62 protein-coding genes and 1 pseudogene (1 of these 63 cut by a window edge) are annotated in these 54,325 nt (G+C 63.2%); 35 read left to right on the top strand and 28 right to left on the bottom strand.

The window, feature by feature from the left end; all coding sequences use genetic code 11:
• The 6 genes from NKI88_RS20445 to NKI88_RS20420 form a co-directional block, all read left to right on the top strand.
• A protein-coding gene (locus NKI88_RS20445) for a potassium/proton antiporter (RefSeq protein ID WP_023826735.1) crosses the window boundary here: on the top strand, positions 1-1,696 show its 3' portion. 191 nt of this gene lie to the left of the window's left edge; 1,696 of the gene's 1,887 nt are visible here — the last part of the coding sequence; the start codon falls outside the window, past its left edge; the stop codon is at positions 1,694-1,696.
• Positions 1,697-1,841: 145 nt separating this feature from the next.
• Positions 1,842-3,044: a phosphoglycerate kinase gene (locus NKI88_RS20440; RefSeq protein WP_023742943.1), complete on the top strand. Its 1,203-nt coding sequence runs from the start codon at positions 1,842-1,844 to the stop codon at positions 3,042-3,044.
• A 120-nt stretch (positions 3,045-3,164) separates the two neighbouring features.
• Entirely contained in the window at positions 3,165-4,190 is a 1,026-nt protein-coding gene (locus NKI88_RS20435; RefSeq protein WP_352656877.1) for a class I fructose-bisphosphate aldolase, read from the top strand.
• A 172-nt stretch (positions 4,191-4,362) separates the two neighbouring features.
• Entirely contained in the window at positions 4,363-5,103 is a 741-nt protein-coding gene (locus tag NKI88_RS20430; protein ID WP_023693666.1) for a DUF899 domain-containing protein, read from the top strand.
• Between the two features lie 63 nt (positions 5,104-5,166).
• Complete coding sequence (locus tag NKI88_RS20425; RefSeq protein WP_352656874.1) at positions 5,167-5,880, top strand: SGNH/GDSL hydrolase family protein; 714 nt, start codon at positions 5,167-5,169, stop codon at positions 5,878-5,880.
• A gap of 121 nt (positions 5,881-6,001) precedes the next feature.
• Positions 6,002-6,226 carry a hypothetical protein gene (locus NKI88_RS20420; RefSeq protein ID WP_155929767.1) on the top strand — a complete coding sequence of 75 codons (225 nt, stop codon included), beginning with the start codon at positions 6,002-6,004 and terminating at the stop codon, positions 6,224-6,226.
• 9 nt (positions 6,227-6,235) lie between these two features.
• On the opposite strand, the gene NKI88_RS20415 is transcribed toward NKI88_RS20420, so the two are convergent.
• Positions 6,236-6,397, bottom strand: coding sequence for a hypothetical protein (locus tag NKI88_RS20415; protein ID WP_023683991.1), 162 nt, complete (start codon positions 6,395-6,397; stop codon positions 6,236-6,238).
• 204 nt (positions 6,398-6,601) lie between these two features.
• Between NKI88_RS20415 and NKI88_RS20410 the strand changes: the two genes are divergently transcribed.
• From NKI88_RS20410 to NKI88_RS20400, 3 genes are all read left to right on the top strand, one after another.
• A complete protein-coding gene (locus tag NKI88_RS20410; protein WP_023670139.1) occupies positions 6,602-6,772 on the top strand; it encodes a hypothetical protein in 171 nt (56 codons plus the stop codon).
• Positions 6,773-6,954: 182 nt separating this feature from the next.
• Positions 6,955-7,365 carry a hypothetical protein gene (locus NKI88_RS20405; protein ID WP_031196067.1) on the top strand — a complete coding sequence of 137 codons (411 nt, stop codon included), beginning with the start codon at positions 6,955-6,957 and terminating at the stop codon, positions 7,363-7,365.
• Between the two features lie 126 nt (positions 7,366-7,491).
• Positions 7,492-8,211 (top strand): helix-turn-helix transcriptional regulator, encoded by a 720-nt coding sequence (locus NKI88_RS20400; protein ID WP_023683994.1) that lies wholly within the window; start codon positions 7,492-7,494, stop codon positions 8,209-8,211.
• 63 nt (positions 8,212-8,274) lie between these two features.
• Here NKI88_RS20400 and NKI88_RS20395 read toward each other — a convergent pair whose 3' ends face one another.
• The 3 genes from NKI88_RS20395 to NKI88_RS20385 form a co-directional block, all read right to left on the bottom strand.
• The gene (locus NKI88_RS20395; protein ID WP_023670142.1) at positions 8,275-8,967 is read right to left on the bottom strand and encodes a DUF1013 domain-containing protein; all 693 of its coding nucleotides are present in this window, start codon (positions 8,965-8,967) and stop codon (positions 8,275-8,277) included.
• A gap of 326 nt (positions 8,968-9,293) precedes the next feature.
• Entirely contained in the window at positions 9,294-9,434 is a 141-nt protein-coding gene (locus NKI88_RS20390) for a DUF1127 domain-containing protein (protein WP_023670143.1), read from the bottom strand.
• 325 nt (positions 9,435-9,759) lie between these two features.
• A complete protein-coding gene (locus NKI88_RS20385) occupies positions 9,760-10,770 on the bottom strand; it encodes an NAD(P)H-quinone oxidoreductase (RefSeq protein WP_352656870.1) in 1,011 nt (336 codons plus the stop codon).
• Positions 10,771-10,916: 146 nt separating this feature from the next.
• Between NKI88_RS20385 and NKI88_RS20380 the strand changes: the two genes are divergently transcribed.
• From NKI88_RS20380 to NKI88_RS20370, 3 genes are all read left to right on the top strand, one after another.
• Positions 10,917-11,111, top strand: a complete 195-nt coding sequence (locus tag NKI88_RS20380; protein WP_023670145.1) for a DUF1192 domain-containing protein — start codon at positions 10,917-10,919, stop codon at positions 11,109-11,111.
• 96 nt (positions 11,112-11,207) lie between these two features.
• Positions 11,208-12,446, top strand: coding sequence for an MFS transporter (locus NKI88_RS20375; RefSeq protein ID WP_023683997.1), 1,239 nt, complete (start codon positions 11,208-11,210; stop codon positions 12,444-12,446).
• Between the two features lie 32 nt (positions 12,447-12,478).
• Positions 12,479-12,742, top strand: coding sequence for an ArsR/SmtB family transcription factor (locus NKI88_RS20370; protein ID WP_023690079.1), 264 nt, complete (start codon positions 12,479-12,481; stop codon positions 12,740-12,742).
• 29 nt (positions 12,743-12,771) lie between these two features.
• Here NKI88_RS20370 and NKI88_RS20365 read toward each other — a convergent pair whose 3' ends face one another.
• The 5 genes from NKI88_RS20365 to NKI88_RS20345 all read right to left on the bottom strand — a co-directional run bounded on the left by NKI88_RS20365 (position 12,772) and on the right by NKI88_RS20345 (position 15,588).
• Complete coding sequence (locus NKI88_RS20365) at positions 12,772-13,236, bottom strand: SRPBCC family protein (RefSeq protein ID WP_352656867.1); 465 nt, start codon at positions 13,234-13,236, stop codon at positions 12,772-12,774.
• A gap of 15 nt (positions 13,237-13,251) precedes the next feature.
• Complete coding sequence (locus tag NKI88_RS20360) at positions 13,252-13,626, bottom strand: nuclear transport factor 2 family protein (RefSeq protein WP_352656865.1); 375 nt, start codon at positions 13,624-13,626, stop codon at positions 13,252-13,254.
• A 23-nt stretch (positions 13,627-13,649) separates the two neighbouring features.
• Positions 13,650-13,976, bottom strand: coding sequence for an ArsR/SmtB family transcription factor (locus NKI88_RS20355; protein WP_031197100.1), 327 nt, complete (start codon positions 13,974-13,976; stop codon positions 13,650-13,652).
• 5 nt (positions 13,977-13,981) lie between these two features.
• On the bottom strand, positions 13,982-14,638 hold the full coding sequence (locus tag NKI88_RS20350) for a glutathione S-transferase family protein (protein WP_352656862.1): 657 nt from the start codon (positions 14,636-14,638) through the stop codon (positions 13,982-13,984).
• A gap of 116 nt (positions 14,639-14,754) precedes the next feature.
• The gene (locus tag NKI88_RS20345; RefSeq protein ID WP_352656859.1) at positions 14,755-15,588 is read right to left on the bottom strand and encodes an alpha/beta fold hydrolase; all 834 of its coding nucleotides are present in this window, start codon (positions 15,586-15,588) and stop codon (positions 14,755-14,757) included.
• A gap of 114 nt (positions 15,589-15,702) precedes the next feature.
• Between NKI88_RS20345 and NKI88_RS20340 the strand changes: the two genes are divergently transcribed.
• From NKI88_RS20340 to NKI88_RS20330, 3 genes are all read left to right on the top strand, one after another.
• Positions 15,703-16,230, top strand: coding sequence for a winged helix-turn-helix transcriptional regulator (locus NKI88_RS20340; protein ID WP_023730807.1), 528 nt, complete (start codon positions 15,703-15,705; stop codon positions 16,228-16,230).
• 79 nt (positions 16,231-16,309) lie between these two features.
• Entirely contained in the window at positions 16,310-16,543 is a 234-nt protein-coding gene (locus NKI88_RS20335) for a hypothetical protein (protein WP_023670152.1), read from the top strand.
• Between the two features lie 175 nt (positions 16,544-16,718).
• Positions 16,719-17,150: a GlcG/HbpS family heme-binding protein gene (locus NKI88_RS20330; protein WP_023701310.1), complete on the top strand. Its 432-nt coding sequence runs from the start codon at positions 16,719-16,721 to the stop codon at positions 17,148-17,150.
• 163 nt (positions 17,151-17,313) lie between these two features.
• Here NKI88_RS20330 and NKI88_RS20325 read toward each other — a convergent pair whose 3' ends face one another.
• The 4 genes from NKI88_RS20325 to NKI88_RS20310 form a co-directional block, all read right to left on the bottom strand.
• Positions 17,314-17,715, bottom strand: a complete 402-nt coding sequence (locus NKI88_RS20325) for a hypothetical protein (protein WP_023670154.1) — start codon at positions 17,713-17,715, stop codon at positions 17,314-17,316.
• A 179-nt stretch (positions 17,716-17,894) separates the two neighbouring features.
• Positions 17,895-18,842, bottom strand: a complete 948-nt coding sequence (locus tag NKI88_RS20320) for an agmatinase (RefSeq protein ID WP_352656856.1) — start codon at positions 18,840-18,842, stop codon at positions 17,895-17,897.
• Positions 18,843-19,039: 197 nt separating this feature from the next.
• Positions 19,040-19,222 carry a 50S ribosomal protein L32 gene (rpmF, locus tag NKI88_RS20315; RefSeq protein WP_008834724.1) on the bottom strand — a complete coding sequence of 61 codons (183 nt, stop codon included), beginning with the start codon at positions 19,220-19,222 and terminating at the stop codon, positions 19,040-19,042.
• Between the two features lie 153 nt (positions 19,223-19,375).
• Positions 19,376-20,083 carry a transglycosylase domain-containing protein gene (locus NKI88_RS20310; RefSeq protein ID WP_050586887.1) on the bottom strand — a complete coding sequence of 236 codons (708 nt, stop codon included), beginning with the start codon at positions 20,081-20,083 and terminating at the stop codon, positions 19,376-19,378.
• A 132-nt stretch (positions 20,084-20,215) separates the two neighbouring features.
• Between NKI88_RS20310 and NKI88_RS20305 the strand changes: the two genes are divergently transcribed.
• Positions 20,216-21,133: a polyprenyl synthetase family protein gene (locus tag NKI88_RS20305; RefSeq protein WP_352656853.1), complete on the top strand. Its 918-nt coding sequence runs from the start codon at positions 20,216-20,218 to the stop codon at positions 21,131-21,133.
• A gap of 97 nt (positions 21,134-21,230) precedes the next feature.
• Here the strand turns inward: NKI88_RS20305 and NKI88_RS20300 are convergent, their stop codons facing one another.
• A complete protein-coding gene (locus tag NKI88_RS20300) occupies positions 21,231-22,232 on the bottom strand; it encodes an NADP-dependent oxidoreductase (RefSeq protein WP_352656850.1) in 1,002 nt (333 codons plus the stop codon).
• Between the two features lie 68 nt (positions 22,233-22,300).
• Positions 22,301-23,116 (bottom strand): oxidoreductase, encoded by an 816-nt coding sequence (locus NKI88_RS20295; protein ID WP_023748328.1) that lies wholly within the window; start codon positions 23,114-23,116, stop codon positions 22,301-22,303.
• Positions 23,117-23,218: 102 nt separating this feature from the next.
• On the opposite strand from NKI88_RS20295, the gene NKI88_RS20290 reads away from it, so the two are divergent.
• Entirely contained in the window at positions 23,219-23,806 is a 588-nt protein-coding gene (locus tag NKI88_RS20290; RefSeq protein WP_023733042.1) for a TetR/AcrR family transcriptional regulator, read from the top strand.
• A 309-nt stretch (positions 23,807-24,115) separates the two neighbouring features.
• On the opposite strand, the gene NKI88_RS20285 is transcribed toward NKI88_RS20290, so the two are convergent.
• Positions 24,116-25,009, bottom strand: a complete 894-nt coding sequence (locus NKI88_RS20285) for a LysR family transcriptional regulator (protein ID WP_352656847.1) — start codon at positions 25,007-25,009, stop codon at positions 24,116-24,118.
• A gap of 156 nt (positions 25,010-25,165) precedes the next feature.
• On the opposite strand from NKI88_RS20285, the gene NKI88_RS20280 reads away from it, so the two are divergent.
• The 4 genes from NKI88_RS20280 (at position 25,166) to NKI88_RS20265 (ending at position 30,097) form a co-directional block, all read left to right on the top strand.
• On the top strand, positions 25,166-25,999 hold the full coding sequence (locus tag NKI88_RS20280) for an SDR family oxidoreductase (RefSeq protein WP_352656844.1): 834 nt from the start codon (positions 25,166-25,168) through the stop codon (positions 25,997-25,999).
• A 239-nt stretch (positions 26,000-26,238) separates the two neighbouring features.
• Positions 26,239-26,730 (top strand): (2Fe-2S)-binding protein, encoded by a 492-nt coding sequence (locus NKI88_RS20275; protein ID WP_352656841.1) that lies wholly within the window; start codon positions 26,239-26,241, stop codon positions 26,728-26,730.
• Positions 26,727-27,719, top strand: a complete 993-nt coding sequence (locus tag NKI88_RS20270; RefSeq protein WP_352656838.1) for an FAD binding domain-containing protein — start codon at positions 26,727-26,729, stop codon at positions 27,717-27,719. The genes NKI88_RS20275 and NKI88_RS20270 overlap by 4 nt, the downstream gene beginning before the upstream one ends.
• Complete coding sequence (locus tag NKI88_RS20265) at positions 27,716-30,097, top strand: xanthine dehydrogenase family protein molybdopterin-binding subunit (RefSeq protein WP_352656835.1); 2,382 nt, start codon at positions 27,716-27,718, stop codon at positions 30,095-30,097. The genes NKI88_RS20270 and NKI88_RS20265 overlap by 4 nt, the downstream gene beginning before the upstream one ends.
• A 165-nt stretch (positions 30,098-30,262) precedes the next feature.
• Here the strand turns inward: NKI88_RS20265 and NKI88_RS20260 are convergent, their stop codons facing one another.
• From NKI88_RS20260 to NKI88_RS20245, 4 genes are all read right to left on the bottom strand, one after another.
• Positions 30,263-31,363: an ABC transporter ATP-binding protein gene (locus tag NKI88_RS20260; RefSeq protein ID WP_352656832.1), complete on the bottom strand. Its 1,101-nt coding sequence runs from the start codon at positions 31,361-31,363 to the stop codon at positions 30,263-30,265.
• Positions 31,364-31,377: 14 nt separating this feature from the next.
• Entirely contained in the window at positions 31,378-33,582 is a 2,205-nt protein-coding gene (locus tag NKI88_RS20255) for an ABC transporter permease (RefSeq protein ID WP_502909479.1), read from the bottom strand.
• An 89-nt stretch (positions 33,583-33,671) separates the two neighbouring features.
• Positions 33,672-34,697 carry an ABC transporter substrate-binding protein gene (locus NKI88_RS20250; RefSeq protein ID WP_502909480.1) on the bottom strand — a complete coding sequence of 342 codons (1,026 nt, stop codon included), beginning with the start codon at positions 34,695-34,697 and terminating at the stop codon, positions 33,672-33,674.
• 61 nt (positions 34,698-34,758) lie between these two features.
• Entirely contained in the window at positions 34,759-35,592 is an 834-nt protein-coding gene (locus NKI88_RS20245; RefSeq protein ID WP_031198040.1) for an inositol monophosphatase family protein, read from the bottom strand.
• A gap of 218 nt (positions 35,593-35,810) precedes the next feature.
• Here NKI88_RS20245 and NKI88_RS20240 point away from each other — a divergent pair, with 218 nt between their 5' ends.
• From NKI88_RS20240 to NKI88_RS20230, 3 genes are all read left to right on the top strand, one after another.
• Positions 35,811-36,830, top strand: coding sequence for a LacI family DNA-binding transcriptional regulator (locus tag NKI88_RS20240; RefSeq protein ID WP_031195645.1), 1,020 nt, complete (start codon positions 35,811-35,813; stop codon positions 36,828-36,830).
• 37 nt (positions 36,831-36,867) lie between these two features.
• Entirely contained in the window at positions 36,868-37,053 is a 186-nt protein-coding gene (locus NKI88_RS20235) for a hypothetical protein (protein ID WP_023684018.1), read from the top strand.
• An 85-nt stretch (positions 37,054-37,138) separates the two neighbouring features.
• Positions 37,139-39,481, top strand: coding sequence for a response regulator (locus tag NKI88_RS20230; protein WP_352656827.1), 2,343 nt, complete (start codon positions 37,139-37,141; stop codon positions 39,479-39,481).
• On the opposite strand, the pseudogene NKI88_RS20225 reads toward NKI88_RS20230, so the two are convergent.
• From NKI88_RS20225 to NKI88_RS20200, 6 genes and pseudogenes are all read right to left on the bottom strand, one after another.
• Positions 39,482-40,232 (bottom strand): annotated as a pseudogene (locus tag NKI88_RS20225) (Stf0 family sulfotransferase).
• Between the two features lie 80 nt (positions 40,233-40,312).
• Positions 40,313-41,449, bottom strand: a complete 1,137-nt coding sequence (locus tag NKI88_RS20220; protein WP_352656825.1) for a sterol desaturase family protein — start codon at positions 41,447-41,449, stop codon at positions 40,313-40,315.
• 164 nt (positions 41,450-41,613) lie between these two features.
• On the bottom strand, positions 41,614-42,165 hold the full coding sequence (locus NKI88_RS20215) for a chloramphenicol phosphotransferase CPT family protein (RefSeq protein WP_352656823.1): 552 nt from the start codon (positions 42,163-42,165) through the stop codon (positions 41,614-41,616).
• 8 nt (positions 42,166-42,173) lie between these two features.
• The gene (locus NKI88_RS20210; RefSeq protein ID WP_352656821.1) at positions 42,174-43,031 is read right to left on the bottom strand and encodes a transglycosylase SLT domain-containing protein; all 858 of its coding nucleotides are present in this window, start codon (positions 43,029-43,031) and stop codon (positions 42,174-42,176) included.
• 3 nt (positions 43,032-43,034) lie between these two features.
• A complete protein-coding gene (gene ispG, locus NKI88_RS20205) occupies positions 43,035-44,288 on the bottom strand; it encodes a flavodoxin-dependent (E)-4-hydroxy-3-methylbut-2-enyl-diphosphate synthase (RefSeq protein WP_352656819.1) in 1,254 nt (417 codons plus the stop codon).
• Positions 44,289-44,575: 287 nt separating this feature from the next.
• Positions 44,576-44,755 (bottom strand): YdcH family protein, encoded by a 180-nt coding sequence (locus NKI88_RS20200; RefSeq protein WP_023684024.1) that lies wholly within the window; start codon positions 44,753-44,755, stop codon positions 44,576-44,578.
• A gap of 239 nt (positions 44,756-44,994) precedes the next feature.
• On the opposite strand from NKI88_RS20200, the gene NKI88_RS20195 reads away from it, so the two are divergent.
• Entirely contained in the window at positions 44,995-45,198 is a 204-nt protein-coding gene (locus NKI88_RS20195) for a YdcH family protein (protein WP_023673103.1), read from the top strand.
• Between the two features lie 24 nt (positions 45,199-45,222).
• Here NKI88_RS20195 and NKI88_RS20190 read toward each other — a convergent pair whose 3' ends face one another.
• Entirely contained in the window at positions 45,223-46,038 is an 816-nt protein-coding gene (locus NKI88_RS20190) for an IclR family transcriptional regulator (protein ID WP_352656817.1), read from the bottom strand.
• Between the two features lie 156 nt (positions 46,039-46,194).
• Between NKI88_RS20190 and NKI88_RS20185 the strand changes: the two genes are divergently transcribed.
• From NKI88_RS20185 to NKI88_RS20150, 8 genes are all read left to right on the top strand, one after another.
• A complete protein-coding gene (locus tag NKI88_RS20185) occupies positions 46,195-47,025 on the top strand; it encodes a transporter substrate-binding protein (RefSeq protein ID WP_023673105.1) in 831 nt (276 codons plus the stop codon).
• 69 nt (positions 47,026-47,094) lie between these two features.
• Positions 47,095-47,760, top strand: coding sequence for an amino acid ABC transporter permease (locus NKI88_RS20180; protein ID WP_352656815.1), 666 nt, complete (start codon positions 47,095-47,097; stop codon positions 47,758-47,760).
• 1 nt (position 47,761) lies between these two features.
• Positions 47,762-48,412 carry an amino acid ABC transporter permease gene (locus NKI88_RS20175; protein WP_023684027.1) on the top strand — a complete coding sequence of 217 codons (651 nt, stop codon included), beginning with the start codon at positions 47,762-47,764 and terminating at the stop codon, positions 48,410-48,412.
• Between the two features lie 4 nt (positions 48,413-48,416).
• Positions 48,417-49,211 (top strand): amino acid ABC transporter ATP-binding protein, encoded by a 795-nt coding sequence (locus tag NKI88_RS20170; protein ID WP_023673108.1) that lies wholly within the window; start codon positions 48,417-48,419, stop codon positions 49,209-49,211.
• Between the two features lie 117 nt (positions 49,212-49,328).
• Entirely contained in the window at positions 49,329-49,790 is a 462-nt protein-coding gene (locus tag NKI88_RS20165) for a RidA family protein (protein ID WP_023673109.1), read from the top strand.
• A gap of 20 nt (positions 49,791-49,810) precedes the next feature.
• Positions 49,811-51,016: an aminotransferase class V-fold PLP-dependent enzyme gene (locus NKI88_RS20160; RefSeq protein WP_352656813.1), complete on the top strand. Its 1,206-nt coding sequence runs from the start codon at positions 49,811-49,813 to the stop codon at positions 51,014-51,016.
• A 74-nt stretch (positions 51,017-51,090) separates the two neighbouring features.
• Complete coding sequence (purE, locus tag NKI88_RS20155; protein WP_023706267.1) at positions 51,091-51,588, top strand: 5-(carboxyamino)imidazole ribonucleotide mutase; 498 nt, start codon at positions 51,091-51,093, stop codon at positions 51,586-51,588.
• A complete protein-coding gene (locus NKI88_RS20150; RefSeq protein WP_352656810.1) occupies positions 51,585-52,661 on the top strand; it encodes a 5-(carboxyamino)imidazole ribonucleotide synthase in 1,077 nt (358 codons plus the stop codon). Before purE ends, NKI88_RS20150 begins: the two co-directional genes overlap by 4 nt.
• Positions 52,662-52,699: 38 nt before the next feature.
• Here the strand turns inward: NKI88_RS20150 and NKI88_RS20145 are convergent, their stop codons facing one another.
• Positions 52,700-53,128 (bottom strand): lysozyme inhibitor LprI family protein, encoded by a 429-nt coding sequence (locus NKI88_RS20145; RefSeq protein WP_352656808.1) that lies wholly within the window; start codon positions 53,126-53,128, stop codon positions 52,700-52,702.
• 242 nt (positions 53,129-53,370) lie between these two features.
• Here NKI88_RS20145 and ykgO point away from each other — a divergent pair, with 242 nt between their 5' ends.
• Both ykgO and NKI88_RS20135 read left to right on the top strand, forming a co-directional pair.
• Complete coding sequence (ykgO, locus tag NKI88_RS20140) at positions 53,371-53,496, top strand: type B 50S ribosomal protein L36 (RefSeq protein ID WP_006327841.1); 126 nt, start codon at positions 53,371-53,373, stop codon at positions 53,494-53,496.
• A gap of 113 nt (positions 53,497-53,609) precedes the next feature.
• Positions 53,610-54,191, top strand: coding sequence for a tetratricopeptide repeat protein (locus tag NKI88_RS20135; protein WP_023706264.1), 582 nt, complete (start codon positions 53,610-53,612; stop codon positions 54,189-54,191).
• Positions 54,192-54,325 lie beyond the last annotated feature (134 nt).

Genomic DNA, 54,325 nt, shown 5'->3' with positions numbered 1-54,325 from the left:
ACTGGCGCTGGCGGTCATCCTGTTCGATTCCGGTTTCGGCACGCCGCTCAACGCGCTGCGCCAGGCGGCCGGACCGGCGCTGTCGCTGGCGACCTTCGGCGTAATCCTGACCACTGGCCTGTTTGGCGCCGCCGCCTATTACCTGCTCGACCTCAGCTGGCTGGAATCCTTCCTGCTTGGAGCTGCCGTCGCCTCGACCGACGCGGCTGCGGTGTTCTTCCTGCTGCGCGCCGGCGAGATCAATCTGCGCGAGCGCGTGCGCGCGACACTGGAAGTCGAATCCGGCACCAACGACCCGATCGCCATCTTCCTGACCATCACGCTGGTCGAGATCATCGCTGCCCACGCCAATCCCGAGACCCATGTGCTGGTCACCGACCTGATCCTCGGCTTCCTGCTCAATATGGGGCTCGGCGCCGTCGTCGGCGTGCTTGGCGGGCTCGGCATCGTGCGCCTCGTCGACCGGCTCAACCTCGACCATGGCTTGCTGCCGATCTTCGTGCTGACCCTGTCGCTGATGGTGTTCGCCGCCGCCGGCGCCATTGGCGGCTCGGGCTTCCTGGCGGTCTATCTCGCCGGGCTGATTGCCGGCAACTCCGACATCCGCGCCGTCACCATCCTGAAGCGCTTCCAGGACGGCATGTCGTGGCTGGCACAGATCATCATGTTCCTGATCCTCGGCCTGTTCGCGACGCCCTCGCAGTTTCCGGCGATCATGGTGCCGGCGGTGCTGCTCGGCCTGTTCCTGATGTTTGTCGCGCGCCCGGTCGCCGTCTGGCTCTGCCTTATCCCGTTCCGCCTGCCACGTCCCGAGATCGCCTTCGTCTCCTGGGTCGGCCTGCGCGGCGCCGTGTCCATCCTGCTTGCCATCACCCCGCTGCTCGGCGGACTGGAGAACGGCCGCACCATCTTCAACGTCGCCTTCATCATCGTTCTGGTATCGCTGGTGGTGCAGGGCTGGTCGGTCGGTCCGCTGGCGCGCCGGCTCGGCCTGATCGTGCCGGCGAGACTCGGGCCGCTCGACAAGGTCGAACTCGAACTGCCGGGCTCCGCCCACCACGAACTGCTCGCCTACCGCGTCGCGCCCGGCAGCCCGGTGGCGCGCGGCGAGCGCATCCCGCGCTGGGCACGGCCCTCGCTGGTGCTGCGCGACGGCCGCTCGATGCGTTTCCAGGACATGGGCCGGCTCGCGGCCGGCGACCAGGTCTACATCTTCGTGCCCGACCGCTATCCGCGCCTGCTTGACAAGCTGTTTGCCAGCCGCGCCGTAGTCGACCCCGAGGATGCCGACTTCTTCGGCGCCTTTGCCGTCGATCCCGCCCGCTCGGCCGCAGAACTCGAGGCCGCATACACACCGGGATTGAGCGAAGCCGAGCAGAAGCTCACCGTCGGCGCGCTGGTGACGGCAAGGCTTGGCGGCCATGCCGAATATGCCGACCGGGTGCTGATCGGCCCGATCGAATTGATCGTCCGCGACGTCGACGACAAGGGCAAGATCACCGGTCTCGGCCTCTCCTTCGAGCCGACCGCGCCGGTGGCGCGGGTTCCGGTGTTCCTGAGCGCCGGCGAGATCGGCGATCGTGTCTCCGCCTTCATCCGCAACTGGCGCAAGCCGACCGAGACGCAGACTGCAGAGGCGATAGCCAATGAGAAGGCCCTTGAGCCGACGGCGGAAAAGGTAACGACCGAAGGCTGACAAGCGATCGGTTCACGCTGACGTCCCGCATCATCACGACAGCCTTCTCCTTGATCTCAAAATTTAGCTCGCACTCCGGCTCAAGCCTTGCATCGTCATCGATGCGAGGTATGGTCCCGGCGATTTTCCACGGAAAGGAACCCGCATGGCCGCCTTCAAGACACTCGACGATATCGGCAATATCAGCGGCAAGCGCGTGCTGGTGCGCGTCGACCTCAACGTGCCCGTCGCCGACGGCAAGGTCACCGACGCCACCCGCATCGAACGCATTGCGCCGACCATCGCCGAACTGTCCGGCAAGGGCGCCAAGGTCATCCTGCTCGCGCATTTCGGCCGCCCGAAGGATGGTCCCTCGCCCGAATTCTCGCTGGAGCCGATCGCCAAGGCTGCCGCGGAGGTGCTTGGCCGCCCCGTCGGCTTTGCCGGCGACTGCGTCGGCGACACGGCGGGCAGTGCGGTCGCCGCCATGAACAAGGGCGATGTGCTGCTGCTGGAAAACACCCGCTTCCACAAGACCGAGGAGAAGAACGACCCGGCCTTTACAGAGCGGCTCGCCGCCAATGGCGATATCTTCGTCAACGACGCCTTTTCCGCCGCCCACCGGGCGCACTCCTCGACCGAAGGCCTGGCGCGGCTGTTGCCGTCCTATGCCGGCCGCACCATGCAGGCCGAGCTCGAGGCGCTGGAGAAGGGGCTCGGCAATCCGGTCCGCCCTGTCGTCGCCATTGTCGGCGGCGCCAAGGTGTCGACCAAGATCGACCTGTTGATGAACCTGGTGAAGAAGGTCGACGCGCTGGTGATCGGCGGCGGCATGGCCAACACTTTTCTCGCCGCGCGTGGCACCGCTGTCGGCAAGTCGCTGTGCGAGCATGACCTTGCCGCGACCGCCAAGCAGATCATGATCGAGGCCGCCGAAGCCGGCTGCGCCATCATCCTGCCTGTCGACGGTGTCGTCGCCAAGGAATTCAAGGCGGGTGCGGCCAGCGAGACCGTTGCCATTTCGGATGTCCCGGCTGACGGCATGATCCTCGATGTCGGCGAAAAGACCGTGAAGACGATCGGTGAATGGATCGACCGCGCCGCGACCCTGGTCTGGAATGGCCCGCTCGGCGCCTTCGAGATCGAGCCTTTCGACCACGCCACGGTGGCGGCGGCCAGGCACGCGGCGGCCCGCACCAGGGCCGGCAAGCTGGTCTCGGTCGCCGGTGGCGGCGACACGGTGGCCGCCCTCAACCATGCCGGCATCGCCGACGACTTCACCTATGTCTCGACCGCCGGCGGCGCTTTCCTCGAATGGATGGAAGGCAAGCCGCTGCCCGGCGTCGACGTGCTGAAGAAACAAGCCTGACCGGATCGGGGGCGCAAAAACGGACGCCAGGAACTTTCAATCGATTCGAGCTTTCCGATCCCATTCCTTTGGCGGTAGACTTCCGTTACGCGCGGAACGTACCCCCTTAGGAGAAGAAAAATGAGCGAACGTCTCGAAGACATTGCCGCCGCGATGGTGGCCGGCGGCAAGGGCCTGCTGGCCGCCGATGAAAGCTCCGGCACCATCAAGAAGCGCTTCGACGTCATCGGCGTCGAATCGACCGCCGATAGCCGCCGCGACTACCGCGAGATGATGTTCCGCGCCAAGGACGCGATGACGAAGTACATCTCCGGCGTCATTCTCTACGACGAGACCATCCGTCAGAAGGCTGCCGACGGCACGCCTCTGGTCGACATCATCAAGGCGGCGGGCGCCATTCCCGGCATCAAGGTCGATGCCGGCGCCAAGCCACTCGCCGGCTTTCCCGGCGATACCGTTACCGAAGGCCTCGACGGCTTGCGCGAACGGCTCGCCGATTATTACAAACTCGGCGCCCGCTTTGCCAAATGGCGCGCGGTGATCGACATCGACACCGGCAAGGGCGTGCCCTCGGCCAATTCGATTGCCTCCAATGCCCATGCGCTGGCCCGCTATGCCGCACTGTGCCAGGAGGCCGGCATCGTGCCGATCGTCGAACCGGAAGTGCTGATGGACGGCGCGCACGACATTGACACCTGCTACGACATCTCGAAGGCAACGCTGATCAAGCTCTATGACGAGCTGCATGCAGCGCGCGTTGTGCTGGAAGGCACCATCCTGAAGCCGAACATGGTGCTGGCCGGCAGGAAGTCGGGCAAGGTGAGCAGCCCCGAAGAGGTCGCGGAAAAGACCATAAAACTGTTCCGCGAAACCGTACCGGCAGCGGTGCCGGGCATCGCCTTCCTTTCGGGCGGGCAGTCGGACGAGGAGGCTACCGCCAACCTCAACGCCATCAACGCCATCGGCCCGCATCCGTGGAAGCTGACCTTCTCCTATGGCCGCGCCTTGCAGGCCGCCCCGCAAAAGGCCTGGAGCGGCAAGACATCGAACGTCGCCGCCGGCCAGGCCGCCTTCACCCATCGTGCCCACATGAACCATCTGGCGGCGCTGGGACAATGGACGGCGAGCCTCGAACAGGCCGCCTGAGCGCAGTCCTCCCGTTGTCATACAACCCGGGCCGATGCGCCCGGGTTTGTTTATGCAAAGCCCGGCTTGGACGGAGTTCGTCCATCCTTATCTCCTTTTCGGCAAAAGCTGACGGCGATGTCGGTTTCTGCCCACCCCAAACGTCCTTGGGTGAACAGACAGGGAGAACTTCATGACTCGCAGCAAGGTGGTTTCGCGTGAAGACTGGTTTGAGGCGCACAAGGCGCATCTGGCGCGCGAGAAGGAATTGACACGGTTGCGTGAGCGCATCGCCGCCGAGCGGCGTGAACTGCCCTGGATGAAAATCCGCAAGGACTATGTCTTCGAGACCGAGCAGGGTCCGAAGAACCTGGCCGGACTGTTCGGCGCCAACAGCCAACTGATCGTCTACCACTTCATGATGACGCCAGGATCGAACCACCGCTGCGAAGGATGCTCCTTCCTTGCCGACCATATAGACGGCGCCGATCAGCATCTCAGGCACCACGACGTGTCGCTGGTGGTGGTTGCGCGCGCGCCGCTGGCGGAACTGCTGCCTTACAAGCAGCGTATGGGCTGGAAATTCGACTGGGTGTCGTCCTACGCCTCGGATTTCAACTTCGACATGCAGGTCTCCTTCACCGACAAGCAGATCGCGGCCGGCGACACCACCTACAATTTCGAGACGCGTCCGCGCACGTCAAAGGACCTTCCCGGCACCAGTGTTTTCTACAAGGAAGAGAACGGCGACATATTCCTTACCTTTATGTCGCGCGCCCGCGGCGGCGAGGCCCAGATCGGCACTTACGACTATCTCGACATGACACCGAAGGGCCGCGGCGAAAATGGCCCTTATCATAGCCTGATGGACTGGGTGCGGCTGCATGACGAATATCAGGACAAGCAGGCGGACAAGCCGAACTGCTGCGACTAGAAGCTCGTTCACCTCAGGCGAAACTTGCGCTAAGGCTGCCGCTGATCTCTAAACGGTATCGCCATGCGCTTCCCGGCCCTTCTTACCTGGCTCGCCTACCCCGTTTATGTCTGGCAGGGCCTCGGCGTGCGCCGCCGCACCACCCGCATGCTGCCGGCACAAGGGCCGGTCATGCACGAAATATCGGGCAAGGCGCCGGCCATCTCGCTGCTGGTGCTGGGCGATTCCTCGGCCGCTTCCGTCGGCATCGGCAATTCCGAGAACGGGCTTGCCGCGCAGCTTGCAATGCTGGTCGCAAAACGAACCGGCCTTGCCGTGCGCTGGCGCGCCGCCGGGTTCAACTCGGCAACGTCGGGCCAGATCCGCGACCATGTGCTGCCCAATCTGTCGGCCGATCGGTGGACGCATATAGTGCTGGCCATCGGCACCAACGACACCAAGAATTTCCACTCGGTGCCGCGCTTCAAGAAAGAGTTCGGCGGCCTGCTTTACGCGCTGCGCGCCAAATGGCCGGAGGCCCGCGTCTGCTGGTCGCCGGTGCTGGAATTCACCCGTGCGCCGGCCATGCCGCCGCTGCTCGGCAAGATACTCGAAATCCGCGCTACCGCAATGAACCGCATGGGCGAGCGCCTCTGTTTCGAGCGCGGCGCCGTGCCGGCGCCACGGCTGCCGATCACCAACCCTGAGGCCGGCTTTGCCTCCGATGGCTTTCATGCCTCGGAAGCCGGTTACCGCGCCTGGGCCGAACATCTGGTCGGATGGGTGCTCGCCGATTGACCTGAGGGGGCACAAGCTCGGACTGGTGGGCTTCAGAGAACTGACGCGAGTATTTCCAAATACTGTTGATTGCAGCCTGCTTCCAATGGATCTGAGCCAGAATATAATCCAGCAGCAATGGATGAGCTACGGCCTGGATTCCGAAACCGGCAACGACACCTGCACGCTGACCGGCAACCGCGCCGAATCGAGCAAGCATGTCATTCCGGCCGGCCCGGCCAACGGCACGCCTTTTATTGCGGCGAACCTGCCGGAATTCATGACGACGCGCGGTGGCGATTACTTCTTCGTGCCCAGCCTCAACGCCATCCGGATGATTGCCATGGGAACGGTGGACCCGACCTGACCCTCAAGGCTATGCCCAGTGCCCCAGCGCACCCGCCAGCGCGATGGCCGCCATGGCGATCAGGGCCAGCTTCCAGAAATCGCCGCGCCGCTTCAGGCCCGGCCAGCCGAGCGGCTTGATCAGCTGAATGGCCATCATGCCGATGATGACGAGCGCGAGGAGTTTCGACATGCCCGCCTTTGAGCAGCATCGCGACAGGCTGTCAAAGCGGTTCTTGCATGGTCTCGGTCGACTTGGCCATTCCTGACAAAAGGCTCGTTTCCGAACCGACCGCCAAGCACCTCGCAGCTTTCTTCAACGAGCTGACATGCTCCTGACAGACTGCTGTCAGGAGGGGTATGCGATAGTGTCTCCATCAGAGAAGAGGAGATGGTCATGAACAGCTTTGGTATTTTGAACAGCGTACAGCACTATGTCGGCAAGATCCGCACGATGCGCAATGAAGTCCGTACCCAGCGCTTCCTGAACTCCTTGCCGGCGGACATCCGCAAGGACATTGGCTGGCCGGATATGTATGAGGGTCACAGCCGCATTCGCGAGATCTGAGGCGTTTTACATGACAATGCTTGGATGCGGACCCCGCAACGCCCGGATCATTGACATGGACCCCCGGGCGGCGACGCCTTGGGCTGGCGCAAAGACTTTTGGCGCCTGCTACGGACAATGCTGAAGGCTCCTGACAGAATGCTGTCAGGAGCACCATGCCATAAACGTGTCAGGAGACATGAATGGTGAAAAGCTGGAACGACAGGCTGAACACGCCGGGCGTCAACGGCGTGAAGCCGACGCCACGCACAATGGGCGACGTCGTCGAGGGCCAGCCGATGCTGGTGCCGACGCCCCGTCAGGTCGATGATTTCATCCGCACGATCCCCAACGGCGTCGAGATGGATGTACGCGCCTTGCGCACTGCGCTCGCCATCGAGCATGGGGCGCAAGTGACATGTCCGGTCACCATCGGCTATCATCTGCGAACCGTCGCCGAAGCCGCCAATGAGGATCTCGAACGCGGCATGACGCTGAACGATATCACGCCGTACTGGCGTGTGCTCGACGTGAACACGCCGACAACGAAGAAGTTGTCCTTCGGCGCGGAATTCGTCGCCGTGCAGCGCAAGCGCGAAGGACTTAAACCATAATGCGTGTCGCCCAAAAGTGCGCAGCGGTTTTTGGGAGAACGACAAGCATAAAACAGGAGATGGATGTCACCCGGAACCGGTTTCGGGACCATGACATTCATAGACAAGCAGCCGAGGGACCATACGATGCGACGTGCCGACAGGCTCTTTCAGATCGTGCAGCACCTGCGTGGCGGCCGGCTGGTCACCGCCCAGAAGCTCGGCACATGGCTCGAGGTTTCCGAGCGGACCATCTACCGCGATATCGCCGATTTGCAGTCGACCGGAGTGCCGATCGACGGCGAGGCCGGCGTCGGCTACATGATGAGGGAGGGTTTCGACCTTCCGCCGCTGATGTTCACGCGTGACGAAATCGTCGCGCTGGTCGCCGGCGCCCGCATGGTGCGGGCCTTTGGCGGCGCGGCCATGGCGCGTGCGGCCGACGAGGCGCTGGTCAAGATCGGCGCCGTCCTGCCCGACGCCGAGAAGGACCGCATCGCCCGCACCGAGATCCACACGCCGATGTGGGTGGTGAGCGACGCCGCGCGTGAGGCGATCGACGTGATCGAGCGCGCTGTCGAGAAGCGACAGGTGCTGACCATCGACTACCGCGACGAGGCCGGCCGCGGCACCGGGCGTGACATCCGTCCGCTCGGTCTGTGGTTCTGGGGCAAGGTATGGACGCTGGTTGCCTGGTGCGAGATGCGCGACGATTTCCGCGCCTTCCGCATCGACCGCATCGCCTCGGTGGTCATCGCCGGCCGCATCTTCAAGCCGGAGCGCGGCAAGCAGCTCGCCGATTTCTACCGCGCGGTCGAGCGCAGCGAGGATTATGGCATGACGCCGGACCGGGCGGCGCGCAGCTGAGACTTCGACAATCAATGAAAAAGCCCGCTCGAAGCGGGCTTTTTTGATGAACTGTCGCAAACCTTACTCGTCGTCCGCATCTTCCTTCTTGGACTTGAGCGCCGAGAGCTTGGCGAACACGGCGTTGGCGTCGAGTTCGGCATCCTCGTCCTTCGGCTTCTCCGGCGCCGGCACCAGGCGCTCGGTCACGGCAGCCGGCAGCAGCGTGTCGCCGACAGGCTGCGCCTGCTCGCGGCCGCGCGAGGCGCGGTTGACTTCCATGTCGAGGTCGATCTGCGAAGCGAGACCCAGCGTCACCGGGTCCATCGGCTGCAGATTGGCCGAATTCCAGTGCTTGCGCTCGCGGATCTGTTCGATCGTCGACTTGGTCGTGCCGACCAGGCGCGAAATCTGCGCGTCCTTCAATTCCGGATGGTTGCGGACCAGCCACAGGATGGCGTTGGGCCGGTCCTGGCGCTTCGACAACGGCGTGTAGCGGGGACCCTTGCGCTTGGATTCCGGCACCCGCACCTTGGGGTCGGACAGTTTCAGGCGCTGGTTCGGATCCTTCTCGGCGCGCGCGATCTCGTCGCGGGTCAGCTGTCCGGTCATGATCGGATCCATGCCCTTGATGCCCTGCGCCGATTCGCCGTCGGCGATCGCCTTGACCTCGAGCGGATGCAACCCGCAGAACTGCGCGATCTGCTCGAAGGAAAGCGCGGTGTTGTCGACCAGCCAGACGGCGGTCGCCTTGGGCATCAGCAGCGTATTGGCCATTTCAAAAATCCTTCTCGTTCGCCCGCGTTCCCGCGCGGGCGGTGGTTTAGAGCCACCAAAATGGGAAATTCGCGGCCTGTATAACCGCTCCGCTGCCGTTTCGCAATGTTTTTGGCGCAGGGCGCAGCCGTCGGACACCGGACAGCGGGGGAGGCCAGGAGGACCTCGGCTCCGGCGATCATTGATGCCGAGTTGTACAGGGGGTCCAAAACGACAAAACCCGCCGGACAGGGTCCAGCGGGCTCGGAACCGGCGACGGGATACCGTCTGCGGCGGCTCTTGCTTCTGCCGCGTGGTCAGGCCTCATCGGCCGACCAGGCTTCGAATTAGATGGCCTTGCGGGCAATCCTCTCGATGTCGCCGCGGCTGATGCCGAGGTCGCTGAGCTGACGGGCGTTGAGCTTGTTCAGCTCGCGCACGGTTTCGTTGTACATACGCCAGTTACGGAAAGCGCGGATCGGGTTCATGGTCGTCCTCCAGTTGTTGGATCAAATCGTTTCGATGACGCTTAGATAGGCAGTGCTGCCCACGAATTGAACAGACGTCTTTGCATAGCCGCAATGCAAATGCTGCATTGCAGCATTAAGCTTCTGTTCATCTTGCCGACAGGCTGAGCGCGGAGGATGAGCGAGATTCAGGTCAGGCCGAGCCGAGAATGGCGGCTCCCGAGAACCGGCCTACGCCGGCCGTAGCCTTAACTGCCGCAACCCCTCATGGGGGCTTCGGCCGGCGGAGGCCGGAAGCGCAGGGAGCCGCCATTCGCAGGCCGGCCTCACCTGAATCTCGCCCCATCTAGCCGACGTCGAGAACGATCTTGCCTATATGCTCGCCCTCTTCCATGCGCTCATGCGCCCGCCAGGCGTCGGTCAGCGGGAAGATCATGTCCATCACCGGCGCTACCTTCCGGGTGCCGAGCAGCGGCCACACCTGTGCTTCCAGTGCGGCGGCGAGCGCCGCCTTGAACTCGACCGTGCGAGGCCGCAGCGTCGAGCCGGTGTGGGTCAGCCGCTTGACCATGATTTTCGAGAAATCGGCGCTCGCCACCGCGCCGGCCTGGACGGCGATCTGGACGATCCTGCCCTCGACCGCGGCGGCCTCGTAGTTGCGCGCGATATAGTCGCCGCCGACCATGTCGAGAATGACGTCGGCCCCCTTGCCGCCGGTCGCATCCTTGACCGCCGCGACGAAATCCTCCTCGCGGTAGTTGATCGCCCGGTCGGCGCCGAGTTTCAGGCAGGCGTCGCATTTTTCCTTGCTGCCGGCGGTGGCGACGACATAGGCGCCGAAGGCCGACGCCAGCTGGATCGCCGTGGTGCCGATGCCCGATGAGCCGCCATGGACCAGCAGCGTCTCACCCTTTTTCAGGCCGCCGCGCTCGAACACATTGTGCCAGACGGTGAAATAGTTTTCCGGAACCGCGGCCGCCTCCGTGTGGGTGAAGCCGGCGGGCAGCGGCAGCACGCTGCCGGCATGAACCTTGACATATTCAGCATAACCGCCCCCCGGCGTCAGCGCGCAGACCCGGTCGCCGATGCGCCAGCGCGATATCTCGTCGCCAAGGGCGGCCACTTCGCCCGATGCTTCGAGGCCGGGCAGGTCGGAAGCGCCGGGCGGCGCCGGATAGGCGCCCTTGCGCTGCTGCACGTCGGGGCGGTTGACGCCGGCCGCACGCACCCGGATCAGGATTTCGCCGGGACCAGGCACCGGCACGTCGCGCGTTTCCGGTTTCAGCACCCGCGGCCCGCCCGGTTGCGAGATTGCGATGGCCGTCATCGTGGCTGGAATTTTATGTCCGCTCGCCATGAAATTTCCCGTCTCGGTCCGCCGGTCTGTCGCCGGCTGCCAGCTTCTTGCCGGCTGTTTGCATCTGCGCCCCTGCCCTATGTATGCTGATTGCCGGATCAGGCAAATGGCCAAATCAGCCCAATACTGAATAGGGAGGAGCGACGATGGCGATCTTCGACGACGAACCCAAAAAGAAAGCCCGCCCGCATGAGATCGGACAGGATCTGTCGCTGCTTTCGGTCGGTGACCTTACCGAACGGATCAGCATCCTGCGCGAGGAGATTGCCCGGCTCGAAGCCGAGCTCCAGACCAAGGGCAGCACCAAATCGGCGGCCGAAGCCCTGTTTCGCCGCGGCTAGTTTTCGCGTTAGTTTCGGCGTTGAGCATCCGCCGCCGAAAAGCCCGAATGCGCCTGTCTTCAGACCCCGCCACCGAATCTCCAGACGGATCAAATAATGTTTGCAAGCTACAGGCCGATCCTCTCGCTGCTTCGCGGCACCGCTTTCCTGCTCGCGGCTTCGGGATTGCACGGCCTGTTGTTGCCGTTGCGCGGCCAGCTCGAAGGGTTTTCGACCGCATCGCTCGGTCTGATGGGCACGGCCTGGGCCGGTGGCTTCGTCACCGGCTGCTTCTTCGCACCGCGCCTGGTGCGCCGCGCCGGCCACGTCCGGGCGTTCGGCGCCTTTGCCGCTTCGGGCGCCATCGTGGCGTTGCTTACCGGCCTGATCATCGACGAATATGTCTGGATCCTGCTGCGCGCCTTCACCGGCTTCACCATGGCCGGAGCCTTCATGGTCATCGAAAGCTGGCTGAACGAGAAGGCCACCAACGAGAACCGCGGCACCGTCTTCGGCCTCTACATGATGGTCACCTATGCCTCGATCATGGGCGGCCAGATGATCGTTGCCGGCGGCGACGTCAGATCGGCGTCGCTGTTCATGATCACCGGCATATTGTTCTGCCTGTCACTGATCCCGACCGCGGTGTCGTCGGCTTCGTCTCCCAAGCCGCTGCAGGACGTCAAGCTCGACGTCAAAGGTCTCTACGCCAACTCGCCGGTGTCGGCGATCGCCTGCCTGTTGGTCGGCATCGCCAATGGCGCCTGGGGCACGCTTGGCGCCGTCTACGGCGCCCGTATCGGCATCTCCACCGCCCAGATCGCACTGATGATGAGCCTTGTCGTTATTGCCGGCGCGGCCATGCAGCTTCCGGCCGGACGCCTCTCCGACAAGACCGACCGCCGTTTCGTGCTGGCGGGCGCGGCTTTCGGCGCCGCACTGTTCGCCATCCTGATCTTCCTGTTCGAACCGCGTTCCGCCGTCCTCGTCATTGTCTTCGCCGCCGCCTACGGCGCCTTTGCCTACACGCTCTATTCGATCGCCGTGGCGCATGCCAACGACCACGCCCGATCGGAGGATTTCGTCAAGGTCTCGGGCGGCCTGCTGCTTCTGTATGGCTTCGGAACCATGATCGGGCCCCTGCTGGCTGCCGCCCTGATGGGTTGGCTCCGCCCCGAAGGCCTGTTCCTGGCCACCGCGCTGGCGCATCTCAGCCTCGCCGCCTACACGTTGCTGCGCATCAGCCGCCGCGCGCCGGTGCCGATCGAAGACCGCGATGCCTTCAAGACCCAGCCGGCCGATCGCTCGGTCACCCCTGAAGCACTGCGGCTCAGAAAAGCGGAAGCCGACGGTTGAGATTTGAAAAGCTTTGCCCCACAAGTATAGGCATGATCTTTTCTGACGCCTTCATGGCGATTGCCGACCCCAACCGGCGCTATCTTCTGGAAGAGCTCCGGCGTGGCCCGAAAACCGTCAACGAACTGGCTTCGGGCCTTCCAGTCTCCCGCCCGGCCGTGTCCCAGCATTTGAAAGTGTTGCTGGACGCCGGTCTGGTCCAGGCCAGGGCCGAGGGCACGAGGCGGGTCTATACAGTCAGCAGTGCCGGCTTCCTCAAGCTCAATATTTGGCTTGATCAGTTCTGGGAAGCATAGGCCGCGATTCCAGCTCGCCTCCCTGGCTTTCAAGTGTCCGTTGCCAGCGCCTTGCCCAGCGCATCGAGCAGGAATCCGGTACCATGCTCGCGCGATGACGGCGTGTCGTGCCCATCGAGAAACGCGCCCTGCTCGGTCAGCACCAGACGCGTGCCCGTGCCTTCCGGGCGAAGCTCAATTGTCGCCAGCGAAACCGAGATTCTGACATCACCGAACAGCATGTCGTAGCTGTAGACGATGCGCTGGTTGGGCACGATGTCCTGATAGGTGGCGGTATAGGTGTGGATCGGCCCGTCCTTCGGCCCGCCGGCATTGACCTCCTGGCCGCCGACGCGAAATTCCATTTCGTGCCTGTGGGTCATCGGGTTGTCGGGGTCGGCGAACCAGCGCCGCTTAGCGGCCGGATCGCTGAGCGCGAAATAGACTTTCGCCGGTGCAACTGGATAGAGGCGCTCGAGGACGAAGGTGGAGTGGACGACGGATCGTTCGGCCATGTCAGGTCCTCTTGGTCAGCTTGATGGTTTCTGCGCGACGAAGACGCCGTCGCGATAGGACGCGCCGAAATAGACTTCGACGGCGCGCAACCTGTCGTAATGGAACAGATGCAGTTCGGTGTTGCGGAAGGTCTTTCCGTCCGCCGTCTCGCAGCGATAGAGGACAAAGGCGGCGTCCTCGTCCTCGCATATCCGCTCGATGACGATCGAGCTGAAGGCCGGGCTGTCCGGCCAGCAGCGCTCGAAATAGGTCGCACGGTCGATGGCGTCGTCATAGGGGCTGGTGAAGGTGAAATCGTCGGCGAGCACCGCCGCGACGGCAGCCTTGTTATTCGCCTGGTAGGCGGAAAAATAGCCGCGGATCAACTCCGCTCTGCTTTTGCCGGGCATGGTCATTTCTCCTCTGCTTCAGGTCATTCGGTCTCGGCGAGAAAATCGCCGAGCCGGTCGAGCCGACGCTCCCATGTCAGCCGCCGTTCGTTGATCCAGTGTTCTGCGCTGCGCAGCGCCTGCGGCGCGATCTGGCAGGTGCGCACACGGCCGAGCTTTTCCGAGCGCACCAGCCCGCTTGCTTCGAGCACGTTGAGATGCTGGACGACGGCCGACAGCGACATCGCCAGCGGTTCGGCCAACTGGCTGACCGAGGCCGGCCCACGCGACAGCCGTTCGACCATGCTGCGCCTGGCCGGGTCTGCGAGCGCCTGGAACATCAGGTCGAACTGGGCGGGATCGTGCAGCATCGCGATCAGCCGTTATTGTAGGGAAAGAACTTGAAGTAGGGCTGCGCCTCCTCGACCACCCGGGCGAAGGACGGCCGCTTGAGCAGGCGGTCGTGGTAGTGTTTCACGGCCGGATAGCTGTCGCCGAATGGCTCGACCTTGTTGGCGTAGAACAGCGCCGGCGAGGCCGCGCAGTCGGCCATGGTGAAGGTAGGCCCGGCCGCCCAGAGTTTCGAGCGCATCTCCTCCTCGATGATCGCATAGGCGTTGCGCAGTTGCGCGCGCGCCTCATCGACCCCGAACGGATCGGTCTTGTCCTGCGGGCGCAACCTGTCGCCGACGATCTTCTGCATCGGCGCCTGCACGTAGAAATCGTAGAAGCGGTCGGCCTGGCGGACCTGGAGAGCAAGGTCGGCCTCGGCCGGGATAAGCTCGACCGGCCCGGGATAATGCGCCGCCAGATATTCGATGACGATGGTCGATTCCAGCACCGTGCGGTTGCGTGCATCGTCACGCAGCGCCGGCATCTTGCCGGTCGGCGACACCTTCAGGAACGCTGCCCGCGACTGCTCGTCGCCGAGGTCGACCATAACCGGCGTAAACGGCGTATCGTTCTCGTAAAACGCAATCAGCGGTTTCCAGCAGAACGATGCCAGCGGATGGAAATGGAACGTCAGGGACATTTTTTGCTCGTCTGTTTGCGATTCGTCGATGCTGGAGCGGTGCCAGCCAGCGCCAACACTGAAGCATTTACTTAACTATTTCCGTGAGGCGAATGTGTCAAGGTTCGAGACTGCCTTCAGGGTTTGGTATGCGCCACGATGGCGGCGACGATCGTGCCCCAGTCGTCGGGATGCAGTTCGTGGCCACCGCCTTCGACGCGGACAAGCCGCCCGCCGGCAACAGCGTCGGCAAGGGCTGCGCCATGCTCGACCGGAAAGATCGGATCCGATGTCCCGTGAATGACGAGCAGCGGAACCTTGATCTCGCGCAGGCGTCCTTTCATATCCTCGCCGCCCTTCAGCATGAAATGGTTGGTCGCGCTCAGGAAGCCGCCGGATCGGTCGTAGTCCTGTTCAACGAACGCCCGCATCGCCTTCTCGTCGAACGGATGCGCGGTGCTGGCGATCGCACGCGCGTCCTTGACGACGAAGCCGATCACCTGGTCGCGGTTCGACCAGTCGACCTTGGCGCCACCGGCCGAGTGCTCCATATAGGCTTCGGTCGCCCCCGGCAGCTGCGATGTGTCCATCCCCACCGGTGAACTGCTGATCACCGTCAGCGAGATGACACGCGAGGGATGTTTCAACACCAGTCGTTGCGCGATCATGCCGCCCATGGACATCCCGACCACATGCGCCTTGCCGATGCCGCAACTGTCGAGGACGCGCATCGCATCGTTCGCCATGTCGTCGAACGTATACGGCGGTTCGCCCGGCGCATATTTGGTCGACAGGCCGGTATCGCGATTGTCGTAGCGGATCACGAAACGGCCCTCGCCGGCGAGTTTTTTGCAGAGCGCCTCCGGCCACCACAGCATCGAGGCCATGGCGCCCATGATAAGCAGAACGGTTGGATCGCCGGGATCCCCAAACGTCTGGGAGACGATTTCGGGTGCTGCGGCCCGTGTCATGGGACTCTCCTCGCATCGGCCAATCAAAGGCCAACCAAACTGATTGCGTTTTGCAATCGGTTGCACGATAATAAAACTGATACGATAATGCAACTGGTTTTTGAGGAGAGTCGGATGAAAACCGAACACCGCTCGGGATGCCCTATCAATCTGTCGCTGGAAGTGTTCGGCGATCGCTGGAGTCTGATCATCCTGCGCGACATGATTTTTGGCGGCAAACGCCACTTTCGCGAACTGCTCAACGGCTCGATCGAGGGCATCGCTTCCAACATCCTGGCCGACCGGCTGAAGCGGCTGATGGAACTCGGCATGCTGACCAAGGCCGACGACCCCTCGCATAAGCAGAAGGCGATCTACAGCCTGACCGAGATGGCTATCACGCTGGTGCCGATCATGGCGCATCTCGGCGCTTGGGGCCGCGTCTGGCTGCCGGTGAGCGAGGAGCTTTCGATCCGCGCCGAACTGCTGGAGAAAGGCGGGCCGCCAATGTGGGAGCAGTTCATGGACGAGTTGCGCCACGACCATCTGGGCACGCCTGTCGCCACACCCGCGCAGCCTTCCGTCCGCGCTACATTGCAGGCCGGATATGAGGCGGTGGTCGCCCGCAAGGCGTCGAGCGGCATCCAGGCCCCGGCCGCTTGACCAACTTATTTCCCCATTATCAGGCCGGCTCTGCTATCAAGGGGCTGAAAAACATAATTTACGGGATTGGATAACGCTCTTGGTCGAGAACTCTAAGGATACTGCCCGCGCCCGGGCGGATATGCGTTTCAAGAAGCAGGAAGAGGCCGCCACGGTGCGGCAAAAGGCGATGGCGGAGTATGTCGCCGAGGCCGACGCCCGCCAGGCCAAGACCAACAAGCTCCGGGCATTGCGCCTTGCCAAGGAAGCGGAAGACCTCGCCAACGCACCCGCCGCTCCGGTCAAGAAAGCGGCCCGAGCCAAGAAAAAATAACGCGGTCTCTTCATCGACGTGCCATCTGGATGCCGGCGGATCGTATCCGCCATGTGCCACGATCAGCAATGCCCGCCATTTCCGCTTGCCCGCGCGAAGCAATTTCAACCGCAACCGGGATTTCGCATCCCGCATGTCAGGTTGATGATTGACGCGTTTTGATCAGGAGACAGCCATGACCGCACTGACCCTCGAAAAAGCCAAGCACATCATCGACGCCGCCTTCGCCAAGGGCGCCGAGATGAAGCTCAAACCGCTCGGCGTTTCCGTGCTGGATGCCGGCGCGCATCTCGTCGCCTTCCAGCGTCAGGACGGCGCCTCGTTCCTGCGCCCGCAAATGTCGGCCGGCAAGGCCTATGGGGCGCTGGCCATCGGCATGGGCTCGCGCCGTGTCGAGGCTTTCGCCAAGGAGCGGCCGCATCTCGTCGCCGGCATTTCGGACGTTTCGGGTGGACGCGTATTGCCTGTCGTCGGCGGCGTGTTGATCCGCGACAAGGCAGGCGCCGTCATCGGCGCCGTCGGAATTTCGGGCGATACGTCTGACAATGACGAGGCCGCCGCCATCGCCGGCATCGAAGCGGCGGGCTTCATCGCCGATCCGGGCTGAGTGTAAGCGGAGCAGAATTCTGCACCGTTGCAACGCCTTAGCTTCACGGAATGGATCCCAGGGTCTGCGCCGTGTTGCTTCGCTCCTTGCTTCGCCCCAGGATGACGACCAGAAAGAGCAGCCACGCCAATCGCGAACGGATGCGATCATCCAACGAAGGCGGCTAGTTCAAATTTATGTCTCTACTCGCCGACCGCATCGACACCGAAAACCCGGCCAGCACGTCGAACAGCGCGATCACCATCAGCGTGAAGAAGACGGAATGCGCCGCGCCCTTCACCAGCAGGAACTCGACCAGGAACGCCACGAAGACCAGCGTCGACAACAGATGGTCCATGATCGAAGCGTTGGTGGTGCGCACCGACTTCACCATTTCCAGGAACAGGAAGATCAGCCCGATCACCACCATCAGGTCGCCGAGCGTCATCGAGAACACCCCGCCCGACATCATGCTGAACGAGAAGATCTCGGTCGCCCAAGGATCGTCGCCGCTGCCGAATATTCCGAGGAGTCCGAGATTGTAGGCCACGAAGGGCACGATTAGCAGCGGGATGGCACCGAACATCAGGCGTCTCCTCTAGCAATCCAGGAAAGCGGCTTCCTACAAGAATTGCGTAAACATGGGGGCACCTTCTGTAGAATGCCCCGCAGGCACGCCGTCAAGATTTTTCGCTAGCGCCCGCAAACACGGAAAAAGACCGCGCGAAACAACCCTGTCAGCCGCAACCACCGACACGCCGGGATTCAGCGCTTGAACTGGCCTGTCCGCACGGCGGCGCCGATAGCGTTGAGGATGAAAAGGCCGGCGGTCATCGAGGTGATCTCGTTGACGTCGCGCGCCGGCGCGATCTCGACGATGTCGATGCCGACGACACGTCCCTTGGCGAACAGCCCCTTGATCAGTTCGATCGTCTGCCGGTAGCTGATGCCGCCAGGCGCCGGCCCTTCGACCGCCGGCATGACAGCGGGATCGAGACCGTCGGCATCGATGGTCAGGTAATAGCGGCCACGGTCCGGGATGCGCTTGAGCAGCGCCGCCGTACCGATATCCTGCCATTCATTGGCGGTGACGACGTTGGAGCCGTAGGCGCGGGCCGCCTCGACCTCCTCGAGCCGGGCGCTGCCCTGGCCGCGGATGCCGAGCTGGAAAATCCCGGCTATATGCGCCATCTCCGAAGCGCGGCGGATGGGGCTGGAATAGCCTTCCCTGACCCCGTTGACATTGTCGCGCCAGTCGAGATGGGCATCGATCTGAACCAGGGTGATCGGCCCTTCGCCGTCAAGCGCCCGCAGGATCGGGATTGGAATGCCGTGATCGCCGCCAATGGTGATCGGCAAGGCGCCGGCGACGCGGATCTTGCGGATCGCCGTTTCGGCCAACCTGTAGTGGCCGCCGGCGGCATCGCCGGGAACATCGCCGACATCGGCCACCTTGACGTCCTGCCCGTCGAACAGGGTTCCGCCAATGTCGAAATCATAGCGGTCGAGCCCGAGGCTGATGCGCTGCGAGGCGCGCCGCACCGCGGTCGGCGCGTTGGTCTGGTCGTTGACCAGCTCGTCGATCGTGTAGGGACTGCCGTAAGGCATGCCGATGATGGCGACATCCGCCTTCAGCGCATCGAGGTCCTCGACCAGCGGGAAGTTCATGAAGGTCTGGAAGATATCGCGGGGTGCTGTGGTGAGCTTGGTCATGCGGTCCCTCTGAAGCCGGTCGATCATCGCGCGGAAGCGCCGCGACAAGGCATGCGGACTCAATACAGCACCGCCGCCGCAGCTTGTATCGCCACGGACGCCCGGTCTTTGGCATAGTTGGCGGCGCGGCGCACCAAACGCAAAAAAACCGGCCAATGGCCGGTTCTTTTGGCATTCAAACCCTTCGAAAGCTGGTCTCAGCTTTCCTTGGGCGTCAGCACCTGGCGACCGCGATACATGCCGGTCTTCAGGTCGATATGGTGCGGGCGGCGCATTTCGCCGGAATTCTTGTCCTCGACATAGGTCGGGGCCTTGAGAGCGTCGGCCGAGCGGCGCATGCCGCGCTTGGACGGAGAGGTTTTTCGTTTCGGAACGGCCATGGATATGCTCCACTACATGGTCAAAATGCCCCGATAGCCCTCGTGAAAGGGCCGCGTCAGGGCCATAATCTGAGAAAGTCGGGTGCCTATACACGCCCTGCGCCGTTTTGGCCAGCACCGTGGCGATTTTTTTTGAGCCGGCAGCGGTTCGACCTAATCAAGACAACCGACATACGCGCCCGAACGGCCGGCGCGGCGTTCGATCAGCGACGCCAGGCGCCGCAGACCCGGACCGGGCTTGGCCGGATTGCGGGCGATCGGATTGGGCAACGAGACGGCGAGCAATGCCGCCTGCCGCCGCGACAGCTGTTTGGCCGAAACCCCGAAATGATGCTGCGCCGCCGCCTCGATGCCGTAAATGCCCGGCCCCCATTCGGCGATGTTGAGGTAGATCTCCATGATCCGTCGTTTTGACATCACCGCGTCGAAATAGACGGCCAGCGGCAGTTCGACCACCTTGCGCACCGAGCCCAGCGGCCGTGACCACAGGAAAAGGTTCTTCACCGTCTGCATGGTGATGGTGGAGGCGCCGCGCGTCGCTTCGCCGGCCAGCGCGTCGTCGACGACGCCGCGCAATTCGCCGAGATCGATGCCGCGATGGAAGCAGAACTGCCCGTCCTCCGACATGATCACCGAATTGGCCAGCACCGGCGACACATCGTCGATCGACACCCAGCGCCGGTCGTAACCGGAGAAGGTCGCGAGGTCTTTGACCATCAAGGTCGATATCGGATGCACGAAGGACGGCAGATAGAGGAAGGTCAGCCCAATGGGTATCGCCGCCAGCACGACGGCGACGACCAGGCCGCGCCGTGCCAGGCGCTTCAGACCGGCGCGGTTCACGCGCCTTGGTCGCGCCATCTCAAACCCTTCGGTTTCATGATCGACGATCGGTTCCGTCAAGCCGCCCCCACCCGCGCCACTCTCCCGCCTCCGGCATAATGGCGCGAGGCTTCTTGCGCAACGTCTGAGTGTCGGCTACCGCTCCCGGCCATGACGAAAGACGAGCAATTGGCCTTTGAGGCCGGACTTCTGGGGCGGGCGGCGGCGATCGAGGCCGGGCTCAGGCTGCTGCTCGACGGCCGCACGCTTGCCGGCGAGATCGCCCGGCCGGAGCGTCTGATGGCGGCCATGCGCCATGGCGTGCTGAACGGCGGCAAGCGGCTGCGCCCCTTCCTGGTCATGGAAAGTGCCGCCCTTTTCGGCGCCGATGGCGAGGCGTCGCTTCGCGTGGCGACAGCGCTCGAATGCGTGCATTGCTATTCACTGATCCATGACGATCTGCCTGCCATGGACGACGACGATCTGCGCCGCGGCCAGCCGACCGTGCACAAGGCCTTCGATGAAGCCACCGCCATCCTTGCCGGCGATGCGCTTCTGACGCTTGCCTTCGATGTCCTCGCCGATGAGGCGACGGCGCTGCCGGCGGAGCGCAGGGCGGCACTGGTGCTGGCGCTGGCGCGCGCGGCCGGCACTGGGGGCATGGTCGGCGGGCAGACGCTCGATCTCGAAGCCGAGCGCAGCAGGCCGGACGAAGCCGGCATTATCCGGCTGCAGGCGATGAAAACCGGCGCGCTGATCCGCTTCGCCTGCGAAGCCGGCGCGATCATTGCCGGCGCCGCACCACAGGACCGCGACCGGCTGGCCGAATTCGGCTCGGCGGTCGGGCTTGCCTTCCAGCTTGCCGACGACCTGCTCGACCTGACCGCCGATGCCAGCCAGATGGGCAAGGCGACCGGCAAGGACGCAGCCGCCGGCAAGGCGACGCTGGTGGCGCTGCATGGCGCGAACTGGGCGCGCAGCCAGCTCCATGGGCTGGTCAAGCAGGCCCATGAATTGCTCGAGCCTTACGGTGAACAGGCAGCCTTGCTGAAGGCAGCGGCAAGCTTCGTTGCAATCCGCAACAACTGAGGTTTGGGCGATCGGATGCCGAACCGTTTTCGGAATTTGTCGGCCTTGCGCTGCCTTGCTTTGGTGTCTCTCAAATGCCCCAAAGCAACTGGGCGCGCTATCTGACCTTGACGACGACCTTGCCCTTGGCGCGTCCTGTTTCGACGTAAGCCAGCGCCTCATTGGTCGCTTCAAAAGGAAAGACCCTGTCGACGACCGGGCGAATCGCCCCATCTTCGATGAGGGACGTGATTTTGCTCAGCTGCTCACCTTGCGCCGACATGAACAGGAACGAAAATCCCACGCCCCGGCGCTTGGCTTTGGTCCTGATATCACGGCTCAGCAGCCGCAGCAGCAGCCTTAGCACCACGTTCAGTCCCTGTTTCCAGGCAAATTCGGGATCCGGAGGACCGGAAATCGAGATGAGCTTCCCACCCGGTTTCAGCACAGTCAGGGATTTCTCAAGCGTCTTGGCGTCCTGGCTGTTCAGGACGACGTCGTAGCCCGACAGGATTTTCTCGAAGTCGTCCTTCCTGTAGTCGACGACGACATCGGCGCCGAGATCCCTGACCAGATCGTTGCTTGCCGCGCCCGCTGTTGTCGCAACGATCGCGCCGAGGTGCTTTGCCAACTGGATGGCGAATGTCCCCACGCCGCCGGAGCCAGCCTGGATGAAGATCTTCTGGCCTGTCTTCAGACCCGCCCTCTCGATGAGAGCCTGCCAAGCGGTCAGACCGACCAGCGGGATCGAGGCCGCCTCTTCCATGCTGAGGTTCGCCGGCTTCAGCGCCACGTCGGCTTCATCGATTGCGATGAATTCGGCGAATGTCCCGATCCGGCCGTCGCGCGGCCGCGCATAGACGGCGTCGCCGGGTTTGAATTTGCGGACTTTCGAGCCCACCCTGACAACCCTCCCGGCAACGTCGTGACCGAGGATGAAGGGCCGGCGATAGGGAAGGACGAGTTTGAATTCGCCGGTCCTGATTTTGGAATCCAGCAGGTTCACCCCGGCGGCATGGACCTCGACCAGGACGTCATTGTCCAGCAGCTCCGGCTCCGGCATCTCGGCCAGCCGCAAAATGCCTTTCTTGCTATATTTATCGACAACGAATGCCTTCATGGCAGTGACTTTCTGAGAGTGTCCGTTGGTGTGCCGTTTGTGTGTGAAATTCTCCGTCCCACCGTTGTTCAGACCGGCAGGCGGAACTGCTTGCGCAAGGTCTTGTCGAACATCCCCGCGGGGGCGAAGCGGCGCAGCAGGCTGACCTGGCGCGCTGCCTTCCCTGCGGTATAGCGCCGTCGCGGACGGGCGTCGGTCGCTGCCTTGACGACCACATCCGCCACCACTTCCGGCCGATCGGCTTTGGGCATCACATCGGCAAGCAGCGCCTTGAGACCGGCGCGCGCCTGATCGTAGTCCTTCAACAGGGAATCCGGCTCGATGCCGTTCTGGTCGAAGACGGTGCGCACGAATGCCGGCTCGATGACCGAGACGCGAATGTTGAAGGCGCGAACCTCATGATCGAGCGATTCCGAATAGCCCTCCAGCGCGTGCTTGACCGCCGAGTAGTGCGCTGAGTATGGCGCGGGCACCAATCCTAGAATCGAGCCGATGTTGACGATGCGCCCTTGGCCGCGGCGCCGCATCGACGGCAACACCGCATTGGTCATGCGCATGACGCCGAACAGATTGACGTCGAACAGAGCCTGCACCTGTGCGACCGAAGATTCCTCGGCGCCGCCAAGCAGGCCGACACCGGCATTGTTCACCAGCAGATCGATACGACCGGTCTGGGCCAGCACGGTTGCAACGAGGGCGCTGACGGACTCCCCGTCGGTCACGTCGCAGGTCAGCATGGACACCTTAGCCGGGCCGTTGCCAGCCTTGCTGCGGCTTGTCCCGAAGACGGTATACCCCGCCCGCGCCAAGGCCTCGGCACTGGCGCGGCCGATGCCCGAAGAGGCTCCGGTCACGACTGCGGTTCTTCCCGAAAGGGTACTCATTTGATACTCCACAGACATGAGGGCTAGCTTTTTGCCGTTGATTGAATTATGATCGTAATATCACATTACACCTATAATGCAATAGCAGAAAGGAAGAGCGCCATGCGCTACGAAAAGGGCCGAAAGGACGCCTCTCGCGATCGCATCGTCGAGGTCGCAGCCCAGCGTTTTCGCGGTGACGGCATCGCCGCGTCCGGACTGGCAGCCATCATGGGCGACGCCGGACTGACGAACGGAGCCTTCTATCCGCATTTCCAGTCCAAGGCGGAGCTTGTGCGTGAAAGCCTTGTAGCGGCACTGGAGGCCCAGTCGCAGCAACTGCAGGAGGTATTGGCAGCCGGTGGTCCGGAGATGGGCATAGCGGCGTATCTGTCAGCTGAGCACCGGGACAATCCGGGAGCCGGCTGCGCGTCGGCCGCCCTGTTGCCGGAACTCGCGCGTCAGCCGCCCGAAACGCGCCAAGTCTATACCGAACGCTTGCTGGTTCTGGTGCGCCAGTTGTCTGCAGTACTTCCGCAGACCAAGGACCCGGAAGCCGCCGCCCTGGGCGTTTTTGCGACCCTCATAGGCACGCTTCAGCTGGCCCGCGCGGCAGCGGGGACGGAATTGTCGGATCGCATCCTTGCGGCAGGAGCAGACGCCGCGCGCAGCCTGATCCAGCCACGTGAGGGCGAGAAGGCATCCATTTAGAGATAGAGCGGCAGCAGCAAAGAGCCTGACATCCTCATCATGGCGGGCCGCATTACAAGAAGGGTCGCTTTGCCTAAAGTCATCGGCCATTGCCAGCACGAGGCCATCTCAACCTGCATCAGGGAATGACCGCATAAGGGCCGGAAGCGACTGGCAGCTTCAAGGCTCGGAATCGGACGGCCACCGCGACGCAGTCCGTGAGGGGGGCAACTTGCGACGGAGGAATCGATTTGGACGCCCGAAAATTGTGCTGATGAGGGAGGGATAACTCACTTCGCCAAGTTAGAGCGGCGTGTTTTCGCCCTTCCGTCACGCCTTGAGACGGAGTGCCTCCACAAGAAGAGCGAACGCTGCAGTGTGCTGGCGTCGGCTGGGATAATAGAGGTGATAGCCCGGGAAGGGTTGGCACCAGTCTTCCAGCACCCGGATCAGGCGTCCGTCTGCGACGAACGGAGCGACCTGGCTTTCAAATGTGTATGCTAGTCCGAGCCCGTCGAGGGCCGCAGCCTCCAGCATTTCCCCGTCATTGATAATGAGTGGGCCATTCATCCTGACTTCAAGTTCCTCACCGCGTTTTTCGAACTCCCAGGCAAAGAGCCCGCCGCCGGTCTTCTGACGGTAGCTGATGCCTTTGTGTTCCCCAAGTTCGCGCGGTGTCTTTGGAACCGTTCGGGTTGCAAAATACGACGGTGATCCAACTACCGCCATACGCAGGTCCGGGCCGATCCTTACTGCCACCATGTCCTTCTGGACCTGCTCGCCGATCCGGATACCGGCGTCGAATTTGCTTGCAACGATGTCAACCAGACCTTCGTCCAGGCTCAATTCTACTTCGATATCCGGATACTCCAGAAGGAGTCTGGCGATGACGGGCCACAGTACTGATTTGGCAGCATACCGGAATGTCGTCAGGCGAATGAGGCCAGTGGGCTTGTCGCGCAGGGCGGCGACGGCGGCGATCTCGCTTTCGATGTGATCGAAGGCCGGTCGCAGGCTTCGCAGCAAGCGCTCTCCAGCTACCGTCACGGACAGGCTGCGGGTGGTGCGTGAGATCAGCCGGACTCCCATGCGCTGTTCCAGCGTTCTGACAGCGTAGCTGAGCGCCGACTGCGATAGACCAAGCTTTGCTGCGGCGCGTGTGAAGCTGCCCGCCTCTGCTACGGCGATGAAGACTGCCAGCTCGCTGAAATCTCCGCGCCTCATTCATCAATCCTATTTCTAACTTCATGCAGATTATAGAGGCTAATCGTATCGAGTCCTATTCGCTATTTCACCAGGCAGACAACGAAACGCTGAGACGGACGTGCCACAAGCCAACGCGGCATAAACTGAAAGATACCGGCCATGAAGGATATGCCTATGAACAGAGTATGGATGATTACCGGCGCAGGGCGAGGCATGGGCCTCGACTTTGCCAAAGCGGTCCTGGCCATCGGCGATAAGGTCGTTGCGACCGGTCGTAACCCAGATCGGGTCGCCAAGGCGATCGGGCAGTCGGACAATCTTTTGGTCGTCACGTTGGACGTGACCAAGCCGGCCGACGCCGACGCCGCGGTGAAGGCAACCCTGGACCGCTTTGGTCGCCTCGACGTGCTCGTCAACAATGCCGCGGGCTTCTATGCCGGCTATTTCGAGGACCTGACTCCGGCCCATATCGAACTTCAGCTCGCGTCCACCCTGACCGGCGCCATGAACGTCACCCGCGCAGTCCTGCCGGTCATGCGCGCGCAGGGTTCTGGCAAGGTCATTGCCATCTCATCGACGGCCGGCCTGGTCGGCTTTGAGTTCTGTTCTGCATACGCCGCGGCAAAGTTCGGCGTTGATGGCTGGATCGAGTCACTGCAAGCCGAGGTGGCGCCGTTCGGCATTGAAACGATGATCGTGAACCCCGGGTTTTTCCGCACGGAGCTGCTGACGGACGAATCCACTCAATATGCTCCGTCATTCGTCAGCGATTACAGCGAACGTCGCGCCCGGCAGATAACGGGTTGGAAAGCCGCGAACGGCCAGCAAGTCGGCGACCCCGCCAAACTCGCGCAGGCGTTGATCACTCTGGTCGACAAGCCGGAGCTGCCCCGTCGGTTCATCGCCGGTGCCGATGCTCTTGCAATGGTCAGGCAGAAACTCGCTCTGCTGCAGCAGCAGGTCGATGCCCATGAGGAGCTATCCGGCTCACTGGCCTTCGACAGCTGAACGTCGCATCCAGCACTGCCGTCGTCGCAGGTCTATTTATGAGCGCCATCGATAGGCTCATGCGAATTCTGGGGGCTAATCCGAACGTCGCGCCCGTGCTCTCCTGAGGGTTGACCGTTGGGCAACCGGCCAACGACCGAACTTCGGAATGGACGTTCCCTTTCCCACTGATGCCGCCAGGCGTCGTCGGTCCGATTAGCTTCGCGTCCTATATCCCGCCCGCCACTCGAGGAGACGACATGCCAGAGCCCCGACAGCTAGCCTTGGACATCAACAGCCGGCGCCACCAGCTCAATCTTGATGTACGCGTGACTCTGCTGGATGCACTACGCGAGCATGCCAACCTGCCCGGCACGAAAAAAGGCTGTGATCATGGGCAGTGCGGCGCCTGTACCGTCCACGTCGACGGCGAGCGGGTATTGAGCTGCCTGACGCTGGCGGCCCAGGTCGAAGGCCGTCAGGTCACGACGATCGAGGGCCTCCAGGCTGCCGACGGCGTGATGCACGCAGTCCAGACCGCGTTCATCGAGCACGATGCATTCCAGTGCGGCTATTGCACCCCCGGTCAGATCATGTCGGCCGTTGCATGCATTCGTGAGGGCCACGCCGATACGGACGAGGACATCCGCGAATACATGAGCGGCAACATCTGCCGGTGCGGCGCTTACCCCCATATCGTCACCGCGGTGCGCGATGCCGCCAGCCGCCTGAAGAAGGAGGCGGCACTATGAGACCTTTCGAGTATCTCCGCGCCAAAGATGCCGCGACGGCCATTGCCGAGGCTGCCAAGCCGGAGACAAGATTTCTCGCCGGTGGGACCACGCTTGTTGACCTCATGAAGCTGAATGTCGAGCGTCCTGCGCGGGTGGTCGACATCACACGCCTTTCAGGCCTGGACACGATCCAGGTATCGGCGGATGCCATTCGCATCGGTGCGCTCGCCAAGATGAGCAAGGTCGCCGCCCACGCCGATATCAAGCAGGCTGCGCCGGTGCTTTCCGAAAGCCTGTGGCGCGCTGCCTCGGCACAGCTGCGCAACATGGCGTCCATCGGTGGAAACTTGATGCAGCGAACCCGTTGCACCTACTTCCGGGACCCGGGCGCTTATTCGAACTGCAACAAGCGCAATCCAGGTTCCGGATGCGCTGCCCTTGGCGGCGTCAACCGCAACCACGCGGTGCTCGGCACGAGTGACGCGTGCATAGCAATCTACCCCGGAGATTTTGCGGTTTCCCTGGTGGCATTCGACGCCACGGTCATCATCCGGGGAGCTTCCGAACGCAAAATTCCCGTCGACGAATTCTTCCTTCTCCCTGGCGATACCCCGCACCTTGAGCATGAGCTGTCGGCCGGCGAGATGATCGTCGGGATCGAGATCCCGCGTTTGGCAGCCCTGGAACGCTCGCATTATCTCAAGGTCCGGGAGCGCGTGTCGTACGAGTTCGCCGCGGCCAGCGCCGCTGTCGGGATCGAATTGGAAGCCGATGGCAAGACAATTCGCGAAGTACGCATTGCGGTCGGCGGCCTCGCCACCAAACCCTGGCGCCTGCGCGCCGTCGAAAATTTGCTCAAGGGAAAGACGCTCGACGAGGCGACGCTTCGTAGCGCCTCGTCAGCCGCCGGCGACGGCGCGAAGTCGAGCGGACACAACGCATTCAAGATTGAACTGGCACCGAAGGTCGTGGCCCGCGCCCTGATGACGGTAGGAGGTATCGCATGACACATGGTAACGCGTTCGAACTCAACCGCCGCACCGTCTTGAAGCTCGGCGCCGGCGTAGCCGCTGTCGCTGGCGCCGCTGTCGATCTCTCGTCAAAAGCCGTTGCGGCTGAGACCGTCCCCGCCAAGGCGCCAGCTCTCGGTGCCAGGCTTTCCCGCGCCGAAGGCCCGTTGAAAGTAACCGGGCAGGCTCGCTATGCGATCGAGCAGAAGCTGGAGAACCTGGCCTATGGCGTTACCGTCCAATCGACGCGGCCGGCAGGGCGTATCGTCAGTATCGATACGTCGGCCGCCAAGGCTCTACCGGGTGTCCTGGATGTCTACACCGCGCAGAATTCCCTGAAGCTCAACAAGCCGACCGTCTACAGCAAGGGCGGCGGAGCGACCGAGGAATTTACCCCAATTCAAGACGATGTGGTCCGTTTCAACGGCATGCATATCGCGCTCGTGGTCGCAGAAACCTTTGAGCAGGCAACGGAAGCGGCAAGTCTTCTCAAGATCGAATATGAGGACGGCGACCCTATTCTCGACATCAACGATCCCAAGGCAAAAGTGCAGCCCATCGATGAGATGGGTGCCGCGTGGGGCGATGCGGCGACAGCGTTGGCCAATGCCGAGGTCAAGGTAGACGTCACTTACACGACGTCACGCGAATACAATGTGCCGATGGAGCCGCATGCGTGCATCGCTTCCTGGGAGAACGGGAAAATCACCGTCTGGGAGCCCAGCCAGTGGGTTGGCGGGGCACGGAGCGTCGTGTCGGAATGGCTCGGCATCGACATCGAGAATGTGCGGGTGATCTCGCCTTATGTCGGCGGTGGGTTCGGGTCCAAGATCGGGGCACATCCGCATGTGGGGCTGGCTTGCGCGGCCTCGCGGAAACTGGGCAGGCCGATCAAGGTTTCTCTCACGCGGCCGCAGACCTTCACCGGCCTTGGCGGTCGGCCGGCGACACGGCAGACACTCTCAATCGGAGCCTCGAAGGACGGAAAGATAAGCTCGATCGTCCATGAGAGCTGGAACGAGACGGCGATTGACGAGGTCCATATCGAGGCTTGCAACAATGTGACGAAGATCATGTATGCGACGCCGAACTTCTCGTCACGTCTCAACGTCGTCCCGGTCAATACCGTCCAGCCCGGCTGGAAACGGGGGCCCGGCGAAAACCCCAGTGCCTATGCTCTGGAAAGCGCGATCGACGAGCTGGCGTACGCGCTCAGCATGGATCCGGTCACGCTGCGCCTTGCCAACTGGGCGGAGACGGATCCCAGCAATGGGATGAAGTGGAGCACTCGACAGTTACGCGAAGCCTATGCCGTCGGCTCGGAAGCCTTCGACTGGTGGAACCGGAACCCGGCCCCCCGCTCGATGCGCGAAGGCCGCGAGTTGATCGGTTATGGAATGGCCGCCGGGTCATACCCCATGATCCGTACCGCGAGCGAAGCCAAGATCGTACTCCATGCCAGTGGGCAGATCGAAGTCCTCAGCGCGGGCACCGACATGGGAACGGGGACTTATACCATTCTCGCCCAGACAGCGGCTGACGCTCTGGGCGTTCCTGTTGAGACAGTCGCGGTGCGGCTGGGTGATACCCTCCTCCCCAGATCGGCGCTCGCTGGCGGCTCCCAGCAGGCCAACAACCTGACGGGAGCGGTGGACAAGGCGGCCAGGAATGCACGGGACGCCTTGCTGGCGCTTGCCGCATCCGATCCGAAGTCGCCGCTGGCAACCTCGAAGGCGAGTGACCTCACGTTCGAAAACGGCTCGGTGCGACCGACCCGGCGGCCGAACGGCGGTATCGGCATCGCGGAACTGTTGAAGGCAGTGGGCAAAGACAAACTGGAAATCGAGGGTAACACCTTTGCTCCCGGCGCCACCGAGGAGATGAAGAACGGAGCTGACCGCAGTTTCGCCCAGTTGAAGGGCGCTTTGGAAGGAGGCGTCTCGGCCCATAGCTGGTGTGCGCATTTCGTGGAAGTTCGGATCGATGAGGATTTTGGCACGATCCGCGTCAAGCGCATGGTCTCGGCATTCGATAGCGGCAGGATCTTCAATCCGAAGCTTGCCGAAAGCCAGTGGATCGGCGGTATGGTCATGGGTCTCGGGCAGGCTCTCCTGGAAGAAGGTTACGTCGACCAGCGAGACGGGCGCATCATCAACGCGAATTTTGCCGACTATGCCGTCCCGGTTAACGCCGATGTGCCCGACATCCAGGTGATTTCGGTTGGAATTCCGGACATGCAGGCAACCGCTCTTGGCGGCAAAGGCGTCGGCGAGATCGGTGTCGTAGGGGTCGCACCTGCGATCGGTAATGCCGTCTTCCACGCGACCGGCAAACGCATTCGAAGCCTTCCGATCACGCTGGAAAAGCTCGTTTGAGTTCGGTCGATGCGCCCTGGTGACCCTCAGGCTCGCAAATAGGCGAGCATGCAAAAACAACGATTCTAAACCCAAGGCGAAACTGGGTCGCTAATCCCTGGTCGCCGCCTGTTGTAACGTCACCAAGCAACGCCGGGAAAGTGTGCAACGGTTTTCCCGGCGCGTTCAATCGTCTTTGATCAGCACGATCTTCGCCGGATCGAAATCGATCCCGACCATCGTCCCTTCCGCCACGGCGGGTGTGACATCAGGCGATGTCGCGAACAGTTCGACCGCCGGATCGCTGATCGCGATCCGGTATTCCATGTGGTCGCCGAGATACGAGCTCTTGACCACCTGGCCCTTCATGGTGCCCGCTGGCTGGCCGGGCAAGATGCGCACGGCATTCGGGCGCACAGCGAGCATCGCCGGTCCCGGAGCGTTACCGCGACCCGGCATGTCGAGCAGCAAGGGTCCGACCTTGACCCTCGCTCTGGTTGCATTGCTGGAAAGCACCTCGACGTCGAGCAGATTGGCGTCGCCCATGAAGTCGGCGATGAAACGGTTGGTCGGCTCGTTGTAGAGGTCGCGCGGCGTGCCGTCCTGGGCGACGCGAGCGGCGTTCATGACGATGATGCGGTCGGAGACGGCGAGCGCCTCTTCCTGGTCATGCGTGACATAGACCATGGTCAGCGCCAGATCTTGCTGCAGGCCGCGGATTTCGTCGCGCACCCGCCGGCGCAGCTTGGCGTCGAGATTGGACAGCGGCTCGTCGAACAGCAGCACCTTCGGCTCCAGTACGATGGCTCGCGCCACCGCGACGCGCTGCTGCTGGCCGCCGGACAATTCGCTCGGCTGGCGCTTCTCGTAGCCGGACAGGCCGACAAGCGACAGCTTTTCGGCGGCGCGCTCGGCTGCCTGCGCCTTGCCAAGCCCCATAGCCCGCAAGCCGTAGCTGACATTCTCCATCACGTTCATGTGCGGGAACAGCGCATAGGACTGGAACACCATGGAGACATCTCGCTCGGCGGCGGACAGCAAGGTGACGTCCTTGTCGTCGATCAGGATGCGCCCGGTGCTGGTCTGTTCCAGCCCGGCGATCAGCCTGAGCGTCGTCGTCTTGCCGCAACCCGAGGGCCCGAGCAGCGTCACCAGGCTGGCCGGCGCGATGTCGAAGCTGACATTGTCGACGGCGATCACCGCGCCGTATTTCTTGGTGACGCCCTCGAACCGCACGGCCGGCCTGTCCGTGACAACCGGGACAGCATTCTTCGCCGTCTGATCCACGCCGCTTCTCCCCATCAGATTGCTGCCACCACGGCTTCCGCCCCAGGCCGGCGCCGGCCGAGTCGGCGTTCGCCGACCAGCAGCTGGATGCCGATGAGGATGACCATCATGACAACGATCATCACCGCCGAATAGACAATCGCGATGCCGTATTCGCCGACATCTGCGCGCCCGACAATGTAGACCGTGGCGAGATTGAACCGGCCGCTCGCCAGGAAGATGACGGCGCTGACCGCCGTCACCGCGCGCACGAAACTGTAGATCATCGCGGTCACGATCGCCGGCTTCAGGATCGGCAGGATCACCCGCAGCAAGGTAGCAAAAGACCGCGCCCCAAGCGTCAGCGATGCCTCGTCCAGGCTCTTGTCGATCTGGCCCAGATTGGCGAGCCCGGCACGGATCGCCACCGGCATATTACGGAAGATGAAGGAGATGACGATGATCAGCCCGGTACCGGTCAACTGCACCGGCGGCACGTTGAAGGCAAGGATATAACTGACGCCGATCACCGTGCCGGGAATTGCGAAACTCATCATGGCCAGGAACTCGAACATGGTGCGCCCGGCGAAACGCTGCCGGTCGAGCAGATAGGCCGTCAGGATGCCGAGCGCCGCAGTGAACGGCATCGCCACCAGCGCCAGGCCGATGGTCATCAGCAGCGACGGCCAGGCCGAGCCGCTGAAAAACCAGCCATTGACGCCTTTCTCGATCGAAAAGGCGGTGAGGAAATACTCGAGCGTCGGCGTGTTGTCGCGCCCGATCGATTGCACGAAACCGCCGCCCAGGATGATGCCGTAGACCACGATGGTCAGAACCAGCCACGGAACGACGGCGGCGTAGCAGCCGATCCGCAAGGCCTTGGGCAGCGTCGCCGGTACGCCGCCATCGCCCTTGCCTGCGACGGTGACGTAGCTGCGGCTGCCGATCCAGCGGCGCTGGATGACGAAGGCTGCCAGCGTGAACATCAACAGCACGATCGCCAGCACCGCCGCGCGGCCCTGGTCGTGCGCCGCACCGACCACTGCAAAGAAGATGTCGGTCGACAGCACGTTGAAGTTTCCGCCCAGCACCAGCGGATTGGCGAAATCGGCCATGCTCTCGATAAACGAAATCAGGAAGGCGCTGGCCAGCCCCGGCCGGATCAACGGCCAGGTGACGGTGCGAAATGTGCGCCAGCGGCTGGCGCGCAGGGTTTGTGATGCTTCCTCCATGCTTGGGCTGACGCCTTGCAGCACGCCGACCAGAACCAGGAAGGCGATCGGCGTGAAGGCCAGCACCTGCGCGATGGTGATGCCGGCCATGCCGTAGATCCAGCGGCTGCGCGGAATGCCGAGATGCACCGACATGAGGTTGGTGACGATGCCGGCGCGGCCGAACAGCAGGATCAGCGCCAGGCCGATGACGAAGGGCGGCGTGATGATCGGCAGGATGGACAGGCCGCGCAGCAACCATTTGGCCGGCAGCTTGGTGCGTAGCGCGATCAGCGCCAGCGCTAGGCCGAGCGCCGTGCAGAAAAAGCCGACGAGGACTGCGATCGCCACCGTGTTCCACGCCACGCCGCAGGAGCCCTCGCCATAGAGGCAGCGCAGGCTCCATATATTGGCGCTGAAGATCTTTTCGACGAACAGCGCCGGCACGACATTGCCGTCATTGTCCTTGATGGCCGAGGTGAGGATCGACAGCAGCGGATAGGCGACGAACAGGATCAGCGAAGCAATCACGATTGAGAGCGAGCCGACGACGAAGCGGTCGCCCTTGCACCAGCCGCGCGCGGCGAGCGCCTCGGCGATGAACATCAGCATCGCCACGGCATAGAGCGCCGCGCCCCAGCCAAGCCCCGGCTGCATCGGTCCCGGCGTGCCGGCGATCCGGGTAAGCAAGCCAAATCCCCAGCCCGAATGGATGATGGAAAAGCCTTCGATGGCCAGCCACAGCAGGCCCGCCGCGCCTGCAACCGCAAGGCTCTTGGGTTTGTTGCGCCCCACCAGCCAGCTCGCCAGCAGAAGCGGCAGGACAAGCGGCAACAGCCAGGGCCGGCCACCGAGCGCCAGGATGATGGCCGGTGTCGCATCCGCCGGCTGTGCCAGCCAGTCGAACGACAAGAAGCCGCCTTCGACCTTGTACCAAGGCAAGAGAACGAAGCTCGCCCACGCGGCCATTACCCAGGCGAGCGCGCTGCGTCCAGGAGCGGAACTGACCATGGAACCGGCCGCGGCCATTCAATGTCTTTCTGTGCCAAGGATGGTGCGCCGGCTGCCGCGAGGGGCAGCCAGCGATCAGATGCTAGAGTGAGCGCGAAAGAACGCGCTCAGCCGCCATTGCGGACCTCATCGGTGAACTTCTTCAACAGCCGCTTGCGTTCGGCCGACGAGCCATATTTGGCGAAGTCGTAGTCGATCAGCTTGATCTTTGAGAGGTCCGGCGCCTCGGGCGGCACCGGCGTGGCGGTGTTCGACGGGATCTGGAAGCTGCCGTTCGGCGCCGCGAGCTTCTGCGCGTCCGGGCTCAGCGCCCAGTCGTAGAATTTCTGCGCCTCTTCGGCATGCTTGGCGCCCGTCACGATGCTCATCGAGCCGATCTCGAAGCCGGTGCCCTCGCAAGGCGAAACCACCTTCACCGCCGGGTTCTGCTTGGCCGCGTTGATGACGTCGTGCTGGAAGGAGATGCCGATCAGCGTCTCGCCCTTGCCGACGGCGAGCGCCGGCGCGGCCCCTGCCTTGGTGTATTCGGCGATGTTCTTGTTGAGCTGCTTGAGATAGTCGAATGCCTTGTCCTCGCCCATCAGCTGGACGATGGTGGCAAGCATGGTCCAGGCCGTGCCCGATGAATTCGGGTCGGCCATCTCGATCTCGCCCTGGAATTCCGGCTTGACCAGATCGGCCCAGCACGCCGGCGCGGTCAGCCCGCGCTGCTTCAGATCTTCCTCATTGTAGCCATAGCCGAGTGCACCGAGATAAATGCCGACCGTGCGGTTCTTCGACCTGTCGGCCTGCTTCAGCGCCCAGTCGCGCAAGTTTGCCAGTTGCGGCGACTTGTATTCCTGGGTGAGGCCCTCTTCCGCCGCCTGCAGATGCGGGTCGCCGGTGCCGCCCCACCAGATATCGGCTTGCGGATTGTCCTTCTCGGCCCGGAGGCGGGCGTAGATTTCGCCGGCGCTCATGCGGGTCATGTCGACGCTGACGCCCGTCTCCTTCTGGTAGGTGGTCGCCATCGCCCGGCACCAGGCCTCGTCGACGGCGCAATACATTGTGAGGCTGCGGTCGACCGCCTGGGCGGCACTCGCCAATCCGAACATGGCCAGCGCCGCGCCAAGGCCAAGCCAGGCGGCGCGCAAGCCTCGCTTACTGTCAAATGTCTTCATCGATATTCCTCCCTGTCTTCTCACTGGAAACGATCTACCCGTCGTCGAGCGGCACTCCGATCACCTGGGACAATGTCGCCGCAACGCCGGGTGCTGCCGCTAGCACGGGATTGCCCTTCGCCATGCCGTCGCCGTCGAGGAACCGGTTCACACGGCCGCCGGCCTCCTCCACCAGCAGCAATCCGGCCAGGCAGTCCCACGAATTGATGTGCAGCTCGGCATAGGCATCCGAGCGGCCGTCGGCCACATAGGCCAGCCCAAGCGCTCCGGAGCCGGAGCGGCGTACATTGGCGCCGAGCGCCCACACCAGGCTCACCTTGTCGAGATACTCACGGTTCGGAATCCTCGGCGACCAGCCGAACTCCACAAAGGCACGGTCGAACGCTTGCGTCGGCGAAACATGGATCGGCGCGCCATTGCGTGTCGCGCCTTGCCCGCGACGGGCAAAATACGTTTCGCCGATGGCCGGATTGGCAATGCCGCCGATCTCGCTGCGGCCGTCCTCGACGAAAGCTATCGAAATGCAGAAATGCGGAATACCGCGCATGAAATTGGCGGTGCCGTCGATGGGGTCGACGACCCACATGCGGGCAGAGCCGATGCCACCGCCTTCCTCGCCCAAAAACCCGTCCTGCGGAAAAGCGTCTGCCAGCGTCGCGCGGATGTGCTCCTCGACCTTGCCGTCGGTTTCAGTGAGAAAATCCTGCGGGCCTTTCATCGCCACCGGCTGGACGGCGCCCTGCCGGGCATAGCCTTCCATCGCCAGTTGCCCGGCCGTGACAAGCAGTTTCCGGCAGACCTCGGCACGCCTGTCCATCTCGGCCTCGGACAGCCGGTCCGCCTTCGGATGCGCCGCCGCCCTGCTCATGCAGCCGGTCCGGACAGTCGCGCCCTCAATGCCGTCTTCGGCGAAATGGACAGGGTATTCCTCCGATGCCACTCTTGAGCCGGCTTGTATTGCACGGCTGTGCAAAGCTGTTGCATTCCGCCATGCCTGTCAAGTGCGGTGGGTGGCAATGGCAGAAGAGTTGCATTACATTGCACGGGCGTGCAAAGAATCACGAAAACAGCAGCGAGAGCGTTCGCTTGACGGTTCCGAGAATCCGCACCGGTTTTTCCAGCGCCCAGCAGGTTGCCGACCTCGCCGGGGTTTCGCGCTCGGCCGTGTCACGTACCTTCACGCCCGGCGCTTCCGTTTCCGGGGAAACCCGCGAACGGGTGATGCTGGCGGCCGAGCAACTCGGCTATCACGTCAACCATCTGGCTCGCGGCCTGATGCGGGCTTCGACCGGCATCGTCTGCCTCATCGTTGCCGATGGCGACACGCCCTATCATGCCCGCCTGCAGAAGGCGCTGACCCAACATCTGCGGGACGCCGGCAAAATGGCCATGGTGTTCAACACCTCCGGCCCCAGCCACCATGTCGACCAGGCGCTGCGCAACACGCTGAACTATCGCGCCGATGCGAGCATCGTTCTGTCCGGCTCGCCGCCGCAGTTGCTGATCCGCACCTGTCTTGAGAACGGCCAGCGGCTGGTGCTGATCAATCGCGATGACCGCTTCGACGGCCCGCACAATATCGGTGTCGACAACGCTGCAGCCGCAGAGGCAGCGCTGCATGCCTTCATCCGGGCCGGCTGTACCCGCCCCGCTTTGGTGACCTCGGCTGCCGGCACGCCCAGCCTGCTCTCCCGCGAAACCGCCTTCCTTACCGCCGCGCAGAAGGAAGGGCTGGAGGTGACCGTGTGGCGCGAGGGCCGCACCGGCTATGCCACCGGAGCCGATGGCGCCAGGCGACTCTTTTCCGGCCGGCAGCGGCCGGATGCGGCGTTCTGCGTGACCGACCTGATTGCGTGCGGCTTTCTCGATGCGGCCCGCCACGAGTTCGGCATCAACGTACCCCGCGATCTCTGCGTCATCGGCTTTGACGACATTGAACAGGCCGACTGGGCCTCTTACCGGCTGACGACGTTCTCGCCGCCGATCGAGGAGATCGCCAGGCGCGCCGTGCGGCTCGCGACCGGCGCGCGGGAGGAGGCTGGCAGCCGCCTGATCTGCCATGCGCCCATGGTCTGGCGCAGCACGGTGAGGCCGGGCCAGGGCTGATGAGAAACATGTGTCGGTCAAGACGGGAAACGTACTGATGTCCAAGAAAAAGGCCAGGAAGACCCGCCAGGCGGCAAGACCGGTGGAGATAGCTGTAGGCCCCGAAATCCGGAGCATGATGCGCAAGTTCGGCCTGACCGAGGAAGAAGCACTGCGCATGATGCGCGAATGCGATGCCACCCTCTATGGCGCCAACTCCGGGCACGTGCAGCCAGGATCTTGACGGCCCGCCAGGCGCGAACGGAATTTTAATGTAAATCAAGCGTAATCCCGACCGTTAAAATGATGCGTATGTGTTGGGGTTGCGCATGCCGGAATATTCTTTCTTCATCCGCTCGATCCGGATCCGCTACATCTCGGGATTGCTCATCTTTGCGCTGGCTTCCACCGCGGTGATGTTTGCGCTCAATCGCGTCAATTCCTTCCGCCACGACATCGACGCGCTTAGCAGCAATCTCGTCGTCTTCACCCGCGACCTGCGCAACGCCTCCAGCTTTGCCGAAACCGCCAGCACGGCCTGGCGCACCGAAACCCGTGACGGCCTTGCCGCCGCCGCGCGCGGCCATTCGCAACGCCTGACCGGCGAGATCGAAACACTGTCCGCGGAGTTGGCCGCGATCAAGCCGAGCCTGTCGGCCAAAACGCTGGACGAACTCTCGTCGGCCGCCGTCAACGGCGACCTGTTCTGGTCGTCGCGTGACATCGTGCGCAACTTCAACCTGATGTCGGCGGCGCAACAGACCGACGAATGGAGCTCGCGCGAAATCCTCAACCAGAACGACCTGTTCGTCCAGCCGATGCTGATGCGTGTGCGGACCGCCATGGATGGCGAACGCCATCTGGCCGACGCCTCCAGCGACAGGCTGCTGTTGTGGGCAAGCGGCCTTCTGTTCGCGGTTCTTGCCATCGTTGCCCTCTGGATCTTCCGGCCGATGGAAAAGGCGATCCGCCGCGCCTTCACCGAATCCGCCGTATCCTTGTTCAAGGCCGAAGCGGCCGACCGCGCCAAATCGGAATTCCTGGCCAATATGAGCCATGAGATCCGCACGCCGATGAATGGCGTGCTGGGCATGGCCGAACTGCTCGCCAAGACCGAGCTTAACGCGCGGCAGAAGACCTTCACCGATGTCATCGTCAAATCGGGCAATGCGCTGCTCACCATCATCAACGACATCCTTGATTTCTCCAAGATCAATGCCGGTCAGCTGACGCTCGATCCTGCACCCTTCCGGCTTGCCGAAGCGGTCGAGGACGTGGCCACACTGGTGTCGGCGCGCGTCGCCGAAAAGAACCTCGAGCTGATCGTGCGCGTCGACCCGCGCCTGCCTGCCCATGTCGTCGGCGATGCCGGACGGTTCCGTCAGATCGTCACCAATCTGCTCGGCAATGCGGTGAAGTTCACCGAGAAGGGCCATGTGCTGATCGATGTCGGCGGCGAGGTGGTCGACGGCATGGTCCAGCTCAAGGTCCGCGTCGAGGACACAGGCATCGGCATTCCTGCCGAGAAGCTCGAGAACGTGTTCGAGAAATTCGCGCAGGTCGACGGCTCGTCGACGCGCCGCCATGAAGGCACCGGCCTCGGCCTTGCCATCGCCGCCCGCCTCATCGACCTGATGGGCGGCAAGATCGGCGTCGAAAGCGAGATCGGCCGCGGCTCGGTGTTCTGGTTCGCCGTGCCGCTGCCGGCGCATCAGCAGGACACGCGCAACGAGATCGTGCCGGTCGACGTCACCGGCGCCCGCGTGCTGGTCATCGACGACAACCCGGTCAACCGCGAGATCTTGCTGGAGCAGCTCAGAAGCTGGAGCTTCGACTGCGCGGCCGCCGAAAGCGGCGCCGTCGGCCTCGCCTTCCTAGACCGGGCCAGCCAACTCGCTGCTGCGGTCGACTGCATCATCCTCGACTACCAGATGCCCGGCATGAACGGCGCCGATGTCGCCAAGGCGATTTCCGCCGACAGCCGTCTCTCCGCCATCCCGGTGGTGCTGCTGACCTCGGTCGATCAGGTCGATTTCGGCAAGATGGTCATCGATTTCGGCATCGCCGCGCATCTCACCAAGCCGGCGCGCTCGGCCATCCTGCTCGGCACCGTCATCTCGGCCATCCAGAAAGCGCGGGCCCAGATCGGCAAGGCCCAGTTCGTTCGCGAGCCTGTCGTTCCGCAGGCGGCACCCGTGACGCCACCCGCCTTCACCGTCATTCGCGGCCCGGCAATTCCGGCGGCCACAGTGCCTGAATCGATCGCCACGCCAAACGGCCCGATCGATATTCTGATCGCCGAGGACAATGACGTGAACCAGCTGGTGTTCGGCCAGATCCTCAATGGGCTTGGCCTCAGCTACCGCATCGCCAGCAATGGCCGCACGGCCGTCGAGATGTACCGGGCGCTGCGGCCGAAGCTGATCCTCATGGACGTCTCCATGCCGGAGATGAACGGCTACGAGGCGACCCGCGCCATCCGGGCGGCGGAGGCAGCGAGTGGCAATCACACACCAATCATCGGCGTCACCGCGCACGCACTGAAGGGCGACCGCGACAAATGTATCGAGTCCGGAATGGACGACTATCTGCCCAAGCCGGTGTCGCCCGACCGCCTCGGCAGCAAGATCGGCACATGGCTCAGCGAAACGGTCGCGGTAAAGAGGGCTTGATCAAATCGCCGCGTCCAGACGATAGCGGCGCATCCAGTCCAGACTAATCTCGTCCGAGAGCTTGGCGACGCCCGGCTTTACGTCGGCGGCATTCGGCGCCGGAACGCCCAGGGCCTTGCAGATGGATGCCAATGCCGCTGCCGGATCGCCTGACAGGCGCTCATAGCCGATGCGCAGCGGGACGATCCCCTGCTCCGCGAACCAGACGTTCCAGCCCGCGTCATAGGCTTCGAGTTCGGCAAGCTCGCGCTGGATCCGCTTGAAATCGTAGCGGGGTTCCTGCGGCGGTGCGACTCGTTCGATCTCGGTTCCGTCGGCGCGATGTGCCAAAGCCCGGTCTGCTCGGCCTTGATCAGCGACACCGCCTGCGCCAGCTTGTTTTCGCGCGAAAGATGGATGTAGAGGACCCGCCCGAAGGCCTTTTCAAAGCGTGCTTTGTCCGATGGCAGGTCTGGGTAGATCCGGTCGAGGATGGCCGAGAGTTCACCCAGGTTCTCCCGCATCAGGCGCAAGCCGAAGACGGCTGTTCCGCCCTTTCCCGCGCTGATTGCCGCCTTGAGGTAGGCGACATCGAAGTCATGCGCGCTCATCGTATCGGGATGCGGCAATTCCACTCTTCTGCCCATTCCGCCTTGTCCTGCCGCCGGTAGAACGAGTGCGGATCGCCGGCTGTTTTCGTCGAGGCCAGAAGGCCGCACAGCAAGGTGCTTCCGGTTGTCGGCGTGCCGCAGATTATGTAGCCGTCACGCATCTCGGGGCTCTGTCGCTTGTCATGGATTGGGCTAACCTCGCCAGGCGCGGTGACACGCGCGCTTCGCGAAGGACTCCAGTCTAGCCGCGCCGGAAGGGATAGAGGAATTGCTGCCAGTATCCGTTCGGAACGGGATGTCCGTGAATGCCGTAGCCGTTCGGCCAGCGCCCTTCGGGCATATGGTGGGTACCGAACAGCCGGTCGAGCAGCGGGAAATGGATGGCGAAGTTTACGTCGATCGCTTCTTTCTCGAGGCCGTGATGCCAGTGGTGGTAACGCGGCGACACCAGCACCTTTTCGACTGGACCGAAACTGGTTCCGATGTTGGAATGGATGAAAGACGAATAGACGTAGACGATCAATATATACGTCTGGATAGCCGATTCATCGAACCCCAGCACGAACATCGGGGTGGCCGTCAGGCTGCGCAGCACGATGATTTCCAGGAAATGCATGCGCGCACCGGCAATCCAGTCCATCGACTTGGCGGAATGGTGCACGGCATGGAACTTCCACAGCCAGGGAACGCGATGAAAGGCCCGATGCACCCAATACTGGGCAAGGTCGGTCAGGAACATCACCGCCACCAGCTGCACCAGCCACGGCAAGTCGTGGACCCAGGCGCGCACCGAACCAAGGGCGCCCTGTGCATTGACGAAGTTGGACGGCGCCAAGGTCAGGTAGGTCAAAATCTGCACCAGCAGCGATGAGACCAGATAGTAGAACAGGTCCTCGCGCCATTCGTCGCGGAACACAGTCTGATCCTTGTTGCGCGCGAAAAGACGTTCGAGCGGAACGAACAGCACACCCATGAACAAGGCGTTCAGGATGAAGAAATCGAGCCCGAAGAACACCCCGTCTATGTGCAGGTGATGGCGCACCGGAAGCATGCCGACCAGCGACGCCAGCAGCACAGTGAACATGGCCGCCGCGCCGAGCGTCTTTTGCCTGCGCAGCGTCATGCTGAGGATCGCCAGGATATAGCCGGAGATGAGGACGAAATAGAGCACCGGCTTGAAGAACAGCATCTGGTGGATGGGGGCCAGATCCGGCATCGATGTAAGCGACGGGTAGCGCAGCACGATGACCATCAGCAGGGCGGTGACCCCGGCAAGCAAGCCAATCGAGCCGGACAGCCAGCCAGAACCGAACGGCCGTTTGGCGCGCGGCGTTTCAAGTTCACCGACGACGCGTCTAAGGAAATTTGTCACCGGCATGATGTTCCCCCGTTAACGGCCCCAAAGGTCTCGCCAGAAATTTCGACCCGTCTTACTACAGCAAGGCTCATAAATATTAATCGACACGACTTTGCAGGCCAGAGACGGCTATCGGCGTTTTGGGCAATTGGTAAAAGCTGCGATCGTGTCAAAGACACCGGCCACTATAGTCGGAATCTTTCCTGGATGCGACGGGCGCATTCAAGCGGCGTCAGCCGGCTGGTGTCGACTTCGAGGTCGTAGTCCATGCCCTTGTGGACGCGTCCATATTGCCAGCGCGCCAGGCCAGGCAGCCTGTCGGCGCGCGCGGCCTCGCGCGCTTCCAGCACCTCCAGCGGCGCCATGACGCCGACCAGATGCAGATCGAAACCCGACAGCAGCATGCGGTACTCCGCTATCTCGTCATTGAAGACCACGTCGTCGACAATGAGATTGTTGCCTTGCCCGGCCGTGGCGGCGATGGCATGGCGCATGCCGCGCATGGCTCGCGCGCCGACCGGCCCGCTCCTGATCACCACCGACGGCTTGCCGTCTTCCAGCACGGTCTCAAAGGAAAACCCGTCGGCATGATCCTGCAGCGCCGGCGGCAGCATGTCGATGAAAGCATCCATCTGGACATGCAGGAAGGGCTCGGTGGCGATTGTTTGCAGCGCCCTGGCGATCGAGCTTTTGCCGGCGCTGCCGACGCCATTAAGCAGGACGATTTTGGCCGTCATGTCGCCCCCTATCGGTTGCGCACGACGATACAGGCGCCGCCGACGCTTTGCAGTTTCTGGCAGATGACGTTGGCGGCGGCGCGGTCGTCGACACCGATCCTGACGGCGTAGATGCCGCGTCGGCCGATCGGCGTGCGCACCCGGCTGACCACCGGGTCACGACCGGAAAGCAGCGCCGGAAACCGGCTCCTGACCCGCAGCCACTGATTGATCGCAGCTCCCCTGCGGAAATTGCCGGCCACCTGCACGCCCCAGGGCTTCACATTGATCGAGGCCATGGCCACGGTTCTCGACATGATCACCGGCAGCTTGCGGCAGGCGACGGCAAAGCTGGTTTTAGCGTCGAGCGGCTCGATCGATCCGGCGTAGGCGCTGTCGGAAAACTTGTCGACGGGCTCGCCCATGACGTCGAAGACATAGCTCTCCGTCTCCATTGGCAGGAAGCCGCCCGAACCCAGCCAGCGCGACACCCGGTTCTCGCCGGCATTGTAGGCGGCCGCCGCCAGGCCGAGATTGCCGTAGGCGAGCTTCATCTCGCCGAGATATTTCGCCGAAGCCGGGATCGCCTGATCGATGTCGAAAGGATCGGCCAGCCCGCGCATCTTGGCGGTGCCCGGCATGAACTGGGCGATGCCTTCGGCACCGACCGGGCTAACCGCATTGGGATCGAAGCGGCTTTCTTTCCAGATCAGCCGGGCGAAGTAATCCTTCGGCAGGCCGTTCCGCTCGGCATGCGTCTCGATCAGGTCACAGACACGGCCGATCAATCGTTTCGCCGCCGAGCGCGATTGCGGTGGATCGGCAAGTGCCTGTCCGGCACTCAGCCCGCAGAGCAGGATCACACCGGCTTTGAGCAGCCCCCGCATGGCTCATTCGGCCGCGGCTTTGCCGTGCTGGCCAAACCGCCGCTCGATATAGTCGGCAACCATTTTTTCGAAATCGGCGGCGATCGACGGACCGCGCAGCGTCGCCGACTTCTTGCCGTCGACGAAGACGGGTGCGGTCGGCGTCTCGCCGGTGCCGGGCAGCGATATGCCGATATCGGCGTGCTTGGATTCGCCGGGGCCGTTGACGATGCAGCCCATCACCGCGACCTTGAGGTTCTCGACGCCGGGATATTTCTCCCGCCAGACCGGCATGTTCTTGCGCAAATCGGCCTGGATGTTCTGGGCGAGTTCCTGGAACACGGTGGATGTCGTGCGGCCGCAGCCGGGGCAAGCGGCGACGATCGGCACGAACTGACGGAAGCCCATGGTCTGCAGCAGTTCCTGCGAGACCTGCACCTCGCGCGTGCGATCGCCATTCGGCTCCGGCGTCAGCGAGATGCGGATGGTGTCGCCAATGCCTTGCTGCAAGAGGATGCCCATGGCAGCCGACGAGGCGACGATGCCCTTCGAGCCCATGCCGGCTTCGGTGAGGCCAAGATGCAGCGCATGGTTGGAACGCGTGGCAAGCTCGGTGTAGACGGCGATCAAATCCTGCACGCCGCTGACCTTGGCCGACAGGATGATCTTTTCGCGGGCGAGGCCTATCTCTTCGGCCATTTCGGCCGACAGGATCGCCGACTGCACGATCGCTTCGCGGGTTACTTCCTGCGCCGTCAGCGGAAAGCCTTGGCGCTGGTTCTCGTCCATCAGCCGGGTGAGCAACTCCTGATCGAGCGACCCCCAATTGACGCCGATGCGCACCGGCTTGTCGTATCTGATCGCCATTTCGACGATCGCTGCGAACTGGCGGTCCTTCTTGTCCTTGAAGCCGACATTGCCGGGATTGATGCGGTATTTGGCCAGCGCCTCGGCGCAGGCTGGATGGTCGGCCAGCAGCTTGTGGCCGATATAGTGGAAGTCGCCGACCAGCGGCACATTGATGCCGAGCCGCTCGAGCCGTTCGCGGATGCGCGGCACGGCGGCGGCGCTCTCGTCCCGATCGACGGTGATGCGCACGATCTCGGAGCCGGCGCGATGCAAAGCCGCAACCTGCGCGACGGTCTGGTCGATATCGGCCGTGTCGGTGTTGGTCATCGACTGCACGACGACCGGCGCGCCGCCGCCGACGACCACGCCGCCGACATCGACGCCGACCGATGTCCGGCGCGCAAAGGGGGAGGAAAAATACCCGGTCATGCCGGCAGCCTCTTGATCACCCGAGCGACATACGTCCACGTCGACGCACGCTCAATCAGCTATCAGCGCATAGCGCTGAGGTTCGGGCATGAGGTGGAGGAGCAAAGATGGCTTGTCAATGGCGACAGACAAGCAGAGCCGCCAAATCGCAGCAGCGCGGCGACCCCACAGACGGGTTTCGCCGGCCAACAGTATCGGAATCAGTAGCAAAAACAGGCCTCCGGCGGCATGTCGCCACCGGAGCGATAGTCACGCGCCAAGGCGGCGCGTCGAATCCTGGAAGGGCGTCAGTGTCTCGTCGGTTTCGCCTTCAGTTTTTCAATCTCGTCCTTGAGTGCCAGCTTGCGTCGCTTCAGATTCACGATTTCGAGGTCGTCGACCGATGGATGGTTCATCGCATCGTCGATCTCGCGTTCGATATCACCGTGTTTCCGCTGCAACTCATCAAGATGGGATGCAAGAGACATGATTGGTTCTCCCTTTCATGGTTTCCTCGATTGCAGCCGTCAAAGGCACGTCCACCGCAGGTCGCATCTGTGACGGCACCATGACAGTCTGCCACCATCCGGCTGCGATGTCGAATGCTGCGTGGTAGCATTCCACGACAATGTGATATGTGATATTGGCTGCGCGCCGGCGGCAATTGATGCCGCCCCCGCCCAATCATGCCCATTGCCGGGCGCCGCAGACATGCAGACGGTAGAGAATGTCCGACCAGGAAAAGGCCGATGTCCGCCTCGAATTTTCCCGCCTGAAGCAGGAGCATGCCGATTTTGACGCGGCCATCAATGCGATGATCGCCATGGGCTGCGACCCCTTGCAGATCCAGCGCATGAAGAAGAAGAAGCTTTTCCTCAAGGACCGGCTGATGGCGCTGGAAGACAAGATCATTCCGGACATCATCGCTTAGCCGACGGCCTCGGGGCCTAACTGCTCACCCCGCTATCGACAGCCGCGCCGCGCGATGGCGCAGCAACGTCAGCAATTCGTCGGTCTTCTCCGCTGAAGTGTCGATCGGCACCACCAGGCACAGCGTCGCCTCGACCTTGCCAGCGGCCGCGAAGACAGGGGCGGCCAGGCATTTGGTGTAGGCGTCGACCAGCCCCGAAGTGATGCAATAGCCGGTCGTTCTGGCCGTCGCGATATCGGCAATGAAGTCGTCGAACTGCAGCCTGCGGCCGTCGGGCAGCAAAAGGTCGTCTTCCGAGACCATGTCCTGGATGGCGGCCCTTTCCAATCCGGCCAGAAGCAGCCGCCCCGATGCCGTCCATGGCAGCGGGATCTGCAGGCCGGTGGCCGAGCTGATGCGGAACGGCCTGGTGCCGGGGCTGGAATGGACGATGGTATAGCGCCCGCTTTGCAGCATGCACAATTCGGAGGTCTCGCCGGTCTCGCGCGACAGATTGTCGACCTCCTGCCGGCCCCCCCTAAGCAGGTCGTTGCCCCTGACATAGTCCATTCCATAGAGGTACAGCTTCTTGCCGAAATAGACCCGGTTGCCGTCGCCCTCCATCTCCAGGAGACCCGCATCGACCAACGAACGCACCAGCGTATAGGTGGTGGAGCGCGGCGCATTCACCCCCTTGGCTAGATCGCCAATGCCGATGGCGCGCTGCGTAACATGCAGGAAGTCCAGGATCTCCAGCACCCGGTTGAGGCCCTTCTCGCGCGAGCCGGAGGTTTTGTCGGGCGTCGGGCTCTCGGCTGGACCAAGCTCCGCCCGATCCGTGAGTCCATTGCTGTCTTGCATAACTGATTCCTGATGTTAGTATCTGTCTTGTACAGGATACATGTGTCTATTGTAAGAGACAATTCAGGTCGGCGACACGTGTGTCTGTAAGGGGAACTCAAACAACAGGAGGTCGCAGTGAACGACGCATCCAAGCGAGATTTTCTGAAACTGGGCATGGCCGGGCTTGCAACGGCGGGCGTGATGACCGCTGTCAGCGCCGAAAAGGCGGCGGCACAAGCCGCATCCGACAGCGTTCTGCGCACCGCGCTTGACCGCGGCAAGCTGATCGTCGGCACCGGCAGCACCAACGCGCCATGGCATTTCGAAAACGATGCCGGCGAGCTGGTCGGCATGGACATCACCATGGGCCGCATCCTGGCCAAGGGTCTGTTCGACGATCCGAGCAAGGTCGAGTTCGTCATGCAGGATCCGGCGCAGCGGATCCCCAATGTCACCACCAACAAGGTCGACATCACCATCCAGTTCATGACCATGACCGCGCAGCGCTCGCAGCTGATCCATTTCTCCAGGCCATACTATGTCGAGGGCGTCGCCCTGCTGACGCTGCCGACGGCGGAAAACAAGACCTTCGACAAGCTGCTCGCCGGCGGTTCGGCGACGCGCATCTCGATCCTGCAGAATGTCGACGCCGAAAGCTCGGTCCATTACGCCCTGCCGGAGGCGCAGGTGCTGCAGATCGACACTCAGGCCAATGTGCTGCAGGCACTGGAATCGAAACGCGCCGATGCCGCCGCTGTCGATCTTTCAACCGTGCGCTGGCTGGCCTCGCGCAACCCCGACAAATATTTCGATGCCGGCAAGAGCTGGTACTCGATGCTCTACGGCGCGGCGGTCAGGCAGGGCGACCTGGACTGGCTGACCTTCGTCAACCAGACCTTCACCATCGCTATGTTCGGCCATGAGACCGCACTCTACGACGCCGCCTTCAAGGACTATTTCGGCCAAGAGCCGCCGGCCCGCCATCCCGGTTTCCCGGTTGTCTGACAAGTGCTGGCGGAAGGGTTAGCCCTTCCGCCTTCTAGTTCGCATCCCCTTGGTTATTGCGGGAGACGCATGGGCTATACGCTCAACTTCAACCTGATCTGGCGCCATTTCGACAAGCTGTGGGGCGGCCTTCTGCTCAGCCTCGAGCTTGCCGTGATTTCGATTGCCATCGGCGTCGTCATCGGCCTGGTGCTGGCGGTCTGGTATGTCTCGGCCGGACGCGCGGTGCGCGCCATCATTGCGGCTTACGTCGAATTCATCCGCAACGTGCCGCTGATCCTGCTCGTCTATCTTGTCTTCTACGGCCTGCCGACGGTGATCGACGTCGCCTACGACGCGCCGACCTCGTTCGTGCTGACGCTGTCGGTCTATAGCGGCGCCTATCTGGTCGAGGTGTTCCGCTCCGGCCTGGAAGCCGTGCCGCGCGGCCAGCTCGATGCCGGCAAAGCCATCGGCCTGACGCCCTGGCAGCGGCTGGTTCATGTGCGCCTGCCGACCATGCTGCGCATCACGCTGCCGGCGCTGTCCAACACCTTCATCTCGCTGTTCAAGGACACGTCCATCGCATCGGTCATCTCGGTGCCCGAGCTCACCTTCGGCGCCCAGTGGATCAACTTCAACACCTTCCGCATTGTCGAGGTCTATCTGGTGACGACGGCGATGTACCTGGTGACCGGTTACACCCTGCTCTTCGGGCTGCGGCTGGTCGAACGCCGGTTCAGGGCTGCGCGCTGACATGCTGAGCCAGATCCTCTACGCCGTACCGTTCCTCGCCCAGGGCTTCGCCATCACTTTGTGGGTGTCGCTGCTGGTCGTGGTGCTGTCGCTGATTGCCGGCGTCGCGCTCGGCGTCGGCCTGGTCTACGGCCCGGCGCCGCTGCGCTGGGCCGTGCGCATCTTCTCCGACACCATCCGCGGCATCCCGATCCTGGTGCTGATGTTCTTCGTCTATTACGGCCTGCCGGCCATCGGCCTGCATCTGCAATCCTTCTCGGCGGCGGTGCTGGCGCTGACCTTGTTCAAGACGGCGCAGGTCATTGAGTATCTCCGGGGCGCCGTCGGCTCTATTCCCAAGGGCCAGTCAGAAGCGGCGATGGCCATTGGGCTGACTTTTCGCCAGCGGCTCACCTACGTCATCTTTCCGCAGGCCTTCCGGCGCTTCCTGCCGCCCTGGATCAACGGCGTCACCGATGCGGTCAAGGGCAGCGCCCTGGTCTCGCTGCTCGGCATCACCGACCTGATGCAGGCGATCAACCAGGTCATCGGCCGCACCTATGAGGCGATGCCGCTCTACATCCTCGGCGCCTTGATCTATTTCGCCGTCAACTATGCGCTTTCCTACGCCAGCCGGCGGCTGGAACGGCGCTTTGCCTTCATCCGGGACTAGCACGATGGCCACAAGCTCGAACGACAATGCTGCCCTTCTCGACATTGCCGGGGTCTCGAAAGCCTTTGGTTCGGTCGAGGTGCTTCGCTCGGTCAGCCTCAAGGTGGACAGGGGCGAGGTGGTCACCGTCATCGGCCCTTCCGGCAGCGGCAAGACCACCCTGCTGCGCTGCGTCAACTTTCTCGAAAGCTACGACTCAGGCTCGATCCGAATCGACGGCAAGGAGGTCGGTTTTCGTGAGGCCGGCGCGCGCCAGCGGCGCAGCGAGCGCGACCTTGCCAATATGCGCGCCGAAACCGGCATGGTGTTCCAGAGCTTCAACCTGTTTCCGCACCTCACCGCCGCCGGCAACATCATGCTCGGCCTCACCAAGGTGCGCGGCAAGAGCAAGGCCGAGGCGCGCCAGATCGCCGAGCATTGGCTGAGCCGCGTCGGCCTGGCCCACAAGGCCGACAGCCTGCCGGCGGAACTCTCCGGGGGCCAGCAGCAGCGCGTCGGCATAGCGCGGGCAGTCGCCATGGAGCCGAAGATCCTGCTGCTCGACGAGATCACCTCCGCGCTCGATCCCGAATTGGTCGGCGAGGTGCTGGCCGTTGTGCGCAGCCTGGCCGAAGACGGCATGACCATGGTGATGGTCACGCACGAGATGGCCTTCGCCCGCGACGCTTCGAGCCGCATTGTCTTCATGGCCGATGGCGGTGTCAGCGCTGTTGGCCCGCCGAAGGAGATCCTTGCCGAAGAGACCACCAATGAGCGCCTCCGCTCTTTCCTGGCGCGCTTCCGCGCCTCCCATTTCTGACATGGGCGGCCCAAAGCAATTCCAGGAGAAGTGTAAGCGGTTTTCCCGGGAAAAGCGCGAAGCGCTTTCCCCTGGGAATTGCGTAAAACAACAGGCCGGCCCAAGGAGAATTCTTCCATGACGCCTTACATCCGGCTCGCCGAACTCGGCCTGACGCTGCCCGAGCCGCCGACGCCGATCGCCAATTTCGTCACCCATGCCGAGAGCGGCCGTCTGATCTTTCTTTCGGGTCAAGGGCCGCTGCGCGCCGACGGCACGCTGTGCACCGGCAAGGTCGGCGAGGACGTCACCGTCGAGCAGGCCTATGAGCATGCCCGCCTCACCGGCCTCAACCTGCTCGCCGTCATGCACGCCGCCGCCGGCGATCTCGGCCGCATCGTGCGCGTCGTCAAATTGCTCGGCTTCGTCAATGCGACGCCGACCTTCAGCGACCACCCGAAAGTGGTCAATGGCTGCTCGGACCTGTTCGCCAGCGTCTTCGACAAGATCGGCGGCCATGCACGCTCGGCGATCGGGGTCGGCTCGCTGCCTGGAAACATCACCGTTGAAATCGAAGCGGTCGTCGAGATCGCCGCCTGACCGTCAAGGGATTGCTGAACATGAAAACCTATTCCGACACCGGCTCCAACACCACGATCCGTGAACGGCTGGGACTGCGGCCGATCATCAACGTCTCCGGCACGATGACGACGCTCGGCGCCTCGATCATCGTTCCCGAGGCGATCAGCGCCATGGCCGAGATCGCCTCGCAATGGGTGGAGATGGACGATCTGCAGCGCGCCGCAAGCGTGATCACAGCCCGCCTCACCGGCGGCGAGGCCGGCTTCATCACCGCCTGCTGCGCCTCAGGCATCACAATGGCGATCGCCGGGGCGATGACCGGCACCAATTTGCTGGCGATCGAACGGCTGCCCGACGATACCGAAGGGCTGAAGTCCGAAGTCGTCATCCAGCTCGGCCATATCGTCAATTACGGCGCACCGATCGACCAGTCGATCCGCATCGCCGGCGCCAAGGTCATTCCGGCCGGCACGGTCAGCGTCACGCAGGATTATCATGTGCGCGAGGCTATCAACGAGCGCACGGCGGCGGCGCTCTACGTCGTGGCGCACCACACCGTGCAATACGGCATGCTTTCCCTTGAGGAATTCTGCGATATCTGCCACGCCAGGGGCGTGCCGGTGATCGTCGACGCGGCTTCCGAATATGACCTGCGCAGCTTCCTGGCGCGCGGCGCCGACATCGTCGTCTACAGCGGCCACAAATTCCTTTCGGGGCCGACCAGCGGCATCGTCGCCGGCCGCAAGGATCTCGTCCGCGCCGCCTATCTGCAAAACCGTGGCGTCGCCCGCGCCATGAAGGTCGGCAAGGAAAGCATCGCCGGCACGATGGCGGCGCTCGAAGCCTGGGAAAAGCGCGACCATGCCGGCATCCGCCAGCGCGAGGAAGCGGCGCTCAATCTATGGAGGGATTCGCTGCAGGGAATACCCGGCATCGTCGCAAACATCATTCCCGACCCGACCGCCAATCCGCTCGACCGGCTGCAGATCTTCGTCTCCCCCGAAAGCCGCTTCAGTGCCGCCGGCCTCGCCTCGGCATTGGCGGCCGGATCGCCGCCCATCATCGTGCGCAACCACGAGGTCGAGCGTGGCCATTTCTTTCTCGACCCCTGCAACCTGCACCCAGGCGAGGCCGAGATCGTCGCCGAACGCCTCCGCGCCGTGCTCACCGCGGCCGACAGGCCGGCGGATGCGATGAGACAGCCGCGAAAGGATTCATCCGGCGCCCTGCGCTGGCCGGACTAGGCTGCTGCGGCCGCCATCCTTGCGGGCCAGCCCGAATTCCGCTAAGGCGCGCCTTTACCGCCGGGAGCATGCGCTTGACCGACCACCGCGCCGACGTCGCCATCATCATGGGCAGCCAGTCCGACTGGGCGACGATGCGCCACGCCGCCGAAACGCTGGAGGCGCTGGGCATTCCGCACAAGCGGCTGATCGTCTCCGCCCACCGCACCCCGGACCGCCTCTATGATTTCGCCAAGGGCGCCAAGGCGGCCGGCTACAAGGTGATCATCGCCGGCGCCGGCGGCGCCGCCCACCTGCCCGGCATGACGGCGGCGATGACGCCGCTGCCGGTGTTCGGCGTGCCGGTCGAATCGAAGGCGCTGTCAGGCCAGGATTCGCTGCTCTCCATCGTCCAGATGCCGGCCGGCATTCCGGTCGGCACGCTTGCCATCGGCAAGGCGGGTGCGGCCAACGCCGCCCTTCTGGCGGCCGCCGTGCTGGCGCTGCACGACGAAGAACTTGCCGCCCGCCTGGATGCCTGGCGCACCGCCCAAACCGCCAGGGTTGCCACCGAACCGACGGACGCGCCGTGAGCCTGCCCGCGGGATCGAGCATCGGCATCATCGGCGGCGGCCAGCTCGGCCGCATGCTGGCTGTTGCCGCAGCGCGCCTCGGCTACCGCACAATTATCCTCGAACCGCAGGCCGATTGCCCGGCGGCTCAGGTCGCCAACCGCCAGATCACCGCCGCCTATGACGATGCGGACGCCCTTGCCGAACTGGCGGCAGTCAGCGCCGTCGTCACCTACGAATTCGAGAATGTGCCGGTGGCGGCTGCCGGCGCGCTCGCCGCCAAGGTCCCGGTCTATCCGCCGCCCAGGGCGTTGGAAGTCGCCCAGGACCGGGTGGCGGAGAAGCTATTCCTGAACGGCATCGGCATCAGGACAGCGGATTTCCGCTCCGTCGACAATGACGACGAGCTGACGGCGGCGCTGAGAGAGTTCGGTGGCAGCGGCATCTTGAAAACCCGCCGCATGGGCTATGACGGCAAGGGCCAGCGCGTCTTCCGCAACTTGGAGACGGGCGGCTTTGCCGGCACCTGCGAGACCATGGGCAATGTGCCGCTGATCCTCGAATCCTTCGTCGCTTTCGAGCGCGAAATCTCGGTCATCGCCGCGCGCGGGTTGGACGGCGCGGTCGCCGCCTACGATCCGGCTGAGAACGTCCACCGCGACGGCATCCTGCATACCTCGACCCTGCCGGCCCAGATCAGGCTGGAGACGGCGGCGACGGCACAGGGGGCGGCAGCGAAAATCCTGTCGGCCCTCGACTATGTCGGCGTCATCGGCGTCGAGTTCTTCGTTCTTGCCGATGGCACGCTGCTGGCCAACGAAATGGCGCCGCGCGTGCACAATTCCGGCCACTGGACGGAAGCCGCCTGCATCGTTTCGCAATTCGAGCAGCATATCCGCGCCATTGCCGGCCTGCCGCTGGGCAACCCTGGCCGGCATTCAAACTGCGTCATGGAAAACCTGATCGGCGACGATGTGCTGCGCGTACCCGCTTTGCTCGCCGAGCCCGATCTGATGCTGCATCTCTACGGCAAGGCGGAAGCGCGCCCAGGCCGCAAGATGGGCCATTTCACGCGCATCAGCCGCCGTAGCTAAGCCATTCCGGCACTTTGCGCGAGGGCGTGGCTCGAGCCCTATTGCAGCTCGTCGTTCGGATCCCCGTCTTCGTCGGGGCTGGCGCAACTCGCATCGCCTTCCCTACAATTGGCGCCCGCGGTGAGCTGTTTGATGCGCTGGTCCGTCAGTTCGGTCAGGCATTGTGAAACCTCCATCGGATGGATGGAGCCGCCCTCGCTGTCTTTCGTCGTATAGGCGCATTCGGCGTCGCGGAAGGCGATCCAGGCGCGTTGCGCGACCTGCAGCAGCTTCCTGCCCTTGTCGTCGTTGCGACCGACGAGATCCTTGTAGGCCTGGTTGAGCTTGGCATCGGCGGCCCGATAGTCCTCGCCGGCGCAGATGTTCATCATCTGCTGGCTGTCTTCGTTGCGGTCGCATTCCTGCGCCTGCGCGATGGAGGCGGCTGCCAGAACGGCAAGGCTCGCGGACACGAACAACAGGCGCATAGAGGTCTCCAAATCGGCTTGCGGGTGCCGCACCATTCCAGCCCGCCTTCGGCCGCGCAATGGCGTGGAGCCGAGATGGCGGATATTTGATGACCAAAGCCATTCTCGGCCTCTATCCAGCACGCTTGCGGTTGACACGGGCAAGGCTCCTCGTTTATGAGCCACCGCAAGTTCAAAGGCGCGCTTTTCAGGCGCGCCTTAATAATTCGGCCCGGACAGGGCCCAGACCGACGGGCAAGACCATGAAGATCAAGAATTCGCTCAAGGCGCTGAAGGCGCGTCACCGCGACAACCAGCTGGTTCGCCGCAAGGGCCGCGTCTACATCATCAACAAGACCGCTCCACGCTACAAGGCGCGCCAGGGCTGAGTGTTCGGCCGGAGGCTCGTTGCCTCCGTCCATATGATGGTAATTGCCTGGTTCCAGGCACTTTCACGCTAATTTCAGTTTGACGATCCGCCGTCCGGGGTTAGATTCCGGCGATGCGGATTCTTTTTGCATTTTTGGCCACCCTCTTTCTTTTCGGCGTCACTCCGGCGTCGGCGGACGATCCGCCGGCAAAGCCGCCGGTTGCCCTGACCAGGGAAGCCAGGCTCGACCAACTGTTTGCCGAGCTGAAGCGCGAGCGCAACGAAAAGGCGGCCGAGCGCATCGCCGGGCGCATCTGGGGCGAATGGTTCCAGTCCGGCAGCGCCTCGATCGACCTGATGATGCAATGGTCGCAAAAGGCGATTGACGACCAGAAGTTCGACGTCGCCCTCGACTTCCTCGACCAGGTCGTCATCCTGCAGCCAAAATATGCCGAAGGCTGGAACCGGCGCGCCACCGTGCATTACATGATGAAGAATTTCGGGAAATCGATGTCGGACATCGACCAGACGCTGCAGCTGGAACCACGCCATTTCGGCGCGCTTTCGGGCCTGGCCCAGATCATGGCCGCCACCGGCCACAAGCAATCGGCGCTCGAAGCCTGGCAGAAGGTGCTTACCATCTATCCGATGATGCGCAGCGCCCAGGACCAGGTCGCGGCAATTTCGGAAGAGCTTGCCGGCGAAGGAATTTGATTAGGCAGTAGGAATTAGGGATTAGTGAGTAGTCAGTACAGAAGATTGGTCGAGACGCCACCTCCCTACTCCCTACTCCCTACTCCCTACTCCCTACTCCCTACTCCCTACTCCCTACTCCCTACTCCCTACTC

The sequence above is a fragment of the Mesorhizobium sp. M0317 genome (assembly GCF_040321555.1).
Lineage (GTDB): Bacteria > Pseudomonadota > Alphaproteobacteria > Rhizobiales > Rhizobiaceae > Mesorhizobium.
Note: the sequence above shows the minus strand (reverse complement) of the source record. Positions and strands in the feature narration are given on the sequence as shown.

Bases quoted from the DNA above. Each gene is read 5' to 3' on its own strand.
- NKI88_RS20420 (WP_155929767.1), top strand. From the start codon at position 6,002: ATGAGCTACGGCCTGGATTCCGAAACCGGCAACGACACCTGCACGCTG.
- NKI88_RS20255 (WP_502909479.1), bottom strand. From the start codon at position 33,582: ATGGCCGCGGCCGGTTCCATGGTCAGTTCCGCTCCTGGACGCAGCGCG.
- NKI88_RS20415 (WP_023683991.1), bottom strand. From the start codon at position 6,397: ATGTCGAAACTCCTCGCGCTCGTCATCATCGGCATGATGGCCATTCAG.
- NKI88_RS20145 (WP_352656808.1), bottom strand. From the start codon at position 53,128: ATGCGCCTGTTGTTCGTGTCCGCGAGCCTTGCCGTTCTGGCAGCCGCC.
- NKI88_RS20440 (WP_023742943.1), top strand. From the start codon at position 1,842: ATGGCCGCCTTCAAGACACTCGACGATATCGGCAATATCAGCGGCAAG.
- NKI88_RS20300 (WP_352656850.1), bottom strand. From the start codon at position 22,232: ATGAAGGCATTCGTTGTCGATAAATATAGCAAGAAAGGCATTTTGCGG.
- NKI88_RS20355 (WP_031197100.1), bottom strand. From the start codon at position 13,976: ATGCTGCACGATCCCGCCCAGTTCGACCTGATGTTCCAGGCGCTCGCA.
- NKI88_RS20400 (WP_023683994.1), top strand. From the start codon at position 7,492: ATGCGACGTGCCGACAGGCTCTTTCAGATCGTGCAGCACCTGCGTGGC.
- NKI88_RS20230 (WP_352656827.1), top strand. From the start codon at position 37,139: ATGCCGGAATATTCTTTCTTCATCCGCTCGATCCGGATCCGCTACATC.
- NKI88_RS20360 (WP_352656865.1), bottom strand. From the start codon at position 13,626: ATGCCCGGCAAAAGCAGAGCGGAGTTGATCCGCGGCTATTTTTCCGCC.
- NKI88_RS20435 (WP_352656877.1), top strand. From the start codon at position 3,165: ATGAGCGAACGTCTCGAAGACATTGCCGCCGCGATGGTGGCCGGCGGC.
- NKI88_RS20350 (WP_352656862.1), bottom strand. From the start codon at position 14,638: ATGTCCCTGACGTTCCATTTCCATCCGCTGGCATCGTTCTGCTGGAAA.
- NKI88_RS20200 (WP_023684024.1), bottom strand. From the start codon at position 44,755: ATGTCTCTTGCATCCCATCTTGATGAGTTGCAGCGGAAACACGGTGAT.
- NKI88_RS20180 (WP_352656815.1), top strand. From the start codon at position 47,095: ATGGGCTATACGCTCAACTTCAACCTGATCTGGCGCCATTTCGACAAG.
- NKI88_RS20235 (WP_023684018.1), top strand. From the start codon at position 36,868: ATGTCCAAGAAAAAGGCCAGGAAGACCCGCCAGGCGGCAAGACCGGTG.
- NKI88_RS20290 (WP_023733042.1), top strand. From the start codon at position 23,219: ATGCGCTACGAAAAGGGCCGAAAGGACGCCTCTCGCGATCGCATCGTC.
- NKI88_RS20430 (WP_023693666.1), top strand. From the start codon at position 4,363: ATGACTCGCAGCAAGGTGGTTTCGCGTGAAGACTGGTTTGAGGCGCAC.
- NKI88_RS20320 (WP_352656856.1), bottom strand. From the start codon at position 18,842: ATGACCAAGCTCACCACAGCACCCCGCGATATCTTCCAGACCTTCATG.
- NKI88_RS20175 (WP_023684027.1), top strand. From the start codon at position 47,762: ATGCTGAGCCAGATCCTCTACGCCGTACCGTTCCTCGCCCAGGGCTTC.
- NKI88_RS20390 (WP_023670143.1), bottom strand. From the start codon at position 9,434: ATGAACCCGATCCGCGCTTTCCGTAACTGGCGTATGTACAACGAAACC.
- ispG (WP_352656819.1), bottom strand. From the start codon at position 44,288: ATGACCGGGTATTTTTCCTCCCCCTTTGCGCGCCGGACATCGGTCGGC.
- NKI88_RS20370 (WP_023690079.1), top strand. From the start codon at position 12,479: ATGATCTTTTCTGACGCCTTCATGGCGATTGCCGACCCCAACCGGCGC.
- NKI88_RS20185 (WP_023673105.1), top strand. From the start codon at position 46,195: ATGGCCGGGCTTGCAACGGCGGGCGTGATGACCGCTGTCAGCGCCGAA.
- NKI88_RS20340 (WP_023730807.1), top strand. From the start codon at position 15,703: ATGAAAACCGAACACCGCTCGGGATGCCCTATCAATCTGTCGCTGGAA.
- NKI88_RS20270 (WP_352656838.1), top strand. From the start codon at position 26,727: ATGAGACCTTTCGAGTATCTCCGCGCCAAAGATGCCGCGACGGCCATT.
- NKI88_RS20280 (WP_352656844.1), top strand. From the start codon at position 25,166: ATGAACAGAGTATGGATGATTACCGGCGCAGGGCGAGGCATGGGCCTC.
- NKI88_RS20210 (WP_352656821.1), bottom strand. From the start codon at position 43,031: ATGCGGGGGCTGCTCAAAGCCGGTGTGATCCTGCTCTGCGGGCTGAGT.
- NKI88_RS20375 (WP_023683997.1), top strand. From the start codon at position 11,208: ATGTTTGCAAGCTACAGGCCGATCCTCTCGCTGCTTCGCGGCACCGCT.
- NKI88_RS20245 (WP_031198040.1), bottom strand. From the start codon at position 35,592: ATGAGCAGGGCGGCGGCGCATCCGAAGGCGGACCGGCTGTCCGAGGCC.
- NKI88_RS20425 (WP_352656874.1), top strand. From the start codon at position 5,167: ATGCGCTTCCCGGCCCTTCTTACCTGGCTCGCCTACCCCGTTTATGTC.
- NKI88_RS20380 (WP_023670145.1), top strand. From the start codon at position 10,917: ATGGCGATCTTCGACGACGAACCCAAAAAGAAAGCCCGCCCGCATGAG.
- NKI88_RS20220 (WP_352656825.1), bottom strand. From the start codon at position 41,449: ATGCCGGTGACAAATTTCCTTAGACGCGTCGTCGGTGAACTTGAAACG.
- NKI88_RS20325 (WP_023670154.1), bottom strand. From the start codon at position 17,715: ATGTTCGGTGCCATCCCGCTGCTAATCGTGCCCTTCGTGGCCTACAAT.
- NKI88_RS20385 (WP_352656870.1), bottom strand. From the start codon at position 10,770: ATGGCGAGCGGACATAAAATTCCAGCCACGATGACGGCCATCGCAATC.
- NKI88_RS20295 (WP_023748328.1), bottom strand. From the start codon at position 23,116: ATGAGTACCCTTTCGGGAAGAACCGCAGTCGTGACCGGAGCCTCTTCG.
- ykgO (WP_006327841.1), top strand. From the start codon at position 53,371: ATGAAGATCAAGAATTCGCTCAAGGCGCTGAAGGCGCGTCACCGCGAC.
- NKI88_RS20395 (WP_023670142.1), bottom strand. From the start codon at position 8,967: ATGGCCAATACGCTGCTGATGCCCAAGGCGACCGCCGTCTGGCTGGTC.
- NKI88_RS20170 (WP_023673108.1), top strand. From the start codon at position 48,417: ATGGCCACAAGCTCGAACGACAATGCTGCCCTTCTCGACATTGCCGGG.
- NKI88_RS20365 (WP_352656867.1), bottom strand. From the start codon at position 13,236: ATGGCCGAACGATCCGTCGTCCACTCCACCTTCGTCCTCGAGCGCCTC.
- NKI88_RS20330 (WP_023701310.1), top strand. From the start codon at position 16,719: ATGACCGCACTGACCCTCGAAAAAGCCAAGCACATCATCGACGCCGCC.
- NKI88_RS20195 (WP_023673103.1), top strand. From the start codon at position 44,995: ATGTCCGACCAGGAAAAGGCCGATGTCCGCCTCGAATTTTCCCGCCTG.
- NKI88_RS20285 (WP_352656847.1), bottom strand. From the start codon at position 25,009: ATGAGGCGCGGAGATTTCAGCGAGCTGGCAGTCTTCATCGCCGTAGCA.
- NKI88_RS20275 (WP_352656841.1), top strand. From the start codon at position 26,239: ATGCCAGAGCCCCGACAGCTAGCCTTGGACATCAACAGCCGGCGCCAC.
- NKI88_RS20190 (WP_352656817.1), bottom strand. From the start codon at position 46,038: ATGCAAGACAGCAATGGACTCACGGATCGGGCGGAGCTTGGTCCAGCC.
- NKI88_RS20310 (WP_050586887.1), bottom strand. From the start codon at position 20,083: ATGGCGCGACCAAGGCGCGTGAACCGCGCCGGTCTGAAGCGCCTGGCA.
- NKI88_RS20305 (WP_352656853.1), top strand. From the start codon at position 20,216: ATGACGAAAGACGAGCAATTGGCCTTTGAGGCCGGACTTCTGGGGCGG.
- NKI88_RS20160 (WP_352656813.1), top strand. From the start codon at position 49,811: ATGAAAACCTATTCCGACACCGGCTCCAACACCACGATCCGTGAACGG.
- NKI88_RS20405 (WP_031196067.1), top strand. From the start codon at position 6,955: ATGGTGAAAAGCTGGAACGACAGGCTGAACACGCCGGGCGTCAACGGC.
- rpmF (WP_008834724.1), bottom strand. From the start codon at position 19,222: ATGGCCGTTCCGAAACGAAAAACCTCTCCGTCCAAGCGCGGCATGCGC.
- NKI88_RS20410 (WP_023670139.1), top strand. From the start codon at position 6,602: ATGAACAGCTTTGGTATTTTGAACAGCGTACAGCACTATGTCGGCAAG.
- NKI88_RS20165 (WP_023673109.1), top strand. From the start codon at position 49,329: ATGACGCCTTACATCCGGCTCGCCGAACTCGGCCTGACGCTGCCCGAG.
- NKI88_RS20135 (WP_023706264.1), top strand. From the start codon at position 53,610: ATGCGGATTCTTTTTGCATTTTTGGCCACCCTCTTTCTTTTCGGCGTC.
- NKI88_RS20265 (WP_352656835.1), top strand. From the start codon at position 27,716: ATGACACATGGTAACGCGTTCGAACTCAACCGCCGCACCGTCTTGAAG.
- NKI88_RS20345 (WP_352656859.1), bottom strand. From the start codon at position 15,588: ATGACACGGGCCGCAGCACCCGAAATCGTCTCCCAGACGTTTGGGGAT.
- NKI88_RS20215 (WP_352656823.1), bottom strand. From the start codon at position 42,165: ATGACGGCCAAAATCGTCCTGCTTAATGGCGTCGGCAGCGCCGGCAAA.